General features: G+C 65.9%; 47 protein-coding genes and 2 pseudogenes (1 of these 49 running past the window's edge). 33 read left to right on the top strand and 16 right to left on the bottom strand.

Features of this window, described 5'->3' with window-relative positions; translation table 11 throughout:
* The coding region (locus AC0IY0_RS15110; protein ID WP_471764610.1) for a transposase family protein at positions 1-464 on the bottom strand (464 nt) is incomplete at its 3' end.
* 737 nt (positions 465-1,201) lie between these two features.
* On the opposite strand from AC0IY0_RS15110, the pseudogene AC0IY0_RS15115 reads away from it, so the two are divergent.
* A pseudogene (locus AC0IY0_RS15115) lies at positions 1,202-1,303 on the top strand (IS630 family transposase); the annotation flags it as partial.
* A gap of 28 nt (positions 1,304-1,331) precedes the next feature.
* On the opposite strand, the pseudogene AC0IY0_RS15120 reads toward AC0IY0_RS15115, so the two are convergent.
* Positions 1,332-1,616, bottom strand: a pseudogene (locus AC0IY0_RS15120) (integrase core domain-containing protein); the annotation flags it as partial.
* 102 nt (positions 1,617-1,718) lie between these two features.
* Here AC0IY0_RS15120 and AC0IY0_RS15125 point away from each other — a divergent pair.
* From AC0IY0_RS15125 to AC0IY0_RS15175, 11 genes are all read left to right on the top strand, one after another.
* Complete coding sequence (locus AC0IY0_RS15125) at positions 1,719-2,705, top strand: phospholipase D-like domain-containing protein (RefSeq protein WP_471764329.1); 987 nt, start codon at positions 1,719-1,721, stop codon at positions 2,703-2,705.
* A complete protein-coding gene (locus tag AC0IY0_RS15130) occupies positions 2,683-3,285 on the top strand; it encodes a chromate transporter (protein WP_471764330.1) in 603 nt (200 codons plus the stop codon). The genes AC0IY0_RS15125 and AC0IY0_RS15130 overlap by 23 nt, the downstream gene beginning before the upstream one ends.
* The gene (locus AC0IY0_RS15135) at positions 3,282-3,809 is read left to right on the top strand and encodes a chromate transporter (RefSeq protein ID WP_471764331.1); all 528 of its coding nucleotides are present in this window, start codon (positions 3,282-3,284) and stop codon (positions 3,807-3,809) included. The genes AC0IY0_RS15130 and AC0IY0_RS15135 overlap by 4 nt, the downstream gene beginning before the upstream one ends.
* 469 nt (positions 3,810-4,278) lie before the next feature.
* Positions 4,279-4,794 (top strand): Dps family protein, encoded by a 516-nt coding sequence (locus tag AC0IY0_RS15140; RefSeq protein ID WP_471764332.1) that lies wholly within the window; start codon positions 4,279-4,281, stop codon positions 4,792-4,794.
* Between the two features lie 111 nt (positions 4,795-4,905).
* On the top strand, positions 4,906-5,232 hold the full coding sequence (locus AC0IY0_RS15145) for a helix-turn-helix domain-containing protein (protein WP_471764334.1): 327 nt from the start codon (positions 4,906-4,908) through the stop codon (positions 5,230-5,232).
* A 301-nt stretch (positions 5,233-5,533) separates the two neighbouring features.
* Positions 5,534-6,691, top strand: coding sequence for an NAD-dependent formate dehydrogenase (locus tag AC0IY0_RS15150; protein WP_471764336.1), 1,158 nt, complete (start codon positions 5,534-5,536; stop codon positions 6,689-6,691).
* A gap of 243 nt (positions 6,692-6,934) precedes the next feature.
* Positions 6,935-8,029 (top strand): alkene reductase, encoded by a 1,095-nt coding sequence (locus AC0IY0_RS15155; protein WP_471764338.1) that lies wholly within the window; start codon positions 6,935-6,937, stop codon positions 8,027-8,029.
* Between the two features lie 1,108 nt (positions 8,030-9,137).
* The gene (locus tag AC0IY0_RS15160) at positions 9,138-9,371 is read left to right on the top strand and encodes a hypothetical protein (RefSeq protein ID WP_471764341.1); all 234 of its coding nucleotides are present in this window, start codon (positions 9,138-9,140) and stop codon (positions 9,369-9,371) included.
* 157 nt (positions 9,372-9,528) lie between these two features.
* Positions 9,529-10,578 (top strand): FUSC family protein, encoded by a 1,050-nt coding sequence (locus AC0IY0_RS15165; RefSeq protein WP_471764344.1) that lies wholly within the window; start codon positions 9,529-9,531, stop codon positions 10,576-10,578.
* A 2-nt stretch (positions 10,579-10,580) separates the two neighbouring features.
* A complete protein-coding gene (locus AC0IY0_RS15170; protein ID WP_471764346.1) occupies positions 10,581-10,787 on the top strand; it encodes a hypothetical protein in 207 nt (68 codons plus the stop codon).
* A gap of 27 nt (positions 10,788-10,814) precedes the next feature.
* A complete protein-coding gene (locus AC0IY0_RS15175) occupies positions 10,815-11,753 on the top strand; it encodes an HlyD family secretion protein (protein ID WP_471764347.1) in 939 nt (312 codons plus the stop codon).
* 227 nt (positions 11,754-11,980) lie between these two features.
* On the opposite strand, the gene AC0IY0_RS15180 is transcribed toward AC0IY0_RS15175, so the two are convergent.
* Positions 11,981-12,403, bottom strand: coding sequence for a Ros/MucR family transcriptional regulator (locus AC0IY0_RS15180; RefSeq protein WP_471764349.1), 423 nt, complete (start codon positions 12,401-12,403; stop codon positions 11,981-11,983).
* A gap of 835 nt (positions 12,404-13,238) precedes the next feature.
* Here AC0IY0_RS15180 and AC0IY0_RS15185 point away from each other — a divergent pair.
* Positions 13,239-14,429, top strand: coding sequence for an MFS transporter (locus AC0IY0_RS15185; RefSeq protein ID WP_471764351.1), 1,191 nt, complete (start codon positions 13,239-13,241; stop codon positions 14,427-14,429).
* A gap of 169 nt (positions 14,430-14,598) precedes the next feature.
* On the opposite strand, the gene AC0IY0_RS15190 is transcribed toward AC0IY0_RS15185, so the two are convergent.
* The gene (locus tag AC0IY0_RS15190) at positions 14,599-15,864 is read right to left on the bottom strand and encodes a hemolysin family protein (RefSeq protein ID WP_471764353.1); all 1,266 of its coding nucleotides are present in this window, start codon (positions 15,862-15,864) and stop codon (positions 14,599-14,601) included.
* Positions 15,865-16,165: 301 nt separating this feature from the next.
* A complete protein-coding gene (locus tag AC0IY0_RS15195) occupies positions 16,166-16,474 on the bottom strand; it encodes a UBP-type zinc finger domain-containing protein (RefSeq protein WP_471764355.1) in 309 nt (102 codons plus the stop codon).
* Between the two features lie 403 nt (positions 16,475-16,877).
* On the opposite strand from AC0IY0_RS15195, the gene AC0IY0_RS15200 reads away from it, so the two are divergent.
* Both AC0IY0_RS15200 and AC0IY0_RS15205 read left to right on the top strand, forming a co-directional pair.
* Positions 16,878-17,240: a hypothetical protein gene (locus AC0IY0_RS15200; protein WP_471764357.1), complete on the top strand. Its 363-nt coding sequence runs from the start codon at positions 16,878-16,880 to the stop codon at positions 17,238-17,240.
* Entirely contained in the window at positions 17,237-17,503 is a 267-nt protein-coding gene (locus tag AC0IY0_RS15205; protein WP_471764360.1) for a hypothetical protein, read from the top strand. Before AC0IY0_RS15200 ends, AC0IY0_RS15205 begins: the two co-directional genes overlap by 4 nt.
* A 320-nt stretch (positions 17,504-17,823) precedes the next feature.
* Here AC0IY0_RS15205 and AC0IY0_RS15210 read toward each other — a convergent pair whose 3' ends face one another.
* Entirely contained in the window at positions 17,824-19,479 is a 1,656-nt protein-coding gene (locus AC0IY0_RS15210; RefSeq protein WP_471764362.1) for an FAD-dependent oxidoreductase, read from the bottom strand.
* Complete coding sequence (locus tag AC0IY0_RS15215; protein WP_471764364.1) at positions 19,469-20,302, bottom strand: sensor histidine kinase; 834 nt, start codon at positions 20,300-20,302, stop codon at positions 19,469-19,471. Before AC0IY0_RS15215 ends, AC0IY0_RS15210 begins: the two co-directional genes overlap by 11 nt.
* A 913-nt stretch (positions 20,303-21,215) precedes the next feature.
* On the opposite strand from AC0IY0_RS15215, the gene AC0IY0_RS15220 reads away from it, so the two are divergent.
* Positions 21,216-22,265: a polysaccharide deacetylase family protein gene (locus AC0IY0_RS15220; RefSeq protein WP_471764367.1), complete on the top strand. Its 1,050-nt coding sequence runs from the start codon at positions 21,216-21,218 to the stop codon at positions 22,263-22,265.
* Between the two features lie 474 nt (positions 22,266-22,739).
* On the opposite strand, the gene AC0IY0_RS15225 is transcribed toward AC0IY0_RS15220, so the two are convergent.
* Both AC0IY0_RS15225 and AC0IY0_RS15230 read right to left on the bottom strand, forming a co-directional pair.
* On the bottom strand, positions 22,740-23,399 hold the full coding sequence (locus tag AC0IY0_RS15225) for a helix-turn-helix domain-containing protein (protein ID WP_471764611.1): 660 nt from the start codon (positions 23,397-23,399) through the stop codon (positions 22,740-22,742).
* Positions 23,400-24,037: 638 nt separating this feature from the next.
* Complete coding sequence (locus AC0IY0_RS15230; RefSeq protein WP_471764370.1) at positions 24,038-24,442, bottom strand: hypothetical protein; 405 nt, start codon at positions 24,440-24,442, stop codon at positions 24,038-24,040.
* Between the two features lie 604 nt (positions 24,443-25,046).
* On the opposite strand from AC0IY0_RS15230, the gene AC0IY0_RS15235 reads away from it, so the two are divergent.
* From AC0IY0_RS15235 to AC0IY0_RS15255, 5 genes are all read left to right on the top strand, one after another.
* A complete protein-coding gene (locus AC0IY0_RS15235; protein WP_471764373.1) occupies positions 25,047-26,390 on the top strand; it encodes a c-type cytochrome in 1,344 nt (447 codons plus the stop codon).
* A 10-nt stretch (positions 26,391-26,400) separates the two neighbouring features.
* Positions 26,401-26,892, top strand: coding sequence for a (2Fe-2S)-binding protein (locus AC0IY0_RS15240; RefSeq protein ID WP_471764375.1), 492 nt, complete (start codon positions 26,401-26,403; stop codon positions 26,890-26,892).
* Positions 26,889-29,120: a xanthine dehydrogenase family protein molybdopterin-binding subunit gene (locus tag AC0IY0_RS15245; protein ID WP_471764378.1), complete on the top strand. Its 2,232-nt coding sequence runs from the start codon at positions 26,889-26,891 to the stop codon at positions 29,118-29,120. Before AC0IY0_RS15240 ends, AC0IY0_RS15245 begins: the two co-directional genes overlap by 4 nt.
* 22 nt (positions 29,121-29,142) lie before the next feature.
* Positions 29,143-30,252 (top strand): alkene reductase, encoded by a 1,110-nt coding sequence (locus AC0IY0_RS15250; protein WP_471764381.1) that lies wholly within the window; start codon positions 29,143-29,145, stop codon positions 30,250-30,252.
* A 602-nt stretch (positions 30,253-30,854) separates the two neighbouring features.
* Positions 30,855-31,649, top strand: a complete 795-nt coding sequence (locus tag AC0IY0_RS15255) for a response regulator transcription factor (RefSeq protein WP_471764384.1) — start codon at positions 30,855-30,857, stop codon at positions 31,647-31,649.
* Positions 31,650-32,539: 890 nt separating this feature from the next.
* Here AC0IY0_RS15255 and AC0IY0_RS15260 read toward each other — a convergent pair.
* Complete coding sequence (locus AC0IY0_RS15260) at positions 32,540-33,226, bottom strand: response regulator transcription factor (RefSeq protein WP_471764387.1); 687 nt, start codon at positions 33,224-33,226, stop codon at positions 32,540-32,542.
* 853 nt (positions 33,227-34,079) lie between these two features.
* Here AC0IY0_RS15260 and AC0IY0_RS15265 point away from each other — a divergent pair.
* The 8 genes from AC0IY0_RS15265 (at position 34,080) to AC0IY0_RS15300 (ending at position 47,271) form a co-directional block, all read left to right on the top strand.
* Entirely contained in the window at positions 34,080-35,336 is a 1,257-nt protein-coding gene (locus AC0IY0_RS15265) for a cupin domain-containing protein (protein WP_471764390.1), read from the top strand.
* Positions 35,337-35,469: 133 nt separating this feature from the next.
* Positions 35,470-37,758, top strand: a complete 2,289-nt coding sequence (locus AC0IY0_RS15270) for an FdhF/YdeP family oxidoreductase (protein WP_471764393.1) — start codon at positions 35,470-35,472, stop codon at positions 37,756-37,758.
* Positions 37,759-37,760: 2 nt separating this feature from the next.
* Positions 37,761-39,179 (top strand): cytochrome ubiquinol oxidase subunit I, encoded by a 1,419-nt coding sequence (locus tag AC0IY0_RS15275; protein WP_471764396.1) that lies wholly within the window; start codon positions 37,761-37,763, stop codon positions 39,177-39,179.
* A 1-nt stretch (position 39,180) separates the two neighbouring features.
* Positions 39,181-39,849, top strand: coding sequence for a cytochrome d ubiquinol oxidase subunit II (locus AC0IY0_RS15280; RefSeq protein ID WP_471764399.1), 669 nt, complete (start codon positions 39,181-39,183; stop codon positions 39,847-39,849).
* 2 nt (positions 39,850-39,851) lie between these two features.
* Positions 39,852-40,916 (top strand): cytochrome d ubiquinol oxidase subunit II, encoded by a 1,065-nt coding sequence (gene cydB, locus AC0IY0_RS15285; RefSeq protein ID WP_471764402.1) that lies wholly within the window; start codon positions 39,852-39,854, stop codon positions 40,914-40,916.
* Positions 40,917-41,392: 476 nt separating this feature from the next.
* A complete protein-coding gene (locus tag AC0IY0_RS15290; RefSeq protein ID WP_471764404.1) occupies positions 41,393-42,556 on the top strand; it encodes an efflux RND transporter periplasmic adaptor subunit in 1,164 nt (387 codons plus the stop codon).
* Positions 42,553-45,678, top strand: coding sequence for an efflux RND transporter permease subunit (locus AC0IY0_RS15295; RefSeq protein ID WP_471764407.1), 3,126 nt, complete (start codon positions 42,553-42,555; stop codon positions 45,676-45,678). The genes AC0IY0_RS15290 and AC0IY0_RS15295 overlap by 4 nt, the downstream gene beginning before the upstream one ends.
* 42 nt (positions 45,679-45,720) lie before the next feature.
* Complete coding sequence (locus AC0IY0_RS15300; RefSeq protein ID WP_471764410.1) at positions 45,721-47,271, top strand: cytochrome-c peroxidase; 1,551 nt, start codon at positions 45,721-45,723, stop codon at positions 47,269-47,271.
* On the opposite strand, the gene AC0IY0_RS15305 is transcribed toward AC0IY0_RS15300, so the two are convergent.
* The gene (locus AC0IY0_RS15305) at positions 47,272-49,053 is read right to left on the bottom strand and encodes a patatin-like phospholipase family protein (RefSeq protein WP_471764413.1); all 1,782 of its coding nucleotides are present in this window, start codon (positions 49,051-49,053) and stop codon (positions 47,272-47,274) included.
* Between the two features lie 627 nt (positions 49,054-49,680).
* On the opposite strand from AC0IY0_RS15305, the gene AC0IY0_RS15310 reads away from it, so the two are divergent.
* The gene (locus AC0IY0_RS15310) at positions 49,681-49,944 is read left to right on the top strand and encodes a hypothetical protein (protein ID WP_471764416.1); all 264 of its coding nucleotides are present in this window, start codon (positions 49,681-49,683) and stop codon (positions 49,942-49,944) included.
* A gap of 75 nt (positions 49,945-50,019) precedes the next feature.
* Here the strand turns inward: AC0IY0_RS15310 and AC0IY0_RS15315 are convergent, their stop codons facing one another.
* Entirely contained in the window at positions 50,020-50,619 is a 600-nt protein-coding gene (locus tag AC0IY0_RS15315; protein WP_471764418.1) for a YoaK family protein, read from the bottom strand.
* Positions 50,620-50,686: 67 nt separating this feature from the next.
* On the opposite strand from AC0IY0_RS15315, the gene AC0IY0_RS15320 reads away from it, so the two are divergent.
* From AC0IY0_RS15320 to AC0IY0_RS15330, 3 genes are all read left to right on the top strand, one after another.
* Positions 50,687-50,968, top strand: coding sequence for a hypothetical protein (locus AC0IY0_RS15320; RefSeq protein WP_471764421.1), 282 nt, complete (start codon positions 50,687-50,689; stop codon positions 50,966-50,968).
* A gap of 506 nt (positions 50,969-51,474) precedes the next feature.
* A complete protein-coding gene (locus AC0IY0_RS15325) occupies positions 51,475-51,606 on the top strand; it encodes a hypothetical protein (RefSeq protein ID WP_471764424.1) in 132 nt (43 codons plus the stop codon).
* A gap of 62 nt (positions 51,607-51,668) precedes the next feature.
* Entirely contained in the window at positions 51,669-52,145 is a 477-nt protein-coding gene (locus AC0IY0_RS15330; RefSeq protein ID WP_471764426.1) for a hypothetical protein, read from the top strand.
* Between the two features lie 1,417 nt (positions 52,146-53,562).
* Here the strand turns inward: AC0IY0_RS15330 and poxB are convergent.
* From poxB to AC0IY0_RS15350, 4 genes are all read right to left on the bottom strand, one after another.
* Entirely contained in the window at positions 53,563-55,290 is a 1,728-nt protein-coding gene (gene poxB, locus AC0IY0_RS15335; protein WP_471764428.1) for a ubiquinone-dependent pyruvate dehydrogenase, read from the bottom strand.
* Positions 55,291-55,503: 213 nt separating this feature from the next.
* The gene (locus tag AC0IY0_RS15340) at positions 55,504-56,340 is read right to left on the bottom strand and encodes an alpha/beta fold hydrolase (protein ID WP_471764613.1); all 837 of its coding nucleotides are present in this window, start codon (positions 56,338-56,340) and stop codon (positions 55,504-55,506) included.
* A gap of 477 nt (positions 56,341-56,817) precedes the next feature.
* Positions 56,818-57,213 carry a response regulator gene (locus tag AC0IY0_RS15345; protein WP_471764430.1) on the bottom strand — a complete coding sequence of 132 codons (396 nt, stop codon included), beginning with the start codon at positions 57,211-57,213 and terminating at the stop codon, positions 56,818-56,820.
* On the bottom strand, positions 57,206-57,671 hold the 3' end of the coding sequence (locus AC0IY0_RS15350) for a sensor histidine kinase (protein WP_471764432.1). 1,013 nt of this gene lie beyond the right edge of the window; only the last 466 of its 1,479 coding nucleotides appear in the window; its start codon lies beyond the right edge, outside the window; its stop codon occupies positions 57,206-57,208. The genes AC0IY0_RS15345 and AC0IY0_RS15350 overlap by 8 nt, the downstream gene beginning before the upstream one ends.

The raw sequence follows: 57,671 nt of genomic DNA on the forward strand, positions 1-57,671 counted from the left end.
CACGCCCAATCGTCGATGCCGATGACCCGCGGCGGCGGAGACGGTACGGTCCCGCGACGACGGATCAGGCGCAGGACGGTGTCGCCGCTGACAGGCATGGCCAGCCGCCGCGACAACCTTGCGCCAGCCTCACCACCCAGCACCATGCCGATGTCGGTCTGCGCCTCGGCCAACCGGTCGCTGCGGCGCGCCTTGCGCGTACCCAACCCTGGCACGCGTTCGGCAAAGATCCGCCCCGGGCAATGGCCGCAGCGGAAGCGGCGAACCTGCACCCGCCACGTCACCGACCGGTCCTGCCAGGGCAGGTCGTCGAACGTCCGCCGATACCTGCTGTGCACCCGCACTGACGCCCGCCCGCAAACCCGACAGCAGGCTTGGGCTACCGTGGTTCGGGCGGTGATCAGCAACCCAGACGTGTCCAGCGTCAGACCATCGACGTGCAGGCCGTCCGGGACCGACGGCAACGACGGGTTCGAGATCGGCATCGCACTGCCCTCGGGCCAACATGCGAATCAACGTCCAAACCACCGCTCAGCACCGAAAGTGCGGAAGAACCCGAACCGGGACCCCTCTCTGAAGGATGGTAACGTCCTCAACAAACAGCCGTTTTTCGTCGAGAAGTGGGGTCCCGATCGGCGCCGACCGGAACCCCGGTCCCCCCTCGATTTTGCTAGTGATAACAACGCGCTGCCTTGGCTTTGGTCGAGGGTTCCGCTTCAACGCCGACCCACACCGATGCCCAAGTTCGGTTTTGATGGGACCACCAGAGTACGCCAATTGGTTGGCATCGGACAACGCTTGGCTCCGCCGCCATGCGGAGTGGCTCTCAGTAAAAAACGGTGCAATTGGTTTTGGTCACTCAGTTTCCGAATTAGCGAGAGACGCCGATTTGCCGACGGCAGTTAGACAGGAATCTGGGTCGATAGGTAAAAACGCATGTCTATCTTTTCCGTCCAACCCAGAGTCTCGGTCGACTGACCCTAGCAGCTATTTGCTGGTGCTTCGCTTGTTTGAAGGTATGAGCTTGTGTCCGGGCCCACAATTTTGGCGCGGAATACGCGGGTGTGATTCACAGTGCCGGCATTAAACGCTGATGGATTAAGGAGGCACAACGAACCGGCAGCCGTGCCAGCTAGAGCCAGTCCCGCGCCGCTTGAGACAGGTTGGCAGGTGGCACATTGACGGGTGAAGGAGCATTCCGATGTCTTCACCTCTATCTGTGGATCTGCGCGAGCGTATCGTGGCGGCCGATGCCTCCTGCAATCGCGCCGCGGGGCGCTTCGGGGTCAGCGTGTCGAGCGCTGGAGTTGACCCCGTTTGTGGTCCACGGCCTATGCCAGTTCCCGGGCTGTGACAGCTTGGTTGGCGAATGCTCGGGGCGTCAAGCCGCCCAAGGCCGTGTGAGGCTGATCTTCGTCATAGTGGCACCTCCATTCCTCGATGCGCTCCCGGGCATCGGCCAGCGACAGGAACCACGAGGCGTTCATGCATTCCGCTCGTAGGCGGCCGTTGAACGACTCGATGTAGGCGTTGTCGGTCGGCTTGCCCGGTCGTGAGAAGTCGATCTCGACCCCGTTCAGATAAGCCCACTGGTCAAGCATGCGCCCGGCGAACTGTGTTTCGGCGTGCAAATGTTCAACGCTGTTTGACATAGAGTGGCTTAAAGACACTTGGCACTGGCTTTGTCGGTGCGGGTTCCCCGGTGACAGCCCCGCCCCATGAACGCAACGCATCTCATAATTCAGCCGGACCACGGCATCGAACCGGTCGTCGCGCTGATGCGGAGCGCCGAACACGAGATCCTGCTCAAGCAGTTCACCTTCGACCATCCGGTCTTGCTCGATGAGCTTATCGCGCGGCACACGGATGGGGTCGCCGTGCGCGTCATGCTGAACGGTGCCAAGGCCACGGGCGAGCGGATCAACGACGCAACCTTCGCCCGGTTGGACGCCGCTGGCGTAACCGTCCGATGGGCGCCGGTCCACTTCCTCGTAACGCACGAGAAATCGATCGTGGTCGATGGCGAGCGTGCCATGATCGCTACATTCAACTTCATGGAAAAATACTTCGGAAAAACCCGGGACTTCGCGGTGATCCTGACCGATCCTGCTCAGGTCGCGGCCATTCGGGATTGTTTCGAAGGCGACTGGGGCGGCGAGCCATTCACTCCTTCCGGGAGTTCAGGCCTATCTTGGAGCCCGGGCGGCGCCCGCGCCGCCCTCTGCGGGTTCCTGGATGACGCGAAGCACACGATCGACTTGGCACATCCGAAATTTGCGGAGCCGGTGATCTTCGAGAGGATCCATGCAGCCTTGGGGCGTGGCGTCCGCGTTCGGCTGCTGTGCGGCGGCAAGCACGGCCTTCATCAACCGGACCTGATGTATTCCTTCGCCTTGTGGCGCCTGTTCCGACAGGCCGGCGGGCGGCTGCACAAACAGCGCGGGCTACGGAGCCATGGCAAGATCGCCATCGTCGACGGCGAACGCTTGCACCTCGGCACGCAGAACCTCGACCAAGCCGCCTTCGACCTTCGGCGCGAACTCGGCGTGACCATCCGGGACGCCGGGGTGGTTCGAGCGATCGCCGCCGTGTTCGAGGCTGATTGGGAGGGTTCGCGCCGATACGAGCCGCCCTATCCGACGGCCAAGCCCGATGACACCGAGAACGCGGAGTTCGAGTCGGATGCCGACCTGCGGCACAGCTGAGGTTCAGCCCGATCGCCCCTCGGTCCCGACGCTTCCGGAGCTGTTCCTGCTGTTCAACCGGTTGACGTTGATCAGTTTCGGCGGCGGCCTGACGGCCTGGGCACGCAATCTCATCGTCGAGGAGAAGCGCTGGCTGGACGACACGGAGTTCCTGAGCGCCTACGCGCTCGCCCGGGTGCTGCCCGGCGCCAACCAGGCGAACTTCGCCATCTATGTCGGTCACCGTTTCCGCGGCGCGGCGGGGGCCGTCGCAGCACTGCTCGGCCTGACGTTGGTGCCGTTCTGCATCATCGTGGGCCTCGCCTGGATGTACTTCGGCGACGGCGCGACCCCGGCGGTTCAGGACGCCCTGCGCGGGGTCACCGCGGCCGCGGTCGGGCTCGCCCTGTCGGCCGGCCTGAAAGCGGGGGAGGGGCTGGGCCGCCAGCCGGCCGCGCTCGCGTTCATCGTCCTTGCTTTCGCCGGCTCCGCCCTTATGCATATCCCATTGCCCGCGGTACTTGCGATCCTCGCGCCGCCGGCCTTTCTCCTGGCGTGGCGTCACGTGCGCCGCCGTGACCGGGGATCGGCTGGGCCATGAAGGTCAGCGACCTCATCGCGCTGGCGAGCTTCTTCGGCACGCTGTCGGTCCTGTCGATCGGGGGCAGCAACAGCGTCGTACCGGAGATCGCCCGTCACGCCGTAGGGGAGCGGCATTGGCTCACCGGCGATGCATTCTCGGACATCTTCGCAATTTCGCAAGCCGCGCCGGGACCGAGCAACCTGATCGTCGCGATGATCGGCTACAAGGTCGCCGGGATCGCGGGCGCCATGGTCGCACAGGCCGCGATGATGCTGCCGGCCGGTCTCCTGATGATCGGCGTCGCGCGGTTCTGGCAGGCCTCCTCGGGCACCCTATGGCATGTCTCCCTTGAGCGTGCGCTCGGACCGATCTCCATCGGGCTGATCCTCGCGAGCGGCTGGATCGTGGCCGAGAACGCCGCCCTGTCGTTCCGCGGCTACCTCGTGACCGCCCTCTGTACGCTCGTGTTCTGGCGTACGAAGCTCAACCCGGTGCCCATCCTGTTCGCGACGGGCTTCATGGGCTGGGCCGGCGTGATCTGACAGCATCGGCCAGACAAGCATCCATCGAGCGGGAGCAAAAGCCGGTACATGCCACCGCCTCGAACGCACCGCCGGCCCGTCGGGCGCGGAGCGCCTCGGCATCCGGCGCCTCCGAGCCCGACGATGGGGAACCACGCGCTTCCATAGAGGCTCCGCCCGCGTCCGGTGAGCTTTCGATCCGCGAGACTTCGGAGAACAGGCGAATCCGTGGAGGACATATCCAGAGCGAGGCTGAGCGTTTCGACAGCGGGGGCGAGGGCACTCGATCGGTTAAACCTCTGTATAGTTGAGGGCCGGCCTCCGACGCTTCAAACATGATACGTGCTAGCAGTTCGGATGACCGTCGCTCTGATATGTTTGACCGGCGCTATCCGCACGTATTGAGCGGACAGATTGAATTCAGGCGCGACTGACGAAAATCCATCGTTTCTTTGTGTCGTGCCGAACGCCAGGAAATCAGGAGATGCCGATGAAATCTGAACTCGCCAGGAGCTTCCGTTCGGCTCCTCTGATGACGCCGAGCGATTTTTCATCGGCCGAAATCGACAATTTGTCCGAGGAGCTGCGCGTGCTTCTGGCGGACGTGTTCGCGTTATATCTAAAAACCAAGAACTTTCATTGGCATATGTCCGGCCCGAGCTTTCGGGATTATCATCTCCTTCTCGACGAGCAATCCGAGCAGATCTTCGGGATGGTCGATGACATCGCGGAAAGAACGCGCAAGATCGGCGGCACGTCGGTGCGGTCGATCGGGCAAGTCGCCCGCCTGCAGCGCGTGCTCGATAACGATGCCGATTTCGTCACCCCAAAGGACATGCTGGCAGAATTGCGTGAGGACAACCGTCAATTGCTGAAGGCGATGCGGACGATCCACCAACTCTGCGACGAGATTGGGGATGTGGCGACGGCAAGCCTGCTGGAGAATTGGATCGACGAGAGCGAGCGCCGGGTGTGGTTCCTCTACGAGATTTGCCGAAACCTTTGATCCAGCTGGCGACACGAGGGACTCTTCGGGCGCGTCCCTCGCGCATCGTGGTGCGGCAGCCCTCCTGACGCACGGGCGCCCGCGCGCGGGCGTCATCGCAGGACGTTGGGATTGAGCCAGCGAACACTCTCCCGGGAATTAGCAGGGGAGGGATTTACCCTCGAACGGATTCTGGACGAGATGCGACGGGATCTCGCCCGCAGCTATCTGAACGATGGGCTACTGACGGTTTCGCGCGTGGCTTTGCTCCTCGGCTACCGGGACGTCAGCGCCTTCTCGCACGGCTATCGTCGATGGACGGGCCAAACGCCGGGCGAGGAGCGCTCATCCCGTGAGCGGCCCAATACGACCCGGGAGAGACGGGGTATCGCCGAGCTAGCCAAGCAATCCCGCCCCTTCCTTTGGGGGGGGCCTTTACTGGCACCTCCCGCGCCCTGAACGCGCGCCTGGCCCATCCGTCCGGTACCTTGTGCCGGCGATGCCGGATGCGCCCTGCGACTTGGAGCTTGCAAGGTCCGATCCGTGGTGGGCCCAGCCGACCTCAGGATGCGCTTCAGCCGATATGACGCGGCCCCAGTTCGGATGGCCGCCGGTCACAAAGCGGCATCGTCACGGACGTGGGCCGCTCATCTGGGCTGTTTTCGCGACGCGATGAGAGGCCGATAAACCTTCGTATGATTTCGTAATTGGATTGTGGATACTAGAGAATTTTTGTCACAGCGACTCCGGGGCATGAGTCATGGCTAAAATCGTGTGTGTTCTATATCCGGACTCACCGAAAGGTCATCCGACGCGCTATGCGCGCGATAGCGTGCCGGACATTCGCTCCTATCCTGGCGGTCAGACGGCGCCGAGCCCCGGTGCGATCGATTTCACGCCGGGTCATCTCCTGGGCGACGTGTCCGGCGAACTTGGCCTGCGAAAATTCCTTGAGGCGTCCGGCCATACCCTGGTCGTGACCTCGGACAAGGAGGGGCCCGATTCGGAACTCGACCGAGAGCTGGTCGACGCCGACGTCGTGATTTCCCAACCCTTCTGGCCGGCCTACATCACGTACGAGCGCATCCAGAAGGCCCCGAGGCTGAAGCATGCGCTGACGGCCGGGATCGGCTCCGACCACGTCGACCTGAAGGCCGCTGCCGAGCGCGGCATCACCGTGGCCGAGGTCACCTACTCCAACTCGATCAGCGTCGCCGAGCACGCGGTCATGATGATGCTGAGCCTCGTCCGGGACTACATCCCGCAGCACGACATCGCCCGCAGCGGCGGCTGGGACATTGCCGACGCCGTCGCACGTTCCTACGACATGGAGGGCCTCCAGGTGGGCGTCGTCGCCGCCGGGCGGATCGGCCTCGCGGTGCTCCGGCGCATGAAGCCGTTCGATGTCGGCCTGCACTACTACGACTTCCATCGCCTGCCCGGGGAGGTGGAGCGGGAGTTGGGCCTGACCTACCATCCCTCGGCGGAGGCCCTGGCGGCGGCTTGCGACGTCATCTCGATCCACACGCCGCTTACCCCGGCGACGAACCAAATGTACGACGCGGCCTTCTTCGCTAAGATGAGGCGCGGCTCCTACATCGTGAACACCGCGCGCGGTAAGCTGATCCACACCGACGCTCTCGTGGACGCCCTGAACAGCGGGCAACTCGCCGGCTACGCGGGGGACGTGTGGTATCCCCAGCCCGCGCCCGCCGACCATCCGTGGCGGACGATGCCCCACAACGGCATGACGCCCCATACCTCCGGCACCAGTCTGTCGGCTCAGGCGCGCTACGCCGCGGGTACCCGCGAGATCCTGGAGGACTTCCTCGCCGGCAGGCCGATCCGCGACGAGTACCTGATCGTATCGGGTGGCGGCTTCGCGGGCACCGGAGCGCACAGCTACGATGTGAAGTAACCGATCACGTCCCGCAGCCGCCTTCCCGAAGCCGTTCACCTCGCGCTTCTGGGCACGCTCGCCGCCCGGGCGCATGCGTGCTGGCGAGCTGCGGCACAAGCACCGAACGATCACACCAAGTTGCGGCGCACCCCTCGGCTTAGAACGAAGACTCATTCTGATTCGCGATCGTTGGAGTAGATCCGAATCATTGGAATTCACAAAATCGACTTGGATCAATCGGATTAATACTAGAGGCGCAACATGACCACTGAAGCCCTGTTCAGCCCTGGCCATCTCGGCGCGATCGAGGTCGCCAACCGCGTTGCCATGGCCCCGCTTACCCGCGCTCGCGGCGACATGGATGGCAAACAAACGCCGCTTGCGATCGAGTATTACGGCAGGCGTGCGTCGGCCGGGCTGATCATCTCGGAGGCGACGAACATCTCGCGGCAAGGCCGGGGTTATGCCTTCACGCCCGGCATCTATACCGACGCACAGGTCGAGGCCTGGAAGCCGGTGGCGAAGGCCGTCCATGCGCGCGGCGGCAAGATGGTCCTTCAGCTGTGGCATGTGGGCCGCTTCTCCCATGTCTCCCTGCAGGAGGACGGGGCGGCGCCGGTGGCCCCCTCGGCCATCGAGGCCGGGGACATGGTCTTCACCGAACATGGCTTCGAACCGCCATCCAAGCCGCGCGAATTGGAAACGGGCGAGATCGATGGGATCATTGCGGACTACGTCCGCGCTGCCAGGAATGCCCGCGCCGCCGGCTTCGACGGCGTCGAGGTCCATGCGGCAAACTGCTATCTCCTGGAGCAGTTCATTCGCGACTCCACCAACCATCGGACCGATCGATACGGCGGGTCCATCGAGAACCGCACACGCCTTCCCTTCGAGGTCTGCGAGGCGGTCGCGGAGGCGATCGGCGCGGATCGTGTCGGCATCCGCCTGTCTCCCGCCACGCACTCCGTCGGCGCCACGCCGTTCGACAGCGATCCGCAGAAGACATACGGCTTCCTCGCGGAGCGGCTCGGCACGCTCAAGCTCGCGTACCTTCATTGCATCGAGGGCCAGACCCGGGGCGCCAATCTGCCCGAGTCCTTCGACTTCCAATCCCTCCGGCGGAGCTTTGGCGGATCCTACATCGCGAATAACGGCTTCACGCGTGAGATCGCCATCGACGCCGCCCGCTCTGGCCGTGCGGACATGGTCGCCTTCGGCCGGCCATTCATCTCCAATCCGGACCTCGTGGAGCGGCTTCGCAAAGATGAACCACTCGCACCGGAGGCGTCCAAGGAGTTCTTCTATGGCGGCGGCTCAAAAGGCTATACCGATTGGCCGGATTACGCCTCCCGCTGAGCACTCGGCATGAAACAGTTCGACGCCGTGGATGTGGCACGGCATCCTCGGATGACCCTCCCCCGCCCGGGCGATCGACGCGCCAAGGGCCGGGGAGGGAAGTACGCGGGCGCCAAGCTTACGAATGAATGGCGCGCATGACGGGATTTCAGCGTCAGAGAAGCCGAACGACCCCACGGAAAGCAAAGGCGAATGCGGCTAGGCTTACCAATCCCAATATCCAGAGCGCCACGAACCAGAGGACCTGACGAAGATTTGCCATTCCTTACAAACCAGCCCCCGATTGCGGTCGATCGCGACCGTCATTTTGAAAATTCAGTTTCGACGGCAAGAACAGAACGCTGTCGCGTCGAGTCCTGACTGCGCGGGTATAGAGGTCGGCGTTCGGTAGCTTGGTCCACCGGACAAATACATCATACTGAGGTTTGTGCGCTCGACGGCTTGGTGGTCGCGTCGCAGGGAGAGCTCGCACGATCCTTCGCTGGAGCTCACCCCTCTCGTTCAAGGGCTGCGGTTGGGAGCGCGGCGGCCCGTCAACGCGCCGCCCGGGCTTCGGATGAGATCCAGGCGTGGGCCGAACCTGCGCGGCCAAGATGGGCAACGGTTTGCGCCCCTCGCCCTTGTAAGGAATGGCGAACATCCCCGTCACGAGAAATCCCCCCGAGGCACGCCTGCTGATCGCAAACCAATGCAGTCGACCGGCCTCTCGGCCCCTGGCAGGTGACCGGGCCATCGCCCATCGCGGGCGTCGCGCCGCGGCAAGCATTCGACCGGCACGGTATAACGCGATCAGCGTGGACGACATTCTCGGACGCCGGACGAAAGGGAGCACCCTAGCTCCACATGGCCCCGGCGGGCCGCGCCAAGCGCCGGATCACGAGGCGGCGGACCGAATGCCACCGGGGTCCGCTCACGCGACACGGGAAGGCCGAGCCGGGACGTTTGCTGCGGCGTGAAGCACACCATGAGCAAAACGTGCCAGAAATGAGCGTGCGATCCAATAGCGCCGCTCTGTAGTAGTCTACCATCCCGACGTCGGCGGCCATCCGCGGCGGCGACCCGGATGGCCCAGTCTCGTCACCGGTCCCTGAAGGTGGATCCTTTCCTCGTGGTGGTCGAGACCGGTCGCTGGATCGGCATAGTGGGAATGGCGGCCGCCAAGATGCGAGAGGTTGCACCTGAAGATGTCCGAGATATCTGGTGGCGTGTTCTGGGCTGCATGGACATGCCGCGCTGGCCAAAGTTGCGCCGCATGCTCAAGCGCGACCGGCGATTGCGGCCGTGCGTCTGGAACCTGGCCGCCGCGATCGGGGGAAAGCTCTCGTTTCTCCTACGCTTGTGATGGCCATCATCACGACGGGTAGGCGTCAAGATTGCTCTAGCGATGCCGTCATTCCTCTGATGTGCATCATCGTCGCCGTTCGCGGACGCCGTGCTGACGGCGAGAGGGTCGCGCGACCGCGACTCGGTTTCGGGGAGCCTTTTCAAGCGGTGCCGGCATGCGTTTCACGATCTCCGGAAGATTGGGCGGCTTCCTCGGCCTGCACGGCACGAGCGTGCCATTCGGCCTGCGCTCCGCCCTCACCGCCCTGGCCGTACTCTGGCTCGCGATGTGGCTGCAGCTCGAGACACCGCGATGGGCGGCCTGGACCGTGCTCGCGCTCGCGCTGCCCACGCGCGGCCAGGTCGGCCGCAAGGGCCTTTCCCGCGTCGCCGGAACGCTGGTTGGACTCGTCGTGGGCCTCGCAGGAATGGCTCTCTTCTCGCAAAGCCCCATAGCCATGGGGATGTATCTGTCGTGCTGGTTCGCGCTCAGCACCTATGTGAGCGGCAGGCTTCCGGGGTTTGCCTCCTACGGAGCGGCGCTCGCCGGCCTGACCGCGGGCTTCGTCGTGCTCCTGAGCGCGTCGGCTCCGCTGACCGCCTTCAATACCGCCGTCGAGCGCGGTGCCGAGATCGTCATCGGCGTCGGATGCGTCTACGTGGCGAGCGCGGTCGCGGAGATCGTGCAGGGCAAACCCAGTCAGCAAGAGGCCCAGGGCGCGCCGCTGCCGGAACTTGCCTCGGTCTGGGCGAACACCCTCCGCACCTTTCTCGTGGTTGGAGGTACCTGGACCATATGGATGGCGACCGCCTGGCCTTCGGGCGGCGTCTTCGTCCTGTTCGCGGGCGTGGTGTCGATCGTCTTCGTCACGATCCCGGACGGGGACCGCCGGGTGCGGGGCTATCTCTGGGGGGCGGGCCTCGGGCAGTTCGCCGGCATAGCGGTGAGATACGGGCTCCTCGCCTCGGCGGCCTCGTTCGAGCTCCTCGCGCTCGCGCTGTTCCCGTTGTTCTTCATGGGGGCGGTCGGCATGACGGAGCCTCGCACCACCCCGCCGGCACTCGGTTACAACCTCTCATTCCTCATCGCGGTCGCGCCGACGAACCCGATGCAATACGACCTGGCGGCCTCGCTGAACGAAAGTGTCGCCGTCTTCGGCGGCATCGCCTTCGCCGCGGCCGCCTTCCGGATCATCCTTCCCGAGCGCATCTGGCGGGGGAGCTAGGCATGCCCCTCCGCGAGATCGACGTGCTCGGGGTCTTCATCGCGCCCTTCGCGCTGGGGCTGCTCATCGCCACGATCTGCACGATGATCATCGGTGCCGTCCTGAAGCGGGCGTTGCCGGGCATGTCGATGACACGATCGCCGATCCTGGAACTCGCACTCTTCGTCGCGACCCTCTCCAGCTTTGTCCTGCTTCTCGGGCGTCTGTAAGTGGCTCTTCTGAAAAACGATCACTACGTGGGTGACGAGCGCATCGCGTCGCCGTCCCCGAGCACCAAGACGGCTCCTCCGGTGCCCGTCGTGCCCTCCGCGTTCAACCTCTTCGCGGTGATGACGGTCGTCGGCGGATCAATCCTCCTCGCCTGGCTCGCCTGGAGGTACTATTTCGATACCCCGTGGACACGCGACGGAAGCGTGCGCGTGTATACCGCCCAGGTCGCCTCGGAGGTGTCCGGGATGGTGACGGACGTCTCGGTGACCGACAATCAAGCGGTTCGAAAAGGCGAGGTACTCTTCAGGATCGACGACCGCGACTATCGGATCGCCGTGCAACGCGCCCAGGCCGCCCTCGAACGGGCGCATGCGCAGCTCACGAACATGCGCGCGGAGGCGGATCGGCGCAACCAACTCAGCGATCTCGCGGTGAGCGCCGAAGTGCGCCAGGCCTACCAGAGCAACGCCCAGGCAGCGCAGGGCGCGTACGACGCGACCGTGGCGGATCTGGCGAACGCGAAACTGAACCTGGAACGGACCGAGGTTCGGTCTCCGGTGACCGGCTATGTCACGAACCTCCTCCTCCAGACGGGCACCTACGCCAACATCGGTCAATCGGTGATGACCCTGGTCGATTCCGAGAGCTTCTGGGTAACGGGGTATTTCGAGGAAACCCAGCTCCGTAGGATCCAGGTTTCGGATCCGGCCGACATTTGGCTGATGGGCTATCCGGATCGCCTGATCGAGGGGCGGGTCGAGAGCATCGGACGAGGGATCATGGATCCCAACTCCGCACCGGGAATCGCCGGCCTCCCTTCCGTGAACCCGGTTTTCACCTGGGTCCGCCTCGCGCAGCGGATCCCCGTGCGGGTTCAGTTCAAGCAGCTGCCCCGCGACGTGCACCTGGCGGCGGGCATGACCGCGACGATCCACGTTCGCAACCCGTCCGGCGCAGCTCGATAGTCACGTCAGTCCCGCCTGAACCGAACGAGAGGCGCACCCCCGAGCGAGAGCCTGACGAGCCGTCCGCCGCGCGCGCCCTTCCGGATGACTTTGGCGTCTTGGGGGCGCGGGAGGCGCGAGCATCGGCGACATCGGTTCGCGGCGGTATATGCCGCTGGCATGCTCCAACGACCATGCGGCCGTGGAGCATGCCGATGGTGGATCTGGGATGTCGTTGCCGCGCTCGGTCAGGCGACCTCGCGACGCTCCCGCGATGCGTTCTCGGCCATCGCCCCGGGGCGACCGAGGCCGATCGCCCTGGCGAGCGCGGATCGCCGTTCGGCATAGCTCGGGGCGACCATTGGGTAATCCGTGGGCAGCCCGTATCGCTCGCGGTACGAGCGCGGGTCGAGGCCATGGGCCGTCAGGTGCCGCTTCAGGGTCTTGTATGGTTTGCCGTCGATGAAGCTCAGGATGTCCTGCGTCCGAAGAGACTTGCGAATTTGAGCCGCCGTCGGCCTTTCGGGACGGTCCACAGAGGTGGGGGCGGAATAAGGTGCGGTCGAGGCCAAGCCGGCGACCGCGCCGTGCACGCTTCGGATAAGTCTCGGGAGTTCGGACACGGGGACGGAGTTGTTCGCGACATAGGCGACGACGATCTCGGCTGCCAAGTCGATGAAGTTGGAGCGAAGCTCAGTGATTTGTATCGACAAGCTGCATGTTCGTGATGTGCGCCCTCGCTTCCAAGATGTGCCTCCCAATACATTTCCACAAATTAAAAACTTGCAATGCAGGTGCTCCGCTCAAGAGAAGTGATAAGTTTATATTCACGAAGCAGAGTCCCTATTCATAGATATGGGACGACAGGATAGGCAAATTATCCAATCCGGCATGCCGTAACGGAATGTCAGGGTTTAGAGACCGACAGGCCGAAGGCTCCAATCGAGCGGCCGGCAACGACAAACCTTTTGGACGTGGCGGCCTCCTGATCGGCGCGGGACGATCCCAGATCCTCGTGACAGTGCCATGGATGGTTATTCGTGAGGACCGTCCAAACAGCGATCACGCGATGCGCAGATGCGCTCCGTCGACGGCGGGAGCGTGGCGGCCATCCAATGGCCCGGTAACTTATGGCGCGGAGCAAGGCGGCAGTGCCAGCCACTCACCGGATCGCAGCGAACGCCGCCCCTTACGTCTCACCGACAACCTCGGGCATGAGGGAGGGCCATGTGCCTCGTCGGTCGCGAGGGCGCGCGACAAGCTTCTTTTGCTTCTCGACCAAATGCCGGATCGCGCCCGTCGGTCTAGCCGCGATCGTCGCGCCACAGCAAGGCCGCCGACACGCTGGAGGTGGAATCAGAGCGGCCCACGGGCGCAAGGAGGTCCGGATGATCATCCTTAGATATGATTGCATGTCGAGCGGCACGGCCGCACGACCGAATACGGCCGGACAGCTCGGTGAAGACTGCCGCCGTTGAATGTCCGTGGGCTCCGGGGGGCGGGACGATGTCCGCACACGTTTCGACGAACGAGGCTGCGGCACTGCCGGAACGCCGCGGGCGCACCTTCGCGATGGCGGCGGCCGCCGGGATCGCGGTCGCGAATATCTACTACAACCAGCCGATGCTCGGCTTGATCGAGCAGGACATGCCCGGCGAGATCACCGGCCTGATCCCAACCGCGACGCAGCTCGGCTACGCGGCGGGACTGTTCTTGCTCGTGCCGCTGGGCGACATCGTCGAGCGGCGGCGCTTGATCGTCATTCAGTTCGGCTGCCTCTCGGTGGCGCTCGCGCTCGCGGCCCTGGCGCCCACGGCGTCGCTGGTGGTGCTCGCCTCGCTCGTCGTCGGGCTGTCGGCCACCGTCGCCCAGCAGATCGTCCCGCTCGCGGCGCATCTCGCCGCACCGGAGCGGCGCGGGGCCGCCGTCGGCACGATCCTGTCAGGTATCCTGACGGGCATCCTGCTCAGCCGCACGCTTGCCGGCTTCATCGCGACCCACGGGGGCTGGCGGGAGATGTTCTGGCTCGGCGTGCCGATGGCGCTCGCGGCCGGGGCGCTCATGATGGCCACGCTGCCTCACAGCCGGCCCGATTCGACGTTGCGCTACGGGGCGCTCCTGGGCTCGCTCGCCGAATTGTGGCGGAGCTACCCCGCCCTGCGGCGCGCGGCGGCGACCCAGGCGCTCGTATTCGCCGCCTTCACGGTGTTCTGGACCATCCTGGCGTTCCGGCTCCAGGGGCCGCCTTACGGTTACGGCGCGGACGTAGCCGGCCTGTTCGGCGTCGTGGGCGCGATCGGCGTCTTCGCGGCGCCTCTCTCGGGTCGGTTCGCCGACCGGCGTGGCTCGCGGCCGGTGGTGCTGGGCGGATCCGTGCTCACCCTGGCATCATGGGCGGTCTTCGGGCTCTGGACGTCTCTGGCCGGCCTCGTGATCGGGGTGGTCCTGCTCGACTTCGCCATGCAATCCACCCTGGTCGCCAACCAGCATATCGTCTTCGCCCTGCGCCCCGAGGCGCGCGCCCGGCTCAACACCGTGCTCATGGGGGCGATGTTCCTGGGCGGGGCGCTAGGGTCGGCCGCAGCAACATCCGCGTGGCAGATCGGCGGGTGGAACGCGGTGGTGGCCCTTGGCGTCGTCCTAGGCGCCCTCGCGATCGCCGTACAGGCGCTGGGCGGACCGGGCCGCGACGGCTGAGGCGCGGGGGACGCACGCCCGCGCCTGGCGCGCTTCCGGGTATGGCGATGCGGTCGCCGCGCGACGCCGACACCGCCGATCCCAGGTGATCGGAGCCCGGCACGCGGTCGGGGCGGCGGCGGTCGGCAACGGCGAACGGGCAAAGGGGCCGGGGCGGTCGATGTGGGCCCTATGCGGGAGGGTGGCTGAGCCGGGTTTCCGGTGCCGCCGGGGATTGGTGCCCCCCGATACGGCTCGCCAACACGCGCGCGACGCGGTGGCCGGCCATTTCGGTGACCTCGAACCGCCACCCATGAGCCTCGAAGCTGTCCCCGGCCACGGGGATCCGCCCGAGATGGAAGATCACGAACCCCGCCATGGTGGCGAACCCGTCGCTCTCGCCGCCATGGGCCATGCCCAGCCGATCGAGGCCCTCCACCGCCGGCATCGCGCCATTGAGTGACAGGGATCCGTCCTTGCAGTGGATCACCCATGGCTTTTCCCTAACCTCGGGAAGCTCCCCGGCGATGGCCTCCAGCAGGTCCGTCGGCGTGACGATGCCTTCCAGGCTCCCGTACTCGTCGACCACGGCCGCCAAGCGTACGGACCCGTTCTGAAAGACATCGAGCAAGCGCAGGATCGACAGGCCCTCGTGCACGACGGTGGGGACACGAGTCGCCGCCGCCACGTCCATGGTCCCGCCCTCCAGAACTTGGTTGAGCAGGTCCTGCTCGTCGACGACGCCGACCAGCTCGTCGACGACGCCCCGGCTCACCACCATCCGCGCGTGGTCGCACGCGCGGATGGTGGCGTGGACGGAACTCGTCTCGCCCTCGAGGTCGAGCCACTCGACGTCGTGGCGCGGGGTCATGATGTCCCGGGTCCGGCGCCCGCCGATCGCGAGGATTCGCTCCACCGCCTCCTGCTGCGCCTCCTCGATCAGGCCCGCTTTCTGGCTTGCCTGGACGAGGAGGTTCAACTCGGCCGTCGAGTACCGCGAACCCTCGCCGTGACCCGGGCGCAGACCGACCAGGCGCAGCACCCCATTGCCGAGACCGTTGAGGATAAGGATCGCGGGTCGGAACGCGAACAGGAACAGGCCCAGCGGGCGGACGATCGCCAGGGCCGTGCGCTCGCTTCGCTGGAGGGCGAAGCTCTTCGGCGAAAGTTCTCCCAGGACGATATGCAGGCCCGTGATGCCAACGAAGGCGAGAGCGGCCGCCGCGCTGTGCGAGGCGGTCGTCCCGAGGGAGCTCGGAAGCCACGCCAGGGCTGGCTCGATCAGGTGGGCGAGGGCGGGCTCGCCGATCCAGCCGAGCGCCAACGACGCGAGGGTGATGCCGAGCTGCGTCGCCGCCAGATAGGCGTCGAGGCGATCGGTCGCCCGTTTCAGCGCCTTGGCGTTCCTCCGCCCATCCGCGACCAGCTCGGCAACCCGGCTTTCGCGCACGGACACCAGGGCGAACTCGGCGGCGACAAAAAAAGCCGTTGGCCAGCACCAGGAGGACGACGGCCCCGAGGCCCAGCCCCGTCGACCACGCGGCATCGGGCATCACGTCGCCCGGCTCCGCGGCGCGATGGAAGCGTCCGCCGCGCCGTGCGCCCATCCTACCGAGTGCACGAGCCGGCAAGGCATTTCAGCGTCCGCCTTCCGGCCCCCCGGGCTCGACCGCCGGAAGCGGGTTCGGCCACCGCCCCGGGACGAACGTGAGCATCGGCGGCCCGCGACTCGACCGCGCCGGTCCCGTCCCATCCTCCTAGACGAACCTGGGTATGGGTCCGTCCTGCGGGGTGGTGTCGGTACCGAGATCGAGAAAGGCCTCATCCACATAGCACCAGCCCCAACCCTCCGGGGGATCATAGCCTTCGATGATCGGATGGGCGGTCGCCTGGAAGTGGCGGGTGGCGTGCCTGTAAGGGGACTGGTCGCAGCAGCCGACGTGGCCGCACGAACGGCAAAGGCGCAGGTGCACCCACGCGCTACCGATCCGCAGACACTCCTCGCATCCGCGCGCGCTCGGCCGGACGGTCCGGATTTGATCGGTGTGGGTGCAAACCTTGGACATCGAGCCGTTCCTCGAGATCGTTAAGACTACGCCGCAAGCCGAATGGGCATGACCGGCACCTGGGGGTGGCACTTCATCCTATCCGGCGCCGTGGAGTAATACTTGAACGGAGCTGCGGTAACCCAAGCATTCCGGATTGCCCCGGATGGGCATCGCTCCTGGAAACTCGGGCGGGATCCGTATCCTTCAAGAAAAGGCACTGCGGTCCAAGACGGGGGCCGGGAATTCTGGTCTTCTCACTGGATCGACGATGGCTCACGCGCGAACGGCGATCGACCTGAACGATGCGGGCCTTGCGAGGGGAAGGTTAATCGCGTGGCTGAGCTGATCGCCGGGCGCGCGTTCATTCGGTTGGGCTGACTGATGCGCGCCCGCCAAGGGACTCCGTGCCAGGCCGCCGGTCATGCTCGGATCGATACGGACCTCACCCATCCCCGTCCGCCGGGGCGGGCCTTCGGAGGCCGATGGCTTCGCCCCGTGGCCGTTCGCCCTGCCGCACATCCTCGACTTCGCCTTCCCGGATACAACGACGAACATGGAAGCGGATCGGCCAGTGTCGTGGATTGACGCGCTTATCTCTACGAACGAGGGCATTGTCGCGTGTGAACGTCGCCTCCACCGCCAGTGCATCGTCGTCGCCCGCTTGGCCGGGAACGGACAGGTCACGGCCGAGGACGAGATGCTGCTCGCGTCCTACATGACGAGCCTCGGTCTTGTCCGAGCGCACCGGGCCAATCCCTTGGCGGATGCCTCGGGCGTCGGATGAGCATGGCGAGCTCCGGACCCAGAGCACTCTGTGTAGATCTACATCGCCGCATCGCCGAGGCGGAGCTGGGCTCAACGGCCGCGACCCGCGCGCTGACCGCACTGATAGGGACCGAAGCCGACACCACCGAGGTCGAGCGGCGCCTCAACGGGGAGCTGGACACATTGCTGGTCCTGCGTTGGCAGCTTACCGATTTGCTGTTGCTCGCGGCGGCGGGAGACATCCCTCCCGCGGCCCTGCCACTGACCGATCGGGAGGGCTGAGCCCGGGGCGGGTCACGGCGGAGATCAAGCCGCCACAAACGGTCGTGGCTGCCGCGAGTCGGAATGCCCTCGCACTGACACGATCCCGACGTCCACGATCAATCGGTTCCGCAAAATCTCTCGTGGGGAGGGCCTCCCATGGCGTCGATGTCGGGCGTGCCAGGGCGATCGCCAAGCTCTGATGACGGCGCCCCCCCGAGCCGAGGAACATTCCCCCACCTACGCCACGGCGACGGCGCCTTCGGCCGGGCGCCCGCGTGATCCTTCGGAAGCGCGATCCGCTGCCTCGGCCGCCGCCGGGCGGCCGGCAGGTCAGCCGCCTAGAGCGCCGGGTTAAGGTAGTCGTGGATGGCATGCACAACGACCGATCCTTCGCCGACACTCGACGCCACGCGCTTGACCGAGCCGGAGCGGACATCGCCGATCGCGAAGATCCCCGGGCGTGTTGTCGCGAACGGTGCGCTCGTGGTCTGGCCATGGTCGTCGACGCCGGTTCGAACGAAGCCTTGCTGATCCAGCCCGAGGCAGCCGCCGAGCCAATCGGTGTTGGGAACCGCACCGATCATCACGAACAGGCTGCCGATCTGCTTGGTCACCGAGCCGCCGGTCCGGCTATCGGCCCATGTGACGCCGCGCAGGTGGTCGTCGCCGTGCAGGGCCGTGATCTCCGTGTGGGTGTGCAACGTGATCCGCGAGGAAGTTGCGATCCGTTGGACGAGGTAATCCGACATGGTGGCGGCGAGCCCCGGGCCCCGCACCAGGATGTGGACATGGCGCGCCACCCTCGAAAGAAACATCGCGGCCTGTCCGGCAGAGTTCCCGCCCCCGACGACGACCGCCTCCTCGCCGGAACAGAGTTGGCCCTCCATGGCGGTCGCCGCGTACTGGATCCCTTGGCCCTCGAACTTGCCGAAGTCGGGCACGTCGAGCTTGCGGTAACGGGCGCCGGTCGCCACCACGACGGACCGAGCCCGCAGGCTCTGGTCGTCGTCCAGCCGCAGCAGGAACGGGCTGCCGGAACACTCAAGGGACGTGACGCTCCGCGCGATCGCGAGATGCGCTCCGAACTTCTGGGCCTGGATCTGTGCCCGGCCGGCGAGCGCCTGGCCCGAGATGCCTGTCGGGAATCCAAGGTAGTTCTCGATCTTCGACGAGGTGCCGGCTTGCCCTCCGGGCGCGAGGGCCTCGACGACGATCGTGTCGAGGCCCTCCGAGGCGGCGTAGACGGCGGCGGCAAGCCCGGCGGGGCCGGCGCCCACCACGGCGACATCGTAGACGAGGGAGGGATCGAGCGTCTCCGTGAGGCCCAGTCGAGCGGCCAGCTCGAAGTTCGTCGGATTGCGCATGACCTCGCGGTTCGGGGCGATCACCACCGGGAGGTCGGCCGCCTGGATGTCGAGTCCGCTTAGAAGGGCGTCCTCTCCGGCCGCCTTCGGATCGAGAATCTCGTGGGGGTAGCCGTTGCGCGTCAGGAAGCGCTGGAGGCGGATCAGGCTGCCGTTCTGCCGATGGCCGACCAGCACCACCCCACCCTGGGCATGCCGGATGAAGCCGACGCGGCGCAGTATGTAGGCTCGGAGGACGATCTCACCGATGTCGGGCTCGGCGGAAACGAGGCGACGGAAGTCCGCGTGCTCGACGCGAGCCACCCGGCTGCCCGCCTGCGCCCGCCCTCCGACAAGCATCTGACGGTCGTTGTAGAGGTTCAGCTCGCCGGTGAACTGTCCCGGCCGGTACGTGAAGAGCGGCGTGCTTCCCATGCGCACGTCGTCGACCACGATCGTGATCGAGCCGTCCAGGACCATGAAGAAGTCGATGTCCCGGTCACCGCGCTCGAAGAGCGGCGTTTCGGCCTCGAACGCCTCGACCCGGCCGTATCCCTGGACGCGCGCCATCATCTCGGGCGTCAGCACCGGGAAGGTCTGTGCTTCGCGGATCCAGGGATCGCTCGGATCGACGCTCACCTCAATCGACATGGATGCGGCTCCTGACGTACGTGGGCGGCGACTCCGCCGGCGCCCGAGGGAATGACAGCGTGGCGACGGCCCCGCCCCCGGGCCCGTTGCCGATGGAGAGCGTACCGGCCGCCTCGGCCATGAAGGCTCGCACGTTCGCCAATCCCAGGCCGGTTCCATGCGCCTTCGTGGTGAAGAAGCGTTTCAGGACCGCTCCCTGGATATCCGGCGCGATGCCGGGACCGGTGTCCTCTACAAGCAACACGACCCGGCCGGGCGCGACCGCGCTCCCATCCGATTGCGAGCCCCCGGCTGGCGAGGCGTGGCAGCTGATCCGGATCCGGCCCTGGCCCTGCATGGCGTCCCGTGCGTTGAGCACGAGGTTCAGTAGCGCGTTCTCCAACTCCGCTTCATCCGCCTCGATCGCGAGAGCCGAGTCGACCGCCACGATCTCAAGGGTGATCCCGTGCCCGCCAGCGAAGCCAAGTCGGTCGGCCACCTCCTTGAGGAAGCGGGACACCTGGAGGAGGTCAGCGGTCTCGCGCGAGCATCCCTGCTTCAAGGTACGACGCGCCAAGTGGGTGCAGCGCTCGACCCCGGCACGGGCGAGCGACAAGTGCCGGGCGGCCTTCTCGTCCAGGAGATCGGTGGCCACGAGATCAAGATTGCCTGCGATGATCTGAAGGAGGTTGTTCAGGTCGTGCGCCATCGAGCTGGATCGAGCGCCCATCTCGGCCATGCGCGCCAATTGCCCCGCGTCCTTGATGGAGAAAGCTTCCGCCAACGAGGCGGCGTGCTCATTTTCTATGATCATGACTTGTGCCCCGTGATTTGACGAGAGCAACTCAACACAGATCCTCGCCGTGGAACTATGAATACCTTCGTATGAAACTGCCGGTGAGGAGCGGCCGGCAACAGCGATAATCCCTGCAACGAGTGGGTCCGACTATACTTTTGTATGCTCGATCGCCTTCGGTGTTCCGGTGTGACGCGCGGCGATCAACGATGGATCGAGGGCGGCCTCCTCTACCTCGGTCAAGACGCCGAGCCCGACGACTCCGCGCCCTTGGGACGCACTCCTGCGCCGAGCTGACCATGTCGGCACGCCAACGCGATCGTCCAGCAGGGTGGATCGTCCCCTCGTCCGCCTCGGGGCGTCCTTTGCCCGTCAGGTGAGCCGCTGCGCGCAGCTGGAGCGCGCCACCTCGTCGGCTTCCATGTCAAATCGCGGGCACGTGCCGCCGCGCGCCTGATCGACGAGAAGGTGCCTCCCTCGAGACTGCATCTGCCAATCTCGACATGCCGGAAGCCTGAAAGCGACCGGCGATATCTTAGCACTGAGCGCGCGATGCGGCGATGTCCCCCGACCGCAGGGCCCTCCGGGTACGATCCGTCGGGAAGGGCCGTGCCTCGTGCGCTCGCACCGAAAACCATTGAGGGGCCTTCGTGCCGGCTCGGAGCCCATAAGCCATGTGCGCGGACGCAGACGAGTTCCACCATCGATCCATACGTTCGTATGGTTTCCGAGACAGCTTTGCTCGGCGATTTATGAATTCATAGGAACCGATCGAGCGACGCGGCACTCGAAGGGCGTTACTTCAGGGAAAACATGAGTTCGTCTCGAGCGCATGGTTATTTCAATGTGAGATTTTGGTCGGATTTAAAAATTTTTGCTTTTAGCGAAAGCCACGGGATTTAGCTCAACGACTAAATGAAGATTCATAAAAATTTAGAGCAAGGTTGGAGGTCGCGTCAGTATGGACAACAGCCCGCTTGAAGATGCGAGGCTCGCGCGCCTGAGGGAGCCAGCCCAGCCCTTCACCCGCCGGACGGTTCTCGGCGGCGGCCTCGCCGTCGCAGCGGCGTCCGCTCTCCCTTCACCCCTCCACGCACAGGAGGCCGCACTGGCCGACACCGACATCGACACCTTCTGGCCGAACGGCGCCCGCCTGGCGGTCAGCTTCTCCCTGATGTTCGAGGCCGGCGGCCAGCCGATCTCGGGTGCGGGGGGCGTCATCCCGGATCCTATCGAGCAGGGCTTGCCGGACCTGCCGACCAACGCCTTCTTCCAGTACGGCGTCTACGAGGGCATCCCGAGGTTGCTCGACCTGTTCGATCGGCATCAGGTGAAGATGTCGTCTTTCATGATCGGCCAGGCCGTCGAGAAGGCACCGGACCTGGCGCGTGAGATCGTTCGGCGGGGGCACGAGGCTGCCGCGCACGGGCGCACATGGCAGAACAGCTACTTCCTTGATCCGGACGCCGAGCGGCGCTTCATCGCCGACAGCGTTGAGGCGATCGAGAAAGCGACCGGTCAGCGGCCGGTGGGCTGGAACGCCTACTGGATGCGCAACTCGCCCCGCACACTCGACATCCTGCAGGGCCTTGGCTTCCGCTACCATATCGACGAGCCGAGCCGCGACGAGCCATTCATCGTCCCGCTGAAGGGCGGCGACTTCGTCACCGTACCCTATACGTTCCACCTCAATGACATCGTGTCGTTCCCCTTCCAGGCCTGGAACCCAGCCGCCTACGAGCAGGCGCTGCGAGACGAGTTCGACCAGCTCTACGCGGAGGGCGCGCACCGGCGGCGACTGATGGTCGTGTCGCTGCACGACCGCATCTCGGGCCACGCCAACCGGGTGCGGTCGCTAGACCGATTCTTTGCCTATGCGCGGACGAAGCCGGACGTGTGGTTCGCCCGCAAGGACGAGATTGCCGCCTGGGCGCTGGAGCATCGCGCCGGCACGCCGGTCTACGAGCGCGGCGCCCCAACCATCACGGGCCTGCCGGGCTCGGAAGCTTGAGCGATCCCTGGATGGCGAGCGCTTCCGACGTCGGCCACTTGTCACGGGAGCGGCTGGAATCGGAGGCCGTGGCACGGCACGGGTTTTCGTCAGGGCCGATACAAGGAACGCGGAGGCTGGCTGGTTTTTGGCCCGAACGCCACCGCGATGGCGACTTGCCGCCGTCCGAAGCTCTGGACCTGACAATTGACACCTACTCAGCGAGTCTACGCCGGGGGATCGCCTCGGGGTCGTCATGGACGCGTGGATCGAGAGCGGTCCGTCCATCGCAGGGGCTCTGCCGGGCGGCTTGAACGTCCGCCCGCGCCTGGCGCATCCAACAGGCACTGCTGTCGGAGCGTAGCGCCAACCCCGTCCACCCGCACGTCGCCAATGATCGGCTGTCGGTCTAGGCGATGGCGATCCTGCGGGGAGCCTAGCCCCAAGATCAGCCAAGGCGGGCTGCCAGCAACTCGACGCGACCGACTTGGCCAGTCAACTGTGAGCTCGACGAAAGCGGCCTGGGCTCATTCCCACTGCGCGTGTGAAAGCCTTTGTAAAATTTGCCTGTCCCGAGAAGCAACAGGTCAGGGAGATATCGACGATCGAAGCATCTGAATAGGCCAACAGGTGCTTGGCTCGATCGAGCCTTCGTTCGCTCAAGTAGGCATGGGGAGGCCGACCCGTGGCCATCTGAAATGCTCGCGCAAAGTGAAAAATACTAAAGCATGCGACTTCAGCTAGATTATCTACGCGAATTTCATTGTCAAGATTTGCATCGATGTACTGTAGCACACGATCCAATCTTTGTCGATCAAGCCAGCCTTTTGCTAGAGATAGCGACACTTTTGAGGAGGACGACTCCAAATGATCGTGAGCGAGGCTGCTGACAAGTTCGACCGCGAGCGCGTCGATCTTCAGGCCGCCGGACGAGGTTTCATGGTGGAGCTCCTTGATGACTTCTTGTGTGATCCGATGAATCACAGGGTCGGCGACCTGGCACTCGTAGCGGATGTTCTGAGCGGAGGGATCGACGGCCCTTTCGCTTCCCACCCGGATGAAAGTGTGCTGCGGGATGTAGATGTGCAGCACCTCTGGAAAGTCGTCCGATAGCCGCGTAGCCTCCTCCCGTATGCCTGCCGGGCAAAGCCACATCGTACCGGGAATGCTAACGACCTCCTGGAAGATGCCGCCCGAACCTCGCAATGACGTGGCTAATCCGGTTTCTTGGATGACCTGCGTAATCTCGGCGTTTTGGGGCGTAAAGGCGGATATCTCTCCGGCCTTGTGGCTTCGGACCTCTGCAGCCAAAAGGGTCCACGACCGCCGTGACGATGTGGCGATGAGGCTTGCGTCTTTGAACTTTTCTAGGCCGTGTCCTTCCACAGTGCTTTCCTAGGTTGTCCTCATCGGTCGACGCGGCCAGTTGCCTTACCCGCTCGTTCTTGGCGGGCGCGATATTCGCCCGGGAACTCTTCGGGACTATATGCAAAAAAGGCACCATCGAGGGCGCGTGAAATACGATGATAGCCTCAGGAGATCCAGCCTATCATACCCTCGGATCGTATGACGGCAAACCGGGCCACGACAATGAGCGGAGAGGGTTAAATGCCAGCGGCTAGAAAGCGGCTGCGCATGCGCTCGTGCGGGAGCCGTGGCTGTCTGGCTTGGACCGTTGGGTCTAACGAACTGTCCGCAGACGTGCTGCGATGCTGGGCTTCCCGAGGGGATCGGAATGCCGCCGGCACGATCGGGGGATCTGCGAGACCGCGTGATAGGGCCGGGACTTCGCGTCAATCAACGGCCAAACGCTTTCGGATCGGCTCATCCAGCGCGATCCGCTGGCTCTGACACTCACAGGCGACGGCGCGATCGAACCCCGGCCCTCGCGCGGGCTGCGACGCGCGCCGACCATCGAAACGCTCGCCGAGCGGATCCTCGAGAACGATCGATGGTAGGCTGAGACCTTCCTGCACGAAGTGCGTGGATAGCCTGGCCAAGCGGCTCTGCGCGCGGGCATCGGCGGGCTGCGGCGGTTCTCCGGCCAGCATCGGATCGCCCGTGAAATCGGCTTCTCCATGCCCTGGAGTAGAAGCAGACGGGCTGTGAAAGCCGCGCGTGAGGCGTGACTCGCGGGTCAATCCCCTTGATCCCGATGCCCTCGTAATCATTGATGAAATCGCCGCGGCGACGAACATGGTTCGAGCCTACGGGAAAGATCTGCGTGATGAGCGTTGCCAGCGCCGCGTACGCAAGCACTCCAACGGGTCTTCGCCTCGTCGCCTCCGTCTGCGTCATGCCCGGAAAGGCAGCTGAACTCGCGTCGAGTTGATAACACCCGCAAGACAGACTGAAACCCAAGTTCATCGTCAGTTTTCAGACCTGATATCTGCGCGCACCTCGAGCGGCCTTCGCGGCTAGATGCATCGCGAGCCACGTGCTGGCATATGCGGGCACCGAGAAGAATGGTGAGGGGCAACATGATCGCGATTCCCCCGAGATTGAAAGCAGTTTGAATCCGCCACGATGCGTCGAGGTGCCGTCAAGGATCCCACCGCTGAGGTCACGCGCTTCACCAATGGGTCGCTGATCTCCAACATTCGCCGATAGAGATCATCCAGATCGGGGAGTCCCGGATGATCCAACCGAGCATCCCCGTCGCCAACCTTATTGGGAGTCGAGACACGATCCACGAGGGACGAGGCGCTTCGCAGCGTCCGATCGTGCAAATGGAACCTGAAATCGACAATCTACGAACGTGTGATTCGCGTAAGCCCCTTGTCACACCAAGAGGGCCGTGGCGTGCGGGTAGGAAGCACCTTCATCAAGGTCGGGCTGCTCGGGCTGATCGGCCTCGGTTGCGCGCTGGCCTATGCATGGCACCCTGCGATCCAGCCGTCGACACCGCCATCGCAACCGAGCTTCGATCCGGACGTCGTGCGACGCGGAGGCGAGCTCTCCGCCCTTGGTGACTGCAACACCTGCCACACTTCGCCGGGCGGACGGCCCTTTGCGGGCGGTCTGGCGATGCCGACACCCTTCGGAACGCTTTACTCGACCAACATCACGCCAGACACGGGTACGGGTATTGGTCTTTGGCCCGAGGAGGCTTTTGTCCGAGCGCTACGTGAAGGCGTGGATCGCGAAGGGCGCCACCTCTATCCTGCCTTTCCATACGACCATTACACGTTGACGAGCGACCCCGACGCGAAGGCGCTGTATGCCTTCCTGATGACGCGTGAGCCTGTGGTCGCGACGGCGCCGCCGAACGAACTCGTCTTCCCGCTCAATGTACGGCTCGTGCTTGCGGGCTGGAAACTCCTTTTCTTCCGTGAGGGCCGACTCGCAGCCGATCCGATGAAGGATAAGACCTGGAACAGGGGGCGCTATCTCGTCGAGGGCCTCGGGCATTGCGGCGGCTGCCATAGCCCTCGCAACGTCGCTGGCGCGGAGAAGCGGTCGCACGCCTTGGAGGGCGGCGAAGCGGAAGGCTGGCATGCCTACGCGCTTGGGCGGGCTTCGCAGGCGCCGATCCCCTGGACGGAGGAGGCTCTCACCCAGTACCTCGCCGAAGGCTACAGTCGGGAGCACGGCGTGGCGCGGGGTCCGATGGCGCCTGTCGTCGAAAATCTCGCGACTGTTCCGCGGCGGGATGTCGCCGCGATGGCACGGTATCTCGCGACGCTCGGAGCAGGCCCCGGTTCGAAAGGTGCCGCGTCGGGCTTGAACTTGACCGGACCCGGACGGCAACCGCAGTCGGCGGGTGCGCAGGGTCCGACGCCTTCCGGATCGGAAGATCCCGGAGCGCGGATCTACGCGACCGCATGCGCATCCTGTCACGATGGCGGTCGGCCCGTTCCGTTCGGAGGCCTTCATCTCTCGTTGTCGACCGGCGTTGCCGGCGAGAGCTCCGAAAACCTGGTGAACGTCATCATGCAGGGGCTGCCCGCCCAGGGCGGTGTCGCACAGCCGATCATGCCCGGGTTCGCCTCGATCCTGGATGACCGCCAAGTGTTCGATCTCGTCACCCATTTACGAACTCGTTTCGGACGGAAGCCTTCCTGGCCAGGCGTCGAGGACGCGATCCGCGAGGCTAGGGCTCTGCCCGGGACCGCGAAGCGATCGGGGCCGAGGCTCGAACGGTGAGGGACGCTCCATGACGACATTGATTCTCAACGGCCGAAGTCGCAGTGCGACATCCTCGCCGGACACGCCATTGCTCTACGTCCTCCGCGACGAGTTCGGCCTCAACGCGGCGAAGTTCGGGTGCGGACTGGGGCAGTGCGGGGCCTGCACGGTCGTGGTCGACGGCGAGGCCGTGTTCTCCTGTCTGACGCCGCTGATGCTGCTCGAGAACCGCCGCGTCACGACCCTCGAAGGTCTGGGAACGGTCGAGGCGCCGGGCCCCCTGCAACGCGCTTTCATCGAGGAACAGGCTGCGCAATGCGGCTTCTGCGTCCCGGGCATGATGATGCGGGTGCAGGCGCTCCTCGATCGTGACCCCGGCGTGACCGACGCTCAGATCCGGTCCGAGCTCGAACCGCACCTATGCCGGTGCGGTACCCAGATGCGCATCCTCCGTGCGGTCGGGCGGGCCGCGGACGCAATCCGGACGAAGGCGGCCCCGACCGGGAGTTCGTCACGATGACCCCCACCGTCACGAGACGATCGGTGCTCGGCGGCGCCGGTGCTTTGGTGCTCGCGTTCTCGATCATGCGGCCAGCTCTCGCCCAAACCGAGACAGGTAAGGGCGGCAAACCGTCGAAGCGCGGCTTGCCGGGCAGCTTGGACGACACGCCGCGCCTGGATGCGTGGATCAGGGTCGACGCGAATGGATCGGTGACCGTCCTGACGGGGAAGGCCGAGCTGGGCCAGGGACTGACGACGGCTCTTCTTCAGGTCGCGGCCGAGGAACTGAAGGTGCCGCTCGCGCGGCTATCGCTCGTCACCGCAGATACCGGTCGCACCCCCGACGAGGGCTACACGGCGGCGAGCCACTCGATGCAGGACTCGGGTACCGCCATCAGGAACGCCGCCGCGCAGGTCCGGACACTCCTCGTCGCGGAGGCGTCGCGGAGGCTCGGACAGCCCGCTGCCACCCTGCGGGCCGAGGACGGAGCCGTGATCGGCGCCGGCGGTGCCCGGCTCGGCTATGGCGAGCTCGTCACCGACACGTTGCTAACCGCCGAGGCCCAGCCGACTTCGGATCTCACGCCTCCGTCCTCGTTCACGGTCCTGGGGCGGCCGGTGCCGCGGGTCGATATTCCGGGCAAGGTCACGGGCCAGCCAGCTTACGTCCAGGATATGCGTCCCGCCGGAATGCTGCATGCGCGTGTCCTGCGACCGCCGAGCTACGGAGCAATCCTGACGAGCCTCGACAAGAGCACGGCCGAACGCATTCCAGGCGTGGTGAAGATCCTTCGCGACGGGAGCTTCGTCGGCGTTCTGGCCGAAGGGGAATGGACCGCCATCCAGGCGATGCGCGTCCTCGCCACGTCGGCGACGTGGGCGGAAACGCCGAGCCTTCCCGACGAGGCGAACCTGACGGCCGCTCTGCTGGAGCTCCCGAGCGAAGACTCGATCATCCTCGATAGGGGAAAGCACAGCCTCACCGGCCCGACCTCGGCAGGCACATTCACCCGGCCCTATCTCGCGCACGGTTCGATCGGCCCATCCTGTGCGATCGGCCAAGCAAAAGACGGGGTCGTCACGATCTGGACGCACACCCAAGGCGTCTATCCGCTCCGACGCGCTATCGCCGGGTTGCTCCGGACGTCCGAGGACAACGTCCGCTGCATCCACGTCGAGGGATCAGGCTGCTACGGGCAGAATGGCGCGGATGACGTGGCGGCGGACGCGGCCCTCCTCGCGGTCGCGACGCCCGGTCGTCCCATACGCGTGCAGTGGATGCGCGAGCAGGAGCACGCGTGGGAGCCGTTCGGTCCGGGCATGGTCGCCAAGATCGAAGCCTCGGTGGGTTCGGACGGAAGCGTGGTGGACTGGCACCACGATGTCTGGAGCCAGTCGCATATGATGCGGCCGGGTCCGCCCGGCGCGTTGCTCGCCGCGCGTGAGATCGCAAGTCCGTTTCCCCCTGCGCCGCCGGTTGCGCTCGCGCAGCCCGAAGGCGGCGGGGACCGCAACGCGATTCCTTTGTACGACTTCCCGAACATCCGGGTCGTGCACCATTTCCTGCCTGGCGCACCGCTTCGCGGTTCCTCCATGCGCTCGTTGGGTGGCTACCTGAACGTGCTGGCGATCGAAAGCACGGTGGACGATCTGGCACGTTCCTCCGGGCAGGATCCCGTCGCCTTCAGGCTGCGCCACCTGGCGCAGGAGCGCGCGCGCGCCGTCATCGAGGCGGCTGCGTCACGGTTCGGCTGGATCGGACGCCCTTCCCTGCCGCCGGGGGGTGGCTACGGCTTCGCTTTCGCGCAATACAAGAACCTGGAAGCCTATTGCGCCGTGGCCGTCGAGATCTCGGTCGAGCGCGAGACTGGCGCGGTGACCGTTCGCCGAGTCGTCGCAGCGGTCGACACCGGTGAGATCGTCAACCCCGACGGGGTGCAGAACCAGGTCGAAGGCGGCATCCTACAAGCCACGAGCTGGACGTTGTTTGAAGGGGTCACCTTCGATCGGACGCGTGTTACGTCCGTCGACTGGGCTGCGTACCCGATCATGCGCTTCGACTCGGTGCCGGGCTCGGTCGATGTCCATCTCGTCGCCCGGCCGGGCACACCGTTTCTCGGCGTTGCCGAGGCGGCGCAAGGCCCGACCGGAGCCGCGCTGGGAAACGCGATCCGCGACGCGACCGGTTGCAGGCTGCGCGACCTCCCCTTCACTTCGAAGCGCATCAAGGCCGCGATCGGCGCCTGAATCCCATGGGGGAAAACCAACCATGACCAATCTTTTTGATCCCATGAGCTTCGGTGAACTCCACCTGAAAAATCGTATCGTGATGGCTCCGATGACGCGCTCTCGCGCCAATGCCCAAGGCGTCATCAATGCTTCCGCGGCCGAATACTACGCGGATCGCGCCGAGGTGGGGCTCATCATCACCGAAGGGGTGAACGTCGGGCCGATGTCGAACTCCTTCGACCGGGCCCCGGGTCTATGGACGGATGAGCAGGTGGAAGGCTGGCGCCCAATCGTCGATCGTGTCCACGGCAGGGGCGGGACGATCGTAGCCCAGCTCTGGCACGGAGGGCGCGCGAGCGCGATGGGTCTCCTGGACGGGAGACCGCCATTCTCGCCTTCCGGCGTCAACGACGACCTTGAGAAGCTTCAGGTCTGGGCGCTCCTCGCGAACAGAGCCTACGTGAAAATCGCCGCGACGCCGTCCCGCGCCATGACCCTGGGCGAGATCGAGGCGACCTTGGACGAGTACCGCGTCGCTGCCGCGAACGCGGTACGGGCCGGCTTCGACGGCGTCGAGATCCACGGGGCGAACGGATACCTCATTCACGAGTTTCTGTCCCCCAATACAAACCGCCGCGCTGACGGATACGGGGGCGACGCGGTAGGCCGCTCGCGATTCCTCAAAGAAATCGTGTCAGTCATCACCGAAGCGTTGCCGCTTTCGCGTGTCGGCCTCAGGCTTTCTCCTTTCGCAAGCTACAACAATGCAAATGACGACAACCCTGCGGATACGTACGGCCATCTCACGAAATGGATGGAAGGGCTCGGTATGGCCTATCTACATCTGGCCGATACCAACGCATGGGGGGGCGCTTCCGACTATGACGAGATGATCGCGCTGTTCCGCCCCGGCTATCGGGGACCGCTGATCGTCAATGGCGGCATCGACCCGCAGCGGGCCAGGGCGATCATAGCGAGCGGCGAGGCAGAAGCCGTGGCGTTCGGACGACTGCTCCTGGCCAACCCCGATTTGCCGGTCCGCATACGACAGAACGGTCCTTACAATCAGGTGCGACACCTCGGGGTCTACGGTGGTTCGGACGAGGGCTACCTTGATTACCCGAGGTTGGGTGAATTCGGATCCGACTGAGTTCACCGCTACGTCGGAACGCTCTCTCGGACGCTGGGATGCCCGGGGTGGATGCGCCGGACCTGGTCCATGAGCCGACGTTCGGACGCTGACCGTCCACTTTCGGTGCGTGACCGCCAGCCGAATCGGCACTCCCGCCGACCGGGATTCCTTGCCCGTCGGTTGACTGCCGGGCGGCAGCTGCCGGTGGGTCGTTCACCCTCGACAGGTCATCGAACGTCTTCCCCGGTTGGGGGGCACGAGAGGTGCTCTCCGGATCGGCATGGGCGAAACTGCTGATGCGGCACGACCTGCTGACGTCGTCGCCGCCCCGGGGAAGGTTCGCTGCCTCGTCAGGGGCGGACATCTCAACCTGCCAGCCGTCAAACTGTCGCTTCCTAGGGGGTGGGATACCGCCAAGCGTGCGCATTCAGCTGATAGGGTTGGGCATCGACATCGACCGCCACCGGTCGCCGCTGACGCAAGGCCGTGTCCGGGCACGAACAGCGTAAGGCTCCGGGCCCGAACGGCTTTCCCGCGCCCGATACGAAGCGGGGCTTTATTCCGCAAGGCAGGATAAGACATCGTAGGTCCACAGCCGTTATCCCGACGTCAGGGAATGCGTGCACAAAACCTCGGCCCGCGAAATGGAACGGCGGGATGCGCGCGCTGTGACGGATGCGGAAACTGTGCATGTCGGCGAAGATGGCGAAGTGCTGCGTCCAACATGGTCCCTAGCGAGACGACCTGGACGGGAACTCTTCATGTACCAATCGGCTGGTGCGCAAAAGGCCGTGAAAGATGACGTATCGCTTGTAATTATTGTCGATGACGATGATGGCGTGGTCCGAGCTCTAACGAGATTGTTCAATTCTGCTGGTCTTCGAAGTTGCTCGTTTAAATCCCCAGAGGAGATGCTTAAGACCGGACTGCCAGATTGCCTCAAATGTCTTATTTTGGATGTCAAGCTGCCGGGCATCAATGGCATAGATTTTCAAGCTAAACTTATAAGCATGGGCGTTAATCTGCAGACTATATTTATGACTGGGTATGGCGACATCTCCATGACCGTTCGAGCCATGAAGGCTGGGGCGGTAGATTTTCTTATAAAGCCGTTTCACGATCAAGACATGCTCGATGCGATCACGGCGGCGTTTGATCGTGACCGGATCTGGCGTACGAAAAATGTAGTAAGAGAGTCCATTGTTGCAGAATACGCCACCCTGTCTCAACGTGAGCGGGAGGTGATGCTGCACGTTTCACGCGGATTGATGAACAAACAAATTGGAAGCCTGCTCGGCTTAAGCGAAATTACGATCAAGGTTCACCGAGGCTCTGTCATGCGTAAAATGGGCGCAAGATCAGTCCCTGACCTTATCAGAAAAACAATAACTCTTGGTCTTCGCGTCGAAGATTAAAATCTTTCACCTCGATTCCGTCATGATTTTGGTAGTTTTGTGCGAAATAAGCGGTGCCGCTCGGATTTGCGCCGCGCTTTGACCGCTTTCGTCCGTCCGCAATGCAGTTGATCGGCAAACCCGCTGCCCTAGTGACTCGGCGCAGAAATTAGATTTCCAGCGATGTCGGCATATCGGTGAAGTATGGACTGAGGTCTAGACTGGAGGCTTCACCTACGCCGTCCTGCCGTTCATCACGTGGAGGGTGGCGCAATTGCGGGATGTGCACGATGTGCTGTTGCCTGGGGCGGTACCTGCTTGAGGCAGCGACGTCCTTAGATCGGGCGCATGCCATGATATGAATACCTAAGACCGTTCCCCGGCACCGACGCATCTCACAGCGTGGTCGCGATGCCCCCGCCCAAGCTTTTCGAAGCGTCCGCTGCGGGGCAGGAACGGGCCGGAGCGGCGACGTCTGGTTCATTACCGGCGCGGCTCTGAAGCGAACGAGTTAACCTTCGCCTATGCCGGCCATCGATCACTTCCTCGCCGGGGCGGGCAAGCGGAGGTTTTTGGCTTCTGCCGCTGGGCGCAAGTAGACTTCCCCGCCGGCCGCCAAGAATCCACCTCGGACCAAGCGAAAGGCGGCGAAACGGCTCGCACTGGTCCGGTGCCTTTCCGCGCCGCTCAGAAGCCAGATCAGCGCCGCAGCCCACGTACGCTGTGGTGTCGCAACAGCAAGGAGCGGGGCAGTCGGTAGGGCGATGAGGATGACATCCCCATAACTCCCGGGCTGATGACGAGCGCCGGGATGGGAGCCCCTCAACGACACTCGCGTCGGCTCATCGTCGGTGGCGCGGGGAGGGGAAACGGTCCGGTCACTCAGCCAGATCGCACCGTGGAGAACAGGTTCACGAGGCGGCCGAGTCCGGCTGCTGGAAGCGTGCCGCCGCCTGATTGCGCACATTCAGGAGTTCAGCCATGCGCACGAGGTCGGCCAATGACTGTGCCTCCATCTTCCGCATCATATTGCCCCGGTGAATCTTCACCGTGATCTCGCTCAGTCCAATGCGATGGGCGATCTGCTTGTTCATCAAGCCCGCGGATACGAGGCCCATGACTTCGCGCTCACGTGGCGAGAGGGCGTCATAGAGCGATTGCAGCCGGGTCTGGCCATGATCCGCGGCGCGGCGCCTGCGGTCGACATCGAGAGCGGCTTCCGCGGCCGCGAGCATGTCGGCATCATGGAAAGGCTTCGCCAGGAAGTCGACGGCACCGGCCTTCATGCCTTTGACCGTCATCGGTATATCGCCGTGACCCGTCATCAGCACGATCGGAATCGGATTGCCGGACCGGCGCAGATCGGCCTGGAAGTCTATCCCATTCAGCCCTTGAAGCCGAACATCCAATACGAGGCATGATGGCCGATCCGGGAGTCGCTGGGACAGAAACGCCGCCGGGCTGTCAAATAGCATGACCTCGTAGCCACTGGAGCGAAACAGGCTTCCCAGCCCTGATCGAATTGCCGCTTCGTCATCTATTATGCAGATCACCGAGTCTGTCTTGGCGTCGTCCATGGTGTTCGTCAGCGTGTCCATGCATCAGCGCCGGAAGGCGCACCTCAACGATGGACCAGGATCGGATGCCTCGACCCGAACGGCTGTGACGGCAATGCCTCAACGATGCTGAGGCGCCCCCACCCGCCGCCGGCGATGGTCCGAATGGCATCCACGACGATCATATCGTCCGATTCGGCCGTGCTCTTGAACGTTGTTGCGCCGTTTTGACGAAGCGTGGCCATCCTTGGCGGGTTGATCAACGGGTAGGGCGTCGATCCGACCAAACTGGCCCGCTTGGCCTCGGTGCACTTTCAGGCCCCGGCACGCGCCGTGTCGGCGCTGCGCAAGGCCCTGTCCTGCTCGCGGGCGCCGCCCGCTGCGCGATGCGGCCAGCTCATCCGCCCCGGGCGATCGAAGCCTTGCCCGACCCGCGGGCGTCCTGCTGGAGCCGGGGCATACCCACCGGTGCCGGGCCAGCGGACGCGGCAAGTCACCTCGGTGCGATGCGGTACGCTCGTATGGTCCAAAATACGCCTATGGCGTCCAAGACTCGGATGCGCTCGCACTGTAAATCCGGCAAGCGGTCTAAAACTTTCTAAGTCATTGTAAAATATACGGCTTAATTTCTTCAAGTATTTCCAATTCATAAAATCAGTCGCAATGTAGAATGCAACAAAGTTGTAATTTTAGAAGACTTATATCTAAGAACAGATTTGGAACTGACAGAAATATTACGTCTGATTCAGGTGTAGATCTGTTTTCTCCCAAACCCAGTTTAAGTTTGTGCTGCAACGAGATTCCTTTCGGTTGAGGTAACTGACTTCGCGTCGACGAGTCGCCTGATCCCCTCCTTGGATTGAGCATCCGCGTGAGAGCAACGGAAGAGAAGACCATGGACGAGATGACGAGAAGAAGCATCCTGGCGGCAGGCAGCGTCGCCGGCCTAGCCGCCGCCACGACGCAGGCCGTCGCGGCCTCCTACGGCAATCCCGACGAGCCGCCACAAGGGGCCGTCAACGCGCAGGACAACCCGACCAGCCTAACGATCCCGGGCCCCCACAACGACACCCTGTCGGGTCTGTTCCCGACCTCCGTCAGCCCGCCTCCTACAGACGTCGGCTCGATGCCGCAGTTCTGGGCCAGCTTCAACAACGCCCAGCGGCGCATCCAGAACGGGGGATGGGCCCGGCAGGTCACTCAGGAGAACTTCCCGATCTCCACGACCATCGCCGGCGTCGACATGCGCCTCGCAGCCGGCGCGATTCGGGAGATGCATTGGCACCAAGCCGCGGAATGGGCCTTCGTGACCTACGGAAACTGCCGCATCACCACTCTCGACCCGCAAGGGCGCCCCTACGTGGCCGACGTCGGGCCCGGCGACCTGTGGTACTTCCCCGCCGGCTCGCCGCACTCCCTCCAGGGCCTCGGGCCGGACGGGACGCAGTTCCTGATCTGCTTCGACGACGGCAACCAAACCGAGTTCGACACACTGCTCCTGAACGAATGGTTCACCCACACGCCGCCCGAGGTGCTGGCGCTGAACTTCGGCGTGCCGGCGGAAACTTTCAAGAACATCCCCCTGAACGACCTGTACATCTTCCAGAGCCAGCTTCCCGGGGCTCTGTCGGCCGACCAGCTGGCCGCGCGCGGCTCGGCGGGCGAGCCGCCCAACCCGTTCACCTTCAAAATGGCGAGCGGCCCGGTGGCCAAACAGACGAAGGGCGGCAAGGTTCAGATCGTCGACAGCACCACGTTCAAGGCTTCGAAGACCGTCGCCGCAGCCCTCGTGACCGTCAAGCCCGGCGGCATGCGGGAAATGCACTGGCACCCGAATGCCGACGAGTGGCAGTACTACATCAAGGGCAAGGGTCAGATGACCGTATTCAATACGGGCCCGAATGCCTCCACGACCGACTTCGGTCCGGGCGATATCGGCTACATCCAGCGCAACCTCGGGCACTACGTCAAGAACGTCGGAGACGGCGACTTGGTGTTCCTGGAAGTGTTCCGCGCGCCCGAGTACCAGGCGATCTCGCTCTCGGACTGGCTGACCCACACGCCGCCGTTGATGGTGACCTCGCACCTGAACATCCCGGCGGACGTCATCGCCCGGTTCCCGCATGAGGATGTCGGGGTCGTACCAGTCTAAGTCCAGAAACAAAGATGCTCCGGCGGCCGATCTGGAGCGGATGACGTCCGAATATTCCGTCATACGCAGGTATAGATTGGCCGCCACGCCCCCCGGCTTCATCCTGTCTTCGAGCGGATGTGAGGGTTGAGACGTGTCGAAGTCCCGTATACGACCATACGACAGCCCCGCCGGCGGCTGGGGCGCGCTCGAGGCGACCGGCAAGGCGCTCGCCGAGCAGGGCATTCCCGTGTCGGGCGCCGCGACGCTCCTGCACATGAACCAGCCCCGCGGGTTCGACTGCCCCGGCTGCGCCTGGCCCGACCCGAAGCACACCAGCAGCTTCGAGTTCTGCGAGAACGGCGCCAAGGCGGTGGCCTGGGAGGCGACCGCCAAGCGCTGCACCCCCGAGCTCCTCGCCAAGCACACCGTCGCCGAACTTGAGGCGTGGAACGACTACGACCTAGAGATGCTGGGCCGCCTGACCCACCCGATGCGCTACGACGCGGCTAGCGACCGGTACCTTCCCGTTTCCTGGGAGGATGCCTTCGCGGAGATCGGGCGGATCCTGCGGAATCTCGGCAGCGCGGACGAGGCCGAGTTCTACACCTCGGGCCGGGCCTCCAACGAGGCGGCGTTCCTGTTCCAGGTGTTCGCGCGGGCGTTCGGGACCAACAACTTCCCCGACTGCTCGAACATGTGCCACGAGGCGACCAGCGTCGGCCTTCCCCAGAGCCTCGGCGTCGGCAAGGGCACGGTCCTGCTGGAGGATTTCGACGCCGCCGACGCGATCCTGATCTTCGGCCAGAACCCGGGCACCAACAGCCCGCGTATGATGACCTCGCTTCGGAATGCCTCCCGGCGCGGCGCGGCGATCCTGAGCTTCAACCCGTTCCGCGAGCGCGCGCTGGAGCGATTCCAATCCCCGCAGAGCCCGGTGGAAATGGTGTCGATGACCTCGACGCCGATCTCGTCGAGGCTTTTCCAGGTCCGGGTCGGTGGCGATGCCGCCGCCCTCAAGGGCATCATGAAGGCCTGCATCGAGATGGACGACGCCGCGCTCGGCGCCGACGAGGCGCGCCTGCTCGACGTCAACTTCATCGCCGGCCACACGCGCGGCTACGAGGCCTTCGCGGCCGACCTGCGCGCGACGCCGTGGCCGGCGATCGAGCGCATTTCCGGACTGACGCGAGACGATCTCGAATGCGCCGCGCGGACCTACCTGAGGGCCGAGAGCGCCATCCTGGTCTTCGGGATGGGCCTGACCCAGCATCACCGCGGCACCGAGAACGTGCGGCTCCTCACGAATCTGGCCCTCCTGCGGGGTAACGTCGGGCGTCCCGGCGCCGGGATCTGCCCCGTGCGCGGCCACTCGAACGTACAGGGCAACCGCACGGTCGGCATCACCGAGAAGCCGACGACCGAATTCCTCGATCGGCTTCGGGACACCTTCGGCTTCGAACCGCCACGCCACCACGGCCACGACGTCGTCAGGGCGATCGAGGCGATGCAGAGCCGCAAGGCCCGCGCGTTCCTGGCGCTCGGCGGCAACTTCGCGGCCGCTACGCCCGACACGAACGCCACCCGGATGGCGATGCGCGACCTCGACCTCACGGTCGCGATCTCGACCAAGCTCAACCGCGGCCACCTCGTCCACGGCCGGAACGCGTATATCTTGCCTTGCCTCGCCCGCACCGAGGTCGACGAGCAGGAGACCGGGCCGCAATCGATCACGGTCGAGGACTCGATGTCGATGGTGCACGCCTCGGCCGGCCGCAACCGGCCGGCCTCCGGGCACCTGCGCAGCGAGACGGCGATCGTCGCGGGGCTCGCGCGGGCGACGCTCGGGTCGGACCCGCACATCCCTTGGGAGCACCTGACCGCGGACTACGACCGGATCCGGGACGCCATCGAGGCGGTGTTCCCGATCTTCCAGGGGTACAATGCCCGCATCCGCGTCCCTGGCGGCTTCCACCTCACCTCGCTGGCGCGCGAACGCGTCTGGGCGACCTCGTCCGGCAAGGCCGAGTTCGCCGTCTTCGAGGGCCTGGAGGAGGATCCTCACCAGGACGACCCGGAGGCGCTGTGGCTGACGACCATGCGCAGCCACGACCAGTACAACACCACCCTCTACAGCCTCTCGGACCGCTACCGCGGCGTGTTCGGCCAGCGCATGGTCGTGTTCATCAACGAGGCCGAGATGGATCGGCGGGGCCTCCAGGCCGGCGAGCACGTCACCATCGAGACGATCTCGACCGACGGCGTGCGCCGTGCCGTCGACGGCTTCAAGGTCGTCCCCTACCTGCTGCCGGACGGTTGCTGCGGGGCCTACTACCCCGAGGCCAACCCTCTGGTGCCGCTCTACGCGCGCGATCCGCAGAGCGGCACGCCCTCCTACAAGTCCGTTCCCATACGGATCCGCCGCATGGCGCAGGGAGGCTGACCATGGACGCCCTCGTCCTCTCCCGGATCCAGTTCGCCTTTACGGTGGGCTTCCACATCCTGTGGCCGGCCTTCACCATCGGCATCGCCTCGTTCGTGGCGTTCCTCAGCTTCCTGACCTGGCGCACGGGCGATCCGGCCTACCGCGCCCTGATGCGCTTCTGGATCCGGATCTTCGCGCTCGGCTTCGGCATGGGCGTGATCACCGGGATCGTGCTTGGCTACCAGATCGGCACCAACTGGAGCGGGTTCTCGCGCTCTGTCAGCAACGTGCTCGGCCCGTTCTTCATGTACGAGGTGCTGTCCGCGTTCTTCCTGGAGGCCGGCTTCATCGGCATCGTGCTGTTCGGCGAGAAGCGGGTCGGGCCCGGCCTGCACTTCCTCGCCTGCCTGATGGTGGCGACCGGCACGCTCATCAGCGCGAGCTGGATCCTCGCCTCGAACAGCTGGATGCAGACGCCGGCCGGCTACACGGTCGACAAGGACGGGATCTTCCACGTCAGCGATTGGGCGGCGGCGTTCTTCAACCCGTCCTATCCGTACCGACTGATGCACATGGTCTGCGCGAGCTACCTGACCGGCAGCTTCGTGGTCGCCGGCGTATCAGCCTACCACCTCTGGCGCGGCACGCATGTGAAGGCCTCGCGCGTCGCCTTCTCGATGGCGATGTGGGCCTGCCTCGTCCTGGCGCCGCTGCAGGCGGCGATCGGCGACGCCCACGGCCGCAACACGCTCGTGCACCAGCCGACCAAGGTCGCCGCCATGGAGGGGCTCTGGGACACCGGCCGGGGGGTGCCGAGCCTGATCTTCGCGTGGCCGGACATGAAGCAGGAGCGCAACCTCTACGAGATCGCGGTGCCGATCAAAGGGTTCGCCAGCCTGTACCTGACCCATTCCTGGGACGGCGAGGTCAAGGGCCTGAAGGCGGTGCCGGCCTCCGATCGGCCCTACGCACCGTTCGTGTTCTTCGCCTTCCGGATCATGGTCGGCATCGCGCTCCTGCTGATCGCGCTGGCCTTCACGGGTGCGTTCCTGCGCTGGCGCGGGCAGCTGTTCACGACGCGCTGGTTCCACCTCGCCTGCATGGCGGCGACGCCGCTCGGGTTCGTGGCGATCGTCGCCGGTTGGACGGTGACGGAGACCGGTCGACAGCCGTTCGTGGTCTACGGCCACCTGCGCACGGCGGACGCCGTGACCGTGCAGCCGGCGGGCGCGGTGCTGTCGTCGCTGATCCTGTTCTTCGTGGTCTACAACCTGCTGCTGCTCGCCTTCTTCTGGTACGGCGCGCGAGTGGCGATGCGCGGGCCCGATCCGCTCTCCGACGAGACGCCCAATGCGGTGCGCCCCGGCCTGGAACAGGCCGGCCCCGCCCTCGTGGGCGGTGCTCCCGCTTATGCCCGTGCGCTGGCTCCGGGGGAGTAGGGTGGATCCTCTCCTCGCCCTCGCGCTCGGCGCCGTCGCGGCCTCCCTCCTGGCCGTGGCGGACGGGGTCGACCTCGGCATCGGCATCCTGTTCCCGCTCGCGCGCCGCGAGCGGGACCGCGCCGTGCTCATGGAGGGCGTCACGTCGTTCCGGCACGGCAACGAGGCCGGGCTGGCGCTCGGTGCCGTCGGACTGTGCACAGCCTTGCCGCTGGGCTTCCACCGGGTGCCCGCGGCCTTCCTTCCGCCGGTCGCGGCGATGTTGTCCGCGCTGATCCTGCGCGGCATCGCACTCGAATCCCGGGTCGACGGCACGCGCTTCCAGCCCGTCCGTGCCGCCGCCCTCGCCGGCGGATCGCTCGTGGCCGCCCTGTGCCAGGGGCTGATCCTCGGCGGATGCGTCCAGCTCGCCCTGGCCCGGACGGGGCGGTTTGGCGACGGATTTCTCGATTGCCTCTCGCCGCCGGGCCTCGTGTGCGCCGCAGTGATCGTGAGCGGCTACGTGCTGCTCGGGGCCAGGTTTTGGTTCCGCGCGCGATTGACGACGGGCGGCCCGGCCGCTCGTTGGCACGCGAGGCCCCGCAAGGTTCGATCCTTCCCGCAAGGGGCCCCCCAGGGCGTCGCTAACGGCGCCCCGGACTACGTCCGCCACCTCGCTCCTGGAGAGTAGTCATGGACCTGCCCCTCCTCTTCGCGCTCGTGGCCGCCGGCGCGGTCGCCCTCTACGTCATCGCCGACGGATTCGACCTCGGTATCGGCATCCTGTTCCTGCTTGCCCCGCGGGAGCGCGACCGCGACCTGATGATGCAGAGCGTCGCGCCGTTCTGGGACGGCAACGAGACCTGGTTGGTGCTCGGCGGCGCCGGACTCTGGGCGGCGTTCCCGATGGCCTACTACGTGCTGCTGCCGGCGTTCTACCTGCCGATCATGGGGATGCTGTTCGCCCTGATCCTGCGCGGCATCTCGTTCGAGTTCCGGTTCCAGGCCACGCGCTTCCAACGGGTCTGGGACTTCGCCTTCGCGGGCGGCTCGCTCCTCGCCGCGGTCTGCCAGGGCCTGATCCTCGGCGGCTTCATCCAGGGCGTGGCGGTGGAGAACGGCCAATACGTCGGCGGCCCCTTCTCGTTCTTCTCGTTCCTCGGTTTGCTGTGCGCCGCCGGGATCGTCGGCGGCTACGCGCTTCTCGGGGCCGGATGGCTGATCTGGCGGACGGACGGCCCGACGCAGGTCTTCGCCCGCGAGGTCGCGCATGCCGCCCTGCTCCTGGCGGTGGCCATGATGGCTTTGGTCAGCGCCTGGACGGCCCTGACCGAGCCGCAGGTGGCCGCGCGCTGGTTCGCGTGGCCCGGCAATCTCTGGCTCGACCTTTTCCCATTGGCGGCGGCGGGCGCGGCGGTCCTGATCTGGCGCAGCCTCTGGGGGCGCCGCGACAGCCGGCCGTTCCTGCTCACCGTCGTGCTGTTCCTGCTCGGCTACGCCGGCCTCATCATCAGCGTGTGGCCCAACGTGGTGCCCTACCACGCTACCATCTGGCAGGCGGCCGCCGACGAAGCGACGCTCCGGTTCGCCCTGATAGGCATCCTCGTCGTACTTCCGGTCGTCCTTGCCTACACCGCGCACGCCTATTGGGTGTTCCGGGGCAAGACGGTGCTGGCGTCCCACGGGTCCGACGAGGGTGCGTATGCGCACGCCGGACAGCGCCCGAACGCCCTCGACACCGATCTGCACCTCTGCTGACCCAAGGCTCGAGGAAAAGGCCAGGTCAGAAAAGCTTATCGCTCCTATGAACATCGAATATATACAAACGTATATAGTGCAGAATTTCTAGGTTTGGTTCAAAATTCAGCTGCTATCACGTTGGGTGATCTGCAGAAAGGGATCCAGAACATGAAACGCTTACTACTCTGTGCGGCTATGCTCCTCGGTCTCGCCTTCGTCTCCCTCAACCCGAGCTTCGCTGCGGGCGGCGGCCTGGATCCCGACTCGGTCGCCACCGGCAACAGCGACTTCGCTGGGCAGCATCGCGGCGCGCGGGTCACCTCCAGGTTGGGCACCTTCGGCCCGCGCCATCATCGTCGTCATCGGCATCACCGCCGTCATCGGTACTGACGACGCTCCACTCCGGTGTCCGGCCGGGGGCGGATACGTCGAGCCGCCCCCCGGCGTCAGCCAAGGCTGACCTCCGTCCGCGCTGACCGCGAGGCTCGCTTTCCATGAAAGGCAGGCTCATGCTTGGCCTGGCGGCGTTGGCCGCCGTCGGCTTCGGCGTCGGGGTCGGGCGCTACCGGGCGGGTATCACGCCGGCGAGGCCGACGGCATCCACCCCCGCCGTTCCGGTCGTCACCGCAGCGGTCAGGCAGCAGGACGTGCCGATCATCCTCACCGGCATCGGCACGGTCCAGGCCCTGAACCGGGTCGTGATCCGTAGCCAGGTGACCGGCTACCTGGAGAGCGTCGCCTTCACCGAGGGCCAGAGCGTCAGGCGCGGCGACGTCCTCGCTCGGATCGATCCGCGCATCTACCAGGCCAAGCTCGACACCGCGCAGGCCCAGCTTGGGCGCGATCAGGCCTTGCTGACCAACCGGCAGGTCAACCTCCAGCGCAACGAGCCGCTGGAGCAACGCGGCTACGCGAGCGAACAGGCGGTCACCGGCGAGAAAGCGCAGATCGCCCAATCCGAGAACGCCGTGAAGGGCGATCAGGCAGCCGTCGCCTACGCCACGACCGAACTCGACTTCGCCACGCTCCGAGCCCCCTTCGACGGCGTCACCGGCCTCCGCCTGATCGACATCGGCAACGTCATCCAGCCCTCCGACCCGGGCGGCATCGTCGTGCTGACCCAGGTCCGGCCGATCAGCGTCGTCTTCACCCTGCCCACCGACGCGATTCCGCAGGTCCAGGCGGCCCTGGCCCGCGGCCCCGTGCCGACCACCGTCTCCAACCAGGCGGGCACCCGGACGCTGGACACCGGCGCCCTGCTGCTGATCGACAACGAGGCCCAGCCGAGATCCGGCACCGTCAAGCTCAAGGCCAACTTCCCCAATGGCGAGCGTCAGCTCTGGCCCGGCGCCTTCGTCAACGCCGAGGTCACGACGTCGGTGGTCAGGGACGCGCTGACGATCCCGACCGACGCCGTTCAGCGAAGCGACACGGGCGCCTTCGTCTTCGTCGTCGGATCCGACCACAAGGTGGCGATCCGCGCCGTGCAGGTGGCCCAGCGGGTGCGCGGCGTCGCGCTGATCTCGGAGGGCCTGAAGGTCGGAGAGACGGTGGTGGTCCAGGGTCAGTACAGCCTCGTGCCGGGCACGGAGGTGGTCGCGGCCAGCCCCGGCCAGGTGCCCAACACCACGACCGCCAGCGCCGGCATGCTGCCATGAACCTCTCGGCCGGCTTCATCACGCGCCCGATCGCCACCGGCCTGCTGATGCTGGCCGTCGTGGTGCTCGGCGCGATCAGCTATTCGCTGCTGCCGGTCGCAGCGCTCCCGAACATCGACTCGCCGACCTTTCAGGTGACGGCGCAGCTGCCCGGGGCCGACCCGAACACCATGGCCTCCTCGGTGGCGACCCAGCTCGAGCGCCAGTTCGGCCAGATCCCCGGGCTCACCCAGATGACGTCGAGCAGCGGCACCGGCTTCACGGCGATGACGCTGCAGTTCAGCCGCAGCCGGACCATCGACTCGGCCGCCACCGACGTGCAGTCCGCGATCAATGCGACCCAGGGCCTGCTGCCCGCGAGCCTGCTGTCGCAGCCAACCTATCGCAAGACCAACCCGGCCGACGCACCGATCTTGCTGATCGCGCTTACCTCGGACGTGCTGCCAATCATGACGGTGAGCGACTACGCCTACTCGATCCTGGCCCAGAAGCTCGCGCAGATGCCCGGGGTCGGCACCGTCGCGGTCGGAGGCTTGCAGCAGCCCGCCATCCGCATCCAGGTTAACCCGGCGATGCTGGCGGCCGAGGATCTCGACTTCGAGACCGTCCGCACGGCGCTGGCTAATCTCACCGTCCTGCAGCCCAAGGGCCAGCTCTACGGCGGGCAGCAGGCCGTGGCGCTCGAGACCAACGACCAGCTGATGACGCCCGCCCAGTTCGAGCAGGCGATCGTCGCCTATCGCGACGGCGCGCCGATCCTCGTGCGCAACATCGGCCGAGCGATCAAGGCGCCGCAGGACGTCACGCTCGGCGGCTGGAGTGGCCGGAAGCCGGCCGTGATCCTGGCGATCCAGCGCCAGCCCGGCGCCAACGTGGTCGCCACCGTCGACGACATCAAGCATGCACTGCCGCAACTCAAGGCCTCGCTTCCACCCAGTATCGACGTCGCCATCGTCTCGGACCGCACGGTGACGATTCAGGCGAGCATCAGCGACGTGCGCTTCACGCTGCTCCTGACCATCGCGCTGGTGGTCGGCGTGATCGCGCTGTTCCTGCGCAAGCTCTGGGCGACCGTGATCCCGGCGATCTCCGTGCCGATCTCGCTGATCGGCACCTTCGCGGTCATGTACGCGCTGGGCTACAGCCTCGACAACCTGTCGTTGATGGCGCTCTCGATCGCGATAGGCTTCGTGGTCGACGACGCCATCGTCATGGTCGAGAACATCGTCCGCCACATCGAGGCGGGCGCGCCGCCGCTGCAGGCGGCCGTCGACGGGGCGGGCGAGATCGGCTTCACGATCCTGTCGATCTCGATATCGCTCGTGGCAGTGTTCATCCCGTTGTTCCTGATGAGCGGCGTCGTCGGCCTGCTGTTCCGCGAGTTCGCCGTCACGGTGGCGGTCTCGATCCTCGTCTCGGTGGTGGTGTCGCTGACGCTGACGCCGATGCTTTGCGCCAAGCTTCTCCCGGCTACTCGTGACGGCGGTCCGGGAGCCGTGTCCGGGGTCCTTGAGCGATTCTTCACCTGGCTGAACGCGCAGTACGATGTCGGCCTGACAGCGGCCATACGGCATCGGCGGATCACGCTGGCGGTCATGCTGGCCACCGTCGCCGCCACCATCGCGCTGTTCGTCGTGATCCCGAAAGGCTTCTTCCCGCAGCAGGACACCGGCCTGATCCTGGGCATCAGCGAGGCGGCCCAGGACGTCTCGCCCGAGGGCATGAAGCAGCGCCAGCAGGCCGTGCTCGACATCGTCGGCCGCGACCCGGCCGTGGCCAACGTGGTCGGCTATATCGGTCCCGGCGGTCCGACCGTCACCGAGAACGACGGCCGCGTGTTCATCACGCTCAAGCCGGAGAGCGAGCGCGACGTCACCGCCGATCGGGTCATCGCGCGGCTGTCCGTGGCACTGCGCCAGGTCCAGGGCATGACGCTGTACATGCAGGCAGCCCAGGACATCACCATCGGGGCCCGGCTGTCGAAGACGCAGTATCAGTTCACCCTGACGGACGTCGACAGCGATGCGCTCAATCGCTTCGCCCCGAAGGTCCTGGCGGCCCTGCAAGGGCTGCCCGAACTCTCCGCGGTGACCAGCGACCAGCAATCGACCGGACGAACGCTCACCGCCCAGGTCGACCGGACCGCGGCCTCGCGCCTCGGGATCGACCCGGCGGCCGTCGACGCCACGCTCTACGACGCTTTCGGTCAGCGGCACATCGCGCGGATCTTCACGGCGCTGAACCAGTACTATGTCATCCTGGAGGTCGACCCGCGCTACCAGCTCGGACCGGACGCCCTCCAGCGGATCTACGTCCGCTCGCAGAGCGACACCTCGGTCCCGCTCAGCCAGATCGCCGGGCTCGTGCCCGGGGTGGCGCCGGTGGCGGTCAACCACCAGGGCCAGTTCCCCTCGGTGACCCTCAGCTTCAACCTTGCGCCGGGCGCCACGATCGGGGCGGCGGTCGCGGCCGTGCAGAAGGCGGTCGCGGACCTGCAGCCGCCCAAGTCCCTCGCCAGCGGCTTCCAGGGCAACGCCCAGGCTTTCCAGAGCTCGCTCGGCTCGACGCCGCCCCTGATCCTGGCGGCCCTGTTCGCGGTCTACGTGATCCTGGGCATGCTCTACGAGAGCACGATCCACCCGCTGACCATCCTGTCGACGCTGCCCTCGGCCGGGCTGGGGGCGCTCCTGACCCTGATGCTGGTGGGTCGGCCGCTCGACATGATCGGCATCATCGGGATCATCCTGCTGATCGGCATCGTCAAGAAGAATGGCATCATGCTGATCGACGTCGCCCTCGAAGGGCAGCGCGCGCGTGGTCTGACGGCCGAGCAGGCCGCCCACGAGGCCTGCCTGCTGCGGTTCCGGCCGATCCTGATGACGACGCTGTGCGCGCTGCTGGGCGGCGTTCCGCTGATGCTCGGCACCGGCACGGGCTCCGAGATCCGGCAGCCGCTTGGCTACGCCATCGTCGGCGGCCTGCTCGTATCCCAGGTGCTGACGCTGTTCACGACGCCGGTGGTCTACATCTACATGGACAAGCTCCCGGCCGCTTTCCGGAGGCGGAGACCTGCCTCGGTGCAGCCTCCCGAACTCGCCCAGCCGTCGCATGGTCCGGCCTGACGCTGCCGCTCGGCCGCCACCGACACATGGAGGAAACCGAGCGTGTCCCGCCGCCTATGGCAACTGCTTCCGCTCCTTGCCGTCTGCGCGACGGGAGCGAGCTTCCTGTTCCTAGGCGGCCGCGGCATCGCCCAGGTCCGACACCCGACCTCGCTTTCGGACGAGATCGCAGAGGTCGAGCGGCAGGTGGATGCCATCGAGGAGGAGGCGATCGCGGCGATCGCCTCGTTGCTGCCGGGCAGTCCCAAGCAACTGCCGGCGCTCGGCAAGGTCCTGTTCTTCGACAGGGCGCTCTCGGTGAACCGCAACGAGGCCTGCGCCTTCTGCCACATGCCGCAGACCGGCTTCCAGGGCGCGATCGAGAGCGTCAACCTGGGCGGGATCGCACAGCCCGGCTCGATCCGCACGCGGTTCAGCCTGCGCAAGCCGCCCAGCGCCGCTTACGCCGCCTTCTCGCCGCCGCTCTTCTACGCCGATAAGCCCGGTGAGGCGAAGTGCAATCACTGCTTCGTCGGCGGCAACTTCTGGGATCTGCGCGCGACCGGGCTGCGCCTGCGCAGCCCGACGGCCATGCAGGCGCAGGGCTCTCCGTTGAACCCGGCGGAGATGGCCCTTCGCGACCCGGCCTGCGTCGTCCGCCGGATCTCGGAACGACCCTACAGGGGGCTGTTCGAAGCGGTGTGGGGCCCAAGGGCCTTCACGATCGCATGGCCGACCGACGTCGATGCCACCTGCGACCGGCCGAACGACGCGCCCGGCTCGGCGATCGGGTCCGAGACCCCTGGGCCGAATAACACGCCGCTGATCGTGGACCTGCGCTCCGAGGACCGGGCGCGCGTGCAATCGACCTTCGACCAGATGGCGGAGGCCATCGCCGCCTACGAGGGATCACCCGAGGTCAGCGCGTTCTCGTCCAAGTTCGACGCCTTCCTCGCCGGGACTGCCCAACTCACCGAAGCCGAGCGTCGTGGCTACGCATTGTTCAACGGTCAGGCGAAGTGCATGAACTGCCACGTCGATCCGGAGGACGATCGCCATCCCCTCTTCACCGACAACACGACGGCCAATCTCGGCCTGCCCCGCAACCCCGATCTGTCCTTCTATCACGAGACCGGCTGGGACCCGTTCGGCTACGTGCCCAATCCACAGGGCGAAGCCTTCGTGGACAAAGGCGCAGGTGACTTCCTGCGCAGTCCGGAGACGGCGAACGAGGCCTGGAAGGCACTTGCGACGAAGTTCGACGGCCGGATGCGGGTCATGACGCTGCGGAACGTCGACAAGCGGCCGCGGCCCGACTTCGTGAAGGCGTACATGCACAACGGCTACTTTAAAAGCCTGAAGGCCGTTGTTCACTTCTACAACACGCGCGATGTCCTGCCTCGCTGCGAAGGGAAGGACCCGGGAGAGGGCGTGTCGTGCTGGCCGGCTCCGGAGAACCCGGAGAATCTCAGCGAGAACTGCTGCAATCTCGGCCTGACAGGAGCTCAGGAGGACGATCTTGTCGCCTTCCTCGGAACTCTGAGCGACGGGTACGCGCCACCTGTCCGGCAGCCACCGTCGTTCCCGTCGGCGCTACCCGGCGTCGGCAGGTAGTCACGGGACCGGTACCCTCGAGGCTGCCGGATGCCCGATGGACGTCTCGCCCGACTGACCACGCCATGCGTGCAGGCGTCCGTTCTCGATCGCTTCGCGCGTATGCCGATAGCCGAGTTCGGCGGCTTCTTCGTAGCTCGACCAATCCCGCAAATCGATGTCTGCCAGGGGCGGCTTGAGCACCGCCGTGGCGTGATCGAGCGCCATCGAGGACTGCGCCCTGCCAGACACCGTCGCCGCGCGCAGCAGGAGCGGGGCTAGTGCCGGCATCGCCTCCGGCACTCGAAGCCACCGGCGCATAAGGCGCCCATGCCAGCCGCGCCTCGGCACGCGGTGGAAGGCGAGGTCGCTCCCGACATCGACGGCAAGGACCGTCCCGCGTTCCATGTCCGCCATCACGTCGGCCGGCAGGTTGTTCATCATGCCGCCATCGACGAGGATTCCCTCATCCGCGCAGACGGGCGGCAGCAGCCCGGGGATGGCGACGCTGGCGCGCAGCGCATCCGTCAACCTGCCGCTGCGATGGACCATGATCTCGCCGGTTGTCAGGTTCGACGATACACAGAAGAACGGCAGCCAGAGATCCTCGATCGAAGTATTTCCGAAGTGGTCTTCCAGCCAAGCGTCGACCTTCGCCCCGCGGGTCAAGGCCACGTAGGGAAGCGTGTAGTCGTTCACCGGATTGCGACCGGCGAAGTCGCGCGTCGTCCAGTCGCGTACGCGGTCGAGGCCAGATCCGGTGGCGAAACTGGCCGCGACCACCGCTCCCATGCTCGTGCCGCCGACGAAGTCGACCGTGTATCCAGCCTCGTCCAGCGCTTGGAGCACCCCGACATGCGCCAAGCCCCGCGCGCCGCCGCCGCCCAGCACCAAGCCTCGCGCGGAACGGGTCGCAAGCCGCGCCAAGCGGCGGTGGTCGCCGGGATCGCCCTCCCGGATGTGGATGCGCATGGACACCGGCAGTCCACCGAAGGTCGGATGAACCGGCCGCGGCAGGGACGTCCCGGCGCTCTGCCGAACGACGAGATCCCGGCGGATCCAAGGGGAGGGAATATCGGAGAGGGCGGCGGCCACGCCCGGCAGCAGGGGCTCGCCGGGCTCCGCCAGGAGCAGCACATGGTCGGCTTGGTGGAGGATGAGCCGACTTTGCGGGCGATCCATCGCCGACCCGACGAGGACGGTGCGGGCATGCGCCGTCTCGAACCGGTGCAGCCAGCCCGGATCCGCCCCGTCCGGCCACTCCATGACGCATCCCGTGCCCCCCGGCAGGACGTCGTCGAAGGCTCTGGCCAATCCGTGCGCGAAGGCGGGCGGTGAAGGGCCCCGCGTCACAGCCAGCACGGCGAAGGTTCGCGGCGCGTAGGCGAAGAAGCGGCCCTCGTCCGCTGTCCGCAGCCGTCCGGCGAGAAGCTGGGTGAAGTAACGCAGCGTCTTGGGATGACGCTCGACGATATCCTCGAAGTCCCGCCGGACCAGTCGCAGCAGCTGGGTGTCGCGCAGGGCGGTCGCGGTCGCGGAACGCGGCCCGGGCGAGAGAAGCGCCATCTCGCCGAACGTGTCGGGAGGGCGAAGCCGCGCGATCCGCCGGACGGTGCCGGTGCGGGGATCGGTCGCCGAGATGCCGACACTACCGGTGACGATGGTGTAGAGCGCGTCGCCGTCCTGCCCTTGCTCGAACAACGGTCGCCCGCCAGGGACGACCAGGGAGGTCATCCGTAGGCGGATTGCGGCTGCCGCGTTCGCGTCCAGGCCTTCGAGGAATGGGATTTCTGGCGCGCTCATGCCGAGAGGTCGGTTCCGCAGCCCGTGACGGGGTTCCTGCTTGAGCGCATAGCCAGCCTGGGATGCCGTCGTGGAGCGCATGCCGCTCCGTCCCGACGTCCCGCGCCGCATCCCGAACCAGGCCGATCGCCGAAGGCCTCGATCGCGGCTATGCCGCGAGGCAACCCACGGATCGGGTACGGGGCGACGTGACGACTCGCAAACACCGGCCCGGCACGGGCGGATTGGTGAGCGTGGAAATCCGTACCGATCGTGCCGTTGGCCAGGATATACCTCGGTATAGTTGAACGGATCGCGTCGACGGGTGAAATCGGGGCTCGTGAATCGAGCTTCGACGAAACACATCGTTTCGGCGGGGGTTCAGGCCGGCTTTGGAGTCCGAGTTCACGCCGCAGCGGGAACCTCCTTTTCGTTTCCTGGTGCGCCCAGCGACAGGTGGAGGCCATCGGCGTTCCCGTTTGTCGAACCCGGCCAGAGCAGCCTGGCGGCAGGTGCATGTCGGGCACGGTCCCCACCTTTGCGGAGCCGCCCGTCCGGCCGTGCGACCTGACGATCACCGTAGGGGGGCGGGGCGATCCGGCGGACCCTCGGTCCACATACGCAATCCCCGCAGCATGGAGACTCAAGATGACCATAAGACTTCCCTCGCTCGCCGCGCTCGTTCTTCTGGGCCTGCCCGCGACGGCCCTGGCGCAGGCGGACCTGACTGGTGTTGGCGGCGGCCCGCTCTCGACGGTGACCGCCCCGAACACGACGGCTGCGGGCGTGACGAGGCCCCCGAGCCGCGATGCGAGCCCGACGTGGCGGCACAATCCGGATCGGCGCTCGCGCGAGGAGTTGGAGGATGAGCGCATCGAGAGTGGGATCTGCATCGGCTGCGGGCCGCGGTAGCGGTGTGGGGACGACGGCCGCGCCTTGCCGTCGCATGTCCGCGATCGCTGGGCGGGCGCTGGTCATGCCGTCGGCCTACCGCCTCCACATGACCGACAGCCCCATGAGGGCGGCGACGACGGATGCCGCCGCGATGAGGGCGCTGGCTAGGCCAAGTGCGCCGATGGCGAACGCGCCGCAGGTCACGCCTACGATGAAGGCCAACCAGGAGGCGGTCTCGGCCGCAGCCTCGGCCAAGCGTGCGCGGCCGAGGCAGGCACGGGCCAGGGCATTGCCCACGCCAAACAGGGCGCCCGTCACGAAGCTCCTGCCGATCGCCTCCCCGGCGACGGACGTGCGAATGGCGTTCTGCATGCCCATCGCAAGGGGCGCGAACAGCAGCGCCGCCTCGGCGCTCCAAGGACCGAGAAGCATCCACGCCCCGACGAAGCACAGAAGTTCGCCGGCCAGCACAATCGGAAGCCTGACCATTGCCTCGACGGCAACGCCTAGCGATCCCAGGAACGCCCCCAGCACGAACGTGGCGATCACCGCGCCAGCCCAGCCTATCGCGTGCGCGTCGCCGCGGACGAGTGCCATGCCGAACTGTGTGCTGTTGCCGCTCATGAACGACAGGTACAGGTGACCCGTGGCAGCATAGCCGACGGCGTCGACGAAGCCGGCGAGCGCTGTCATGAGGGAGGCCCGGCTCAGGTCCTCCCACTCGACTTGCTGGCCCGGGTTAGGGCCACTCGTGGGCCGCATGATCGTCTCCAAGCCGCCGGAGGCGAGCACAAGCCTCGAGCGCGAGTCCGGGCCTGGACTGCTGATTCATGTCTGCGAGATCGTGCATCCGTTCCTGGCCCCGGAACAAACATCGCATGCCAATGGCTGGGATATAGAATTTTTTGCCTCCCTGATACTTCTCGGCGAGCCAATCTTGTCTATTTCGCGCCAGAAATTGAGGCGGGTGCCCTGCCAAAACGCCAGGTTGGAAATGCTTCCAGGCGGCAATTGTCGACTATCGCGGCCGGCAACGACCTGACGACTTTGCCGCCGCATCCCGCTAACTCCGGCCGTCCCACATCAGCCCGGGCGTCTCGCCCGATCGTCGTTCCTCACCTGCACGGCGAGACGATGGTGGCACCACGTATCCTGTTTCCGCTGGTTACGTGCGGTGAGATCACGAAGCCGGCCTGTTCATGTCGAACGCGGACCCCGCATCGGTCTTCAGTCATCCTCGACGACACGATCGACAGAAGAGATCGCTTTTTCAGAGGCGGAAGAGCGGCAATGCTCCGGGCCGACAGCCGGCAACAGGTGCTCGATCCGCGATCGATCGCCATACTATACGAAGGTTTCCTTCGCCGAATCCAAATCTTATGGCAACTCACTCGGGCTCGAGCGCGTCGGGAGCCTCTACGAACAATGAACGGAAGCTCGCCCAACCTGCCGTCCGACATCGGAATCGGCCTGAGCTTCGCCGACGTCCCATCCAGGCTCCCGTACGGGATTCAATCGAGCCCTTTGCATGGCGCCGTCTCGAGGGTCGTGTCCCGCCTGAGAATTCCCGACATGCAGGACCTCGACGTGCAGAGCCCGGGCGACCCCGCCGGCGCGGGGCCGATGGCGTCGACCCGGCTGACGCCGGTGGTCGAGGTTCCCGGGGCGAGGATCGTTTGACCGTCGCGGGGCGGTCCCTGCCTTTCGCGATCGAGGCGGAACCGGGAGGTGGGAGGCAACGCATGACGAACAACGAAACGATGCCCGTCATTGATGCCGCGGCGCACCAGGCCGTGCCCAAGGTGTCCGGCCAGGACGCGGTCTGCTGTTCGCGGATCAGGCTTGCTGCCCACCGCCCGGTCGCCCGGCGCGGGGGCCGTCCTGCCAGAACCGAGGATCTTTCGGGGTGGTCGTCGCGAATGCCCGATACGGGGGGCGCGTGCCGCAGCCGAGATGATCCGGCAAACGAGCGGCGCCCCATCGCGGGACCGCTCCTGCCGGTCGCGGCTGGCATTCAAGCCGTGCGCGGTCGATGGTGCGGCCTTCTCGTCTTCGGCATGCTGGCGGCCCATCCCGGTCCCGCGAACTCGCAGGCATCCTCCTGGGCAACCTCCTGCCAACCTCCGCTCAAGCTTGCCGCCGGCGCATGCGTCCGTTCCTGCCCGGCCGGCTACACCGACACCGGGCCGACATGCGTGTTCCAGGACATGTCTCACTGACGGCGAGGCGACAGCGGTGCCGCCGACCTGACCGATACCCCCCAATCCAAGAAGCTTCGTCGATCCACGGGGCGGCTGGTCCCCGATCTGGCCTCGGGCATAACCGGTTTGCCAGCGGGGGCGACGTCCCGCTCCACACTGCTTTGGCCCCCTGGATCCGGATGACGCGAGCCACGCGAGCGGCTCGGCGCGTCGCGGCGAAGGCTCTGCCATTCGGTTTGGAAGATGGGCGTGCCTTCATCCGCGCCGAAGGCTTGGCCTGACGCGCGTTGCCGCGGGCTGTCGCCGCGGGCTGCATGGGATGGAGAGGTGACGGCCCCGCCTTTGATCCGCGACCGCGTCGTGGCCGCTCAGCCAAGGATGTACGGCGTCGGCGTTCGCCGCAGGACATCCAAGCTGACTCTACCATGACCCGCATGCGCAGGCCCCGGGAAGATGGCTTGGCAAGTCTGCTGGGTCAGGGCAATCCCCGGCTCGGAATGTGCCATCGGGCGCGGCAAAGCAACGCTCAAGGCGGGGCGAGCACTCCCGCCAGTCGGTATTCGAGCGGGCGCCATTTGCCCGACATGCGCGCACCTGAATCGAGTTCGACGGTTTGCCCTGGCCTGATCCTTGGGGACGGGTGTGCGAGTACGGCGCTCCTCGGCCGGATTTACGGGATGAAACTTCCCGCGAATGGAGGCCGTCGCGCGGCACAAGTCGACGGCTGATATCGGCATCAGGCGATTCCGAGCATCGCGGATGTCCGGGCCGGGAAGGGGCTGGCTCCCCCCTTGGGCGATCGGATTTGCCGTGGCGGGAGCCGACCAAGCTGCCTACACGGCGCTCCGTCGCTTCAAATGCTTCCGTCCCTTTGTCTTCGCAACCGGCTGTGCCGGCCGTACAGGATCAACCGCAGGCGTGCCTCCCGAAGCACCCATTTCGCGCTCCTGCCCAGCGAGTGGTCCGCCCGCCTGTGGCCCGGAGTGGTTGTAGGGCGAATTGCCCTGGGCGAGGACCGGTCCCGCCAACATCGCCAGGGCCAGAGCGGCCGGAAAAACGCTTTTCATGCGAGTCTAGCTCCTGCAAATTTGGTCAACGGAACCGAGTATATGCCGGATCGAATGCAGTGTGCAGCAAGTACTAAAATCAAGATCCGTACGATTAACTATCGAACGTCTTTCTATCTTGATCCATTATACCAAGGTATGGTGGTTGATGGCCGGCTCGTTGCGAGTCCTGCGGCCCCTCTATCTCGTTTAGATTGGGGGTTAAATCACAAATTTTCGAGTTGTGTCGCGTCAGGCGAAGTTGAAGCCGGCGGGCGACGATATCGGCAACGAGCAAGCCAGGACGCATTGGACGTCGGGAGCATCACCGACGATACCACGTGAGCCCGATGCCCGGGTCAGCGACGCGGGCAACTGGCCTGTTCGCCTTATCGCCAAAGGTTGGTCTTCGCGAGATCGATGATCTCGGTTCCGCGTCCGTCGATGACCGCTTTGGCGAGCCACAGTCCGAAACCCATGGCCTGCTCTACGCCGATCTTCGGCGGCATAGCCAGTTCCTGGCGAGCCGAGACCACGTCGAGCAGGGCCGGCCCGTCGTGGGCCAGCAGCGCCTGCATCGCGTCCGGTAGATCGGCCGGATCCTCGACACGGCAGGCGAAGATGCCCGCTCCGCGGGCCATGGCGGCGAAATCGGGGTTTACGAGTGTCACGTCATTATCGAGGAAGCCCGCGGCCTTCATCTCCATCTCGACGAAGCCGAGCGTGCCGTTGTTGAGCACCACGACCTTCACCGGCAGCTTGTGCTGGTTGAGGGTCAGCAAGTCTCCCATCAGCATGGCGAAGCCGCCATCGCCGGAGAACGAGATGACCTGCCGTCCGGGATAGGCCGCCTGCGCGCCGATCGCCTGCGGCAGGGCGTTGGCCATGGAGCCGTGGTTGAGCGAGCCGATCAGCCGGCGCTTGCCGTTCATCGCGAGGTAGCGCGCCGCCCAGATCGTTGGCGTGCCGACATCGAAGGTGAACACCGCGTCCTCGGAGGCCGCCTCGCTCAGGGTCCGGGCGACATATTGCGGGTGGATCTTGCCGCCGGGCTTGCCCACCGCCAGGGCGTCGAGCCCGGCGCGGGCCTTGCGGTAATGGGTGAGGCTGTCGTCGAGATGCGCCCGGTCGGTCTTCGCCTGCAGCTTCGGCAGCAGCGCCGTGATGGTCGCGCCGACGTCGCCGATCAGGCCGAGGTCGATCCGGCAGTGGCGCCCAAGGCTCTCGGCCCGCAGGTCAATTTGAGCGACCGTGGCGTCTTCAGGGTAGAACTGGCGGTAGGGGAAGCCGGTGCCGAGCAGTAGCAGGGTGTCGCAATTCAGCATCGCCCGGTAGCCCGAGGGGAAACCGATCAAGCCGGTCATGCCGACGTCGTACGGGTTGTCCCACTCGACGTGCTCCTTGCCGCCGAGCGCATGGACCACCGGGGCCTTCAGCGCCTCGGCGAGTTGCAGCAACTCCGCATGGGCGCCGGCGCAGCCGCGGCCGCAGAACAGGGTCACGCGCCCGGCTCCATTGAGCATCTCGGCGAGCGCGTCGAGGTCGGCGTCGCGCGGCCGGACCACGGCAGGTGGCGGCACCAGGGCGGCGGAAAGTGCGGGCGCCCCACCCGGCATTGCCATGAGCCCGACATCGCCGGGGATCACCACCACGGCTACCCCGCGCTCGGCGATGGCGACGCGGATCGCGGTCTCGATCACGCCTGGTAGCTGGGCCGGCGAGGAGACCAGCTCGCAGTAGTGGCTGCATTCCTGGAACAGGTTCTGGGGGTGGGTCTCCTGAAAATAGCCCCGGCCGATCTCGGCCGACGGGATCTGCGCTGCGATGGCCAGCACGGGCACGCGGGAGCGGTGCGCGTCGAACAGGCCGTTGATGAGGTGCAGGTTGCCGGGCCCGCAGGAGCCGGCGCAGACCGCGAGCTCGCCGGTTAGGTGCGCCTCGGCGCCGGCCGCGAAGGCGGCGCTCTCCTCGTGACGGGTGTGGATCCAGGCGATCGAGCCGTCCTGCCGCAGGGACTCGGTCAGGCCGTTTAGGCTGTCGCCGACCACCCCGTAGATGCGCTTCACGCCGGCCTGCGCCAGGGCCCGGACGAACAGATCGGCGACCTTCATGCTCATGGACGGCCTCTTGGGATGATACAACGTCTTCGGGAGAATGGGCTCGGCCGCTTCACGCTTCGGCCGAGCCGCGATCGGTCATCGTCTGCGGGGCAGGGATCCGGTCGGGGCGATCCGCCCCGCCGTCCCCGTCCGGGTACGCGGTCGCCGTTGCGGGGCGAACGCGCAACGGTCGGGTCCTCGAGCAATCGCAACCGATGGCCTCGGGGCGGATCAGCCCTTCACGAAATCGAGCAGGGCGGCGTTGAGGACGTCGGCATGCACGGTCAGCATGCCGTGCGGGTAGCCGGGAAAGGTCTTTAGGGTGCCATTCCTCAAAAGCTTGATCGACTTCAGCGACGCGTCCGCGATCGGCACGATTTGATCGTCCTCGCCGTGCAGCACTAACGTCGGCACGGTGATCGCCTTGAGGTCCTCGGCCTGATCGGTCTCCGAGAAGGCCTTGATGCCCTCGTAATGCGCTTTGGCGCTGCCCATCATCCCCTGTCGCCACCAATTCTGGATCACGCCGGGAATGGCTTTAGCGCCGTCGCGGTTGAAGCCGTAGAACGGGCCGCCCGCTACATCGAGGTAGAACTGGGCGCGATTGGCGGCGAGCGCGTCACGGAATCCGTCGAAGACCGCGAGCGGCAAGCCTTCTGGGTTGGCGTCGGTCCTGAGCATCAGCGGCGGCACGGCGCTGACCAGTACCGCGAGGGCGACGCGCCCCTGCGGCTGGCCGAACTTGGCGACGTAGCGGGCGACCTCGCCGCCGCCCGTGGAGTGGCCGATATGGACGGCGTCCCTGAGATCGAGATGCTCCACGACGGCGGCGGCGTCAGCCGCGTAGTGGTCCATGTCGTGCCCTTCCGAGACCTGCGCGGACCGACCGTGACCGCGACGATCATGGGCCACGACACGGTAGCCGTTCTGGATGAAGAACAGCATTTGCGCATCCCAATCGTCCGACGAGAGTGGCCAGCCATGGTGGAACACGATGGGCCGGGCGTCCTTTGAACCCCAGTCCTTGTAGTAGATTTCCGTGCCGTCCCTGGTCGTAACGGTGGCCATGCCGATCTCCATGCGCGATCCGGCCGTGCGTGCGCCATCTCACCGGACGTTTGACCACGGGGTTACGGCATACCAGCCCCGTTCGCTTGAACGAAAGCCTCGCGATTTCGCAATTGCTGCGGATATCGCATCGGTCGGCCGGCGCCGCGGGGCGGTGACGCCGAGCGGGTTGGTCATCGGGACCGGAGCGCTCGGCGGCCGGACCCAAAGTTCTGCGGGACGCATGTGCATGGGGCCGGGCGGTGGCGCTTGGCACGGTTGTCCCGGACGCACCGGCCGTCGAAGGAGGCCTGCGGTTTCCAGGCTTGGCGGCGTTCAGGCCGGCCTGCGGATCTGCTCTGGACGTTCCAAGGGTGGCGGAACGCCGTCAAGGGCGTGGACCGTCGCGCCGAGCACCGTTCCGGCGGGGTGGGGCGGGTCGGGCCGGAGGCCGGCCCGGGGCCGTTCGGCTCACCTTCCCGTGGGCTGCCCGTGGGCTCAACGCGAACATGGGGGCGGCCCGAGCACGGCGGCCAAGGTGCGCTCGAAGTGCTCCGCCTCGAACGGTTTCGCGCAATACGCCAGGGCTCCGAGCGCGAGCGCCCGCTGGTGCGACGCCTCGTTCGGGTAGGCGGTCATCAGCATGACCGGTAGGCCCGGCCGCCGCTTGGCCAGGATCCGGAGGAGTTCGAGGCCGTTCAGGCCCGGCATCTGCACGTCCGTCACGACGAGCGCGATCTCGACCTCGTCGAGCTCGGCGAGCAGCGGCTCCGCCCCGTCGAACATGATGGCCTCGTATCCGAGCGCGCGCGTGAGGCGGTGGAGGGCGGAGCGGATCGATGGGTCGTCGTCGACGATGGCGACGACGGGTCCGCGCGTGACGCGTTCAGTCATGGGCGAGCGGCAGCGTGAAGTGGAAGGCCGCGCCACCGCCGGGAGCGGCGTCGACCCAGATCTCCCCCCCGTGTGCATCGATCAGGTTCCGGCAGATGGCCAGTCCCATCCCCATCCCGCCAACCTTGGTCGAGTGGAAGGGTTCGAAAATGCGCGCGCGTCGTTCGGGCTCGATCCCCGGGCCCGTGTCGACCACGTCGACCGCGACGGCCGTGGTGGCCCGGCGGATCGCGATCGTGATGTCCTTCGGGCCCCGCGATTCCGCCATGGCCTGGGCCGCATTGACCAGCAGGTTGACGAAAATCTGCTGCACCTGGATCAGATCCGCCGGCACGGGCGGTATCCCATCCTCGGCGGCGAGGTGGATCGTGGCGCCGTGGCTGCGGATCTCGCGCTCCACCAGGATGTTGGCGTCCCGCGAGGCTTGGACGAGATCGATCGGGGCGATGGTTCGCGGC

It is taken from the genome of Methylobacterium sp. AC315 (assembly GCF_979253755.1).

Excerpts from the sequence above, each read along its gene's own strand:
- AC0IY0_RS15125 (WP_471764329.1), top strand. The coding sequence starts at position 1,719 with ATGAACGCAACGCATCTCATAATTCAGCCGGACCACGGCATCGAACCG.
- AC0IY0_RS15130 (WP_471764330.1), top strand. The coding sequence starts at position 2,683 with ATGCCGACCTGCGGCACAGCTGAGGTTCAGCCCGATCGCCCCTCGGTC.
- AC0IY0_RS15135 (WP_471764331.1), top strand. The coding sequence starts at position 3,282 with ATGAAGGTCAGCGACCTCATCGCGCTGGCGAGCTTCTTCGGCACGCTG.
- AC0IY0_RS15140 (WP_471764332.1), top strand. The coding sequence starts at position 4,279 with ATGAAATCTGAACTCGCCAGGAGCTTCCGTTCGGCTCCTCTGATGACG.
- AC0IY0_RS15150 (WP_471764336.1), top strand. The coding sequence starts at position 5,534 with ATGGCTAAAATCGTGTGTGTTCTATATCCGGACTCACCGAAAGGTCAT.
- AC0IY0_RS15155 (WP_471764338.1), top strand. The coding sequence starts at position 6,935 with ATGACCACTGAAGCCCTGTTCAGCCCTGGCCATCTCGGCGCGATCGAG.
- AC0IY0_RS15165 (WP_471764344.1), top strand. The coding sequence starts at position 9,529 with ATGCGTTTCACGATCTCCGGAAGATTGGGCGGCTTCCTCGGCCTGCAC.
- AC0IY0_RS15170 (WP_471764346.1), top strand. The coding sequence starts at position 10,581 with ATGCCCCTCCGCGAGATCGACGTGCTCGGGGTCTTCATCGCGCCCTTC.
- AC0IY0_RS15185 (WP_471764351.1), top strand. The coding sequence starts at position 13,239 with ATGTCCGCACACGTTTCGACGAACGAGGCTGCGGCACTGCCGGAACGC.
- AC0IY0_RS15195 (WP_471764355.1), bottom strand. The coding sequence starts at position 16,474 with ATGTCCAAGGTTTGCACCCACACCGATCAAATCCGGACCGTCCGGCCG.
- AC0IY0_RS15200 (WP_471764357.1), top strand. The coding sequence starts at position 16,878 with ATGCTCGGATCGATACGGACCTCACCCATCCCCGTCCGCCGGGGCGGG.
- AC0IY0_RS15205 (WP_471764360.1), top strand. The coding sequence starts at position 17,237 with ATGAGCATGGCGAGCTCCGGACCCAGAGCACTCTGTGTAGATCTACAT.
- AC0IY0_RS15210 (WP_471764362.1), bottom strand. The coding sequence starts at position 19,479 with ATGTCGATTGAGGTGAGCGTCGATCCGAGCGATCCCTGGATCCGCGAA.
- AC0IY0_RS15220 (WP_471764367.1), top strand. The coding sequence starts at position 21,216 with ATGGACAACAGCCCGCTTGAAGATGCGAGGCTCGCGCGCCTGAGGGAG.
- AC0IY0_RS15225 (WP_471764611.1), bottom strand. The coding sequence starts at position 23,399 with ATGTGGCTTTGCCCGGCAGGCATACGGGAGGAGGCTACGCGGCTATCG.
- AC0IY0_RS15230 (WP_471764370.1), bottom strand. The coding sequence starts at position 24,442 with ATGTTCGTCGCCGCGGCGATTTCATCAATGATTACGAGGGCATCGGGA.
- AC0IY0_RS15240 (WP_471764375.1), top strand. The coding sequence starts at position 26,401 with ATGACGACATTGATTCTCAACGGCCGAAGTCGCAGTGCGACATCCTCG.
- AC0IY0_RS15245 (WP_471764378.1), top strand. The coding sequence starts at position 26,889 with ATGACCCCCACCGTCACGAGACGATCGGTGCTCGGCGGCGCCGGTGCT.
- AC0IY0_RS15250 (WP_471764381.1), top strand. The coding sequence starts at position 29,143 with ATGACCAATCTTTTTGATCCCATGAGCTTCGGTGAACTCCACCTGAAA.
- AC0IY0_RS15260 (WP_471764387.1), bottom strand. The coding sequence starts at position 33,226 with ATGGACACGCTGACGAACACCATGGACGACGCCAAGACAGACTCGGTG.
- AC0IY0_RS15265 (WP_471764390.1), top strand. The coding sequence starts at position 34,080 with ATGGACGAGATGACGAGAAGAAGCATCCTGGCGGCAGGCAGCGTCGCC.
- AC0IY0_RS15275 (WP_471764396.1), top strand. The coding sequence starts at position 37,761 with ATGGACGCCCTCGTCCTCTCCCGGATCCAGTTCGCCTTTACGGTGGGC.
- cydB (WP_471764402.1), top strand. The coding sequence starts at position 39,852 with ATGGACCTGCCCCTCCTCTTCGCGCTCGTGGCCGCCGGCGCGGTCGCC.
- AC0IY0_RS15290 (WP_471764404.1), top strand. The coding sequence starts at position 41,393 with ATGAAAGGCAGGCTCATGCTTGGCCTGGCGGCGTTGGCCGCCGTCGGC.
- AC0IY0_RS15295 (WP_471764407.1), top strand. The coding sequence starts at position 42,553 with ATGAACCTCTCGGCCGGCTTCATCACGCGCCCGATCGCCACCGGCCTG.
- AC0IY0_RS15305 (WP_471764413.1), bottom strand. The coding sequence starts at position 49,053 with ATGAGCGCGCCAGAAATCCCATTCCTCGAAGGCCTGGACGCGAACGCG.
- AC0IY0_RS15310 (WP_471764416.1), top strand. The coding sequence starts at position 49,681 with ATGACCATAAGACTTCCCTCGCTCGCCGCGCTCGTTCTTCTGGGCCTG.
- AC0IY0_RS15315 (WP_471764418.1), bottom strand. The coding sequence starts at position 50,619 with ATGACAGCGCTCGCCGGCTTCGTCGACGCCGTCGGCTATGCTGCCACG.
- AC0IY0_RS15320 (WP_471764421.1), top strand. The coding sequence starts at position 50,687 with ATGATCGTCTCCAAGCCGCCGGAGGCGAGCACAAGCCTCGAGCGCGAG.
- AC0IY0_RS15330 (WP_471764426.1), top strand. The coding sequence starts at position 51,669 with ATGACGAACAACGAAACGATGCCCGTCATTGATGCCGCGGCGCACCAG.
- poxB (WP_471764428.1), bottom strand. The coding sequence starts at position 55,290 with ATGAGCATGAAGGTCGCCGATCTGTTCGTCCGGGCCCTGGCGCAGGCC.
- AC0IY0_RS15340 (WP_471764613.1), bottom strand. The coding sequence starts at position 56,340 with ATGGCCACCGTTACGACCAGGGACGGCACGGAAATCTACTACAAGGAC.
- AC0IY0_RS15345 (WP_471764430.1), bottom strand. The coding sequence starts at position 57,213 with ATGACTGAACGCGTCACGCGCGGACCCGTCGTCGCCATCGTCGACGAC.